Raw genomic sequence first — 55910 nt, 5'->3', positions numbered from 1 at the left:
GGGCGACACCGGTGGGAGACCTTGGAGGATCCGCACCAACCTGACCGCAGTCTGACCGGCACGGTCAGTGCCTCCCTCCAACCGAGGACACCGGAGTAGACCTGCACGCATGCAGACACGCAAGCTCGCAGACCTCGAGGTCGGCCCGATCGGCCTCGGCACCATGGGCATGAGCGCCTTCTACACGGGCGCCGGCACCGACGACGACGAGTCGATCCGCACCATCCACCGCGCGATCGACCTCGGCGTCACCCTGTTCGACACCGCCGAGGCGTACGGCCCCTACACGAACGAGGACCTGCTGCGGCGGGCACTCGAGGGCCGTCGCGACGACGTCGTCATCGCGACGAAGTTCGGCCTCATCACCCACCAGCCCGGCGAGACGTCGCCGAGCACCGAGCGCGGCATCTCGAGCGCTCCCGAGTCCGTCCGGGAGGCGCTCGAGGGATCGCTCCGCCGGCTCGGCACCGACCACATCGACCTCTACTACCAGCACCGCGTCGACCCGGCGGTACCGATCGAGGACATCGTCGGCCAGCTCGCCGGCTTCGTCCAGGAGGGCAAGATCCGCCACATCGGACTCTCCGAGGCGAGCGCCGCGACGATCCGGAAGGCCCATGCCGTCCACCCGATCACGGCGCTCCAGAGCGAGTACTCGCTCTGGACGCGTGACCCCGAGGGCGAGGTGCTCGACACCCTCCGCGAACTCGGCATCGGCCTGGTGCCGTACTCGCCGCTCGGCCGCGGGTTCCTGACCGGTGCGATCACGAAGCCGTCCGACCTCGACTCCGACGACTTCCGCCTGGCGAACCCGCGTTTCCAGCAGGAGGCGTTCGCGCAGAACATGCGCATCGTCGACGCCGTGCGGGAGATCGCCACCGAGGTCGGCGGGACCCCGGCGCAGGTGTCGCTCGCGTGGCTGCTGGCCCAGGGCGACGACGTCGTCCCGATCCCCGGCACGAAGCGGGTCTCCCGCCTCGAGGAGAACGTCGGTGCCGCGGAACTCACCCTCACCGACGACCAGATCGCCCGCTTGTCGGCGCTGCCCGTCCCGACGGGCGACCGGTACCCGGACATGTCGACCATCGGTCGCTGACGCGACAACCCCCGGCCCGGAGGCGCGGTGCCGGCTGGCACCGCGCCTCCAGGCCGTCCGGGGGTGCGTTTCGGGCGTCGGCCGGGTGATCGACGCGACCCACGCCCGTCATCCCGGGGAAACACGGGCTGCATAGCGTCCGGAGGACAGGGAATCCACCGACCGCGAGGGGCAGCGCCATGACGACCACGAAGACACCGCGCACGACACCGACCGAGGACGGCGTCGACACCGTCCCACCGCTCGCGCGACTGCTGCCGCTCGGGCTGCAGCACGTCCTCGCGATGTACGCGGGCGCGATCGCCGTCCCGCTCATCGTCGGCGGGGCGCTGGGCTTCGGCAGTGCGGACCTGGCGTTCCTCATCAGCGCCGACCTGTTCGTCGCCGGACTCGCCACGATCGTGCAGTCCGTCGGGTTCTGGCGCTTCGGCGTCCGGCTGCCGCTCGTGCAGGGCGTCACGTTCGCCGCCGTCGGCCCGATGATCGCGATCGGCACGCAGCACGGGATCACCGCGGTCTACGGCGCGACGATCGCCTGCGGCGTGTTCATGGTGGTGGTCGCGCCGTGGTTCGCGCAACTCGTCCGGCTGTTCCCGCCGATCGTCACCGGCACCGTGATCCTCATCATCGGGCTGTCCCTCATGAGCGTCGCCGCGGGCTGGGTCACCGACGGCGGGAAGGACGGCGCCGCGGACCCGCTCGACGTGGCGTTCGCCGCCGGGGTGCTGCTCGCCATCGTCCTGGTGGAACGGTTCGCGCCGCGCGGTCTCGCCCGCGTCTCCGTGCTGGCCGGGCTGCTCCTCGGCACGGTCGTCGCGCTCGTCGTGCCCGGCATGGTCGACGGGTCGGGGATCGGGGAGGCGTCCTGGTTCGCGTTCGTGACGCCGTTCCACTTCGGGCTGCCGACGTTCGACATCGCCTCGATCGTGTCGATGCTCGTCGTCGGCCTCGTGATCATGACCGAGACGACCGGCGACATGATCGCGGTCGGCGAGGTCACCGGTCGACCGGTCTCGAAGCGCACGCTCGCCGACGGTCTCCGCGCGGACGGGCTCGGCACCGTCGTGGGCGGCGTGTTCAACACGTTCCCGTACACGGCGTTCGCGCAGAACGTCGGGCTCGTGGCGCTGACGGGCGTGCGCTCCCGGTACGTGGCGACGGCGGCCGGCGGCATCCTCGTGGTGCTCGGTCTGGTGCCGAAGGTCGCCGCGGTGGTCGAGGCGATCCCACACGCGGTCCTCGGCGGTGCCGGCATCGCCCTGTTCGGCATGGTCGCGGCGAGTGGCATCCGGACCCTGTCGAAAGTGCGGTTCGACAACCGGAACGTGCTCGTCGTGGCGCTCCCGCTCGGCATCGCGCTGCTGCCCACCGTCGCGCCGTCGATCTACGGGCAGTTCCCGACCTGGTTCACGCTGGTCTTCGACTCGGGGATCTCGGCCGGGGCCGTCGCGGCGATCCTGCTCAACCTGCTGCTCGGGTCGCGGTCGGTCGCACAGCGGTACGGCGAGGACCCGGCGGTCGGCTCGTACGACGGGGTGCGGTCCACGGCGCCGATCGCGCTCCCGCACGCGCAGGCTCCGCGGGAGGACCTGGCGCGCGAGGAGCGAGCCCGCGCTTCCGACCCCGCCTGAGCGCCCGGCCGCAGCCCCCGGCGAGTCGAACGGGCGAAATATCCGCGTAGGAGCATCGGCGCACCCGGTTATTTCGCCCGCTCGACCGTGCCGCCCCCCGCGCTCGCCCGGTCTGGGGACGTCTGAGCGCCGGGCCGCAGTCTTCCGCGAAGTCGAACGGGCGAAACATCCGGGTAGGGGCATCAGCGCACCCGGGTATTTCGCCCGCTCGGCGGGGCGGGCGGGGACGCATGCCGGCGCGGGCATGCGTCCGGCGACAGCGCCAACCCCGGCCAGCGGCCCCGCGCGCGTCAGACGAACGCGGGGAGGTGCTCCCACGCCTGCGGCGCCTCGACGGCCCCGTCACGCACGACGGTCCCCTCGATGAGCCCGTAGGGACGATCGGCCGCGATGAACACCTCGTTGTCGTTCGTCATGCCGAACGGCGACAGGTCCACGACGAAGTGGTGCTTGTTCGGCATCGCGAAGCGCACCTCGGCGAGCTCGGGTCGCAGCGTGATCGCCGCGCGCCCCATCTCCCACAGGGTCTGCTGCAACGCCAGGGAGTGCACGGTCGCGAACTGCTCGAGCATCACCCGGACGACGTCCTCGTACAGCCCGTCGTAGTCGATGCCCTCCTCGACGGCGGCGGGCAGGTAGCGCCAGCGCGCGGTGACCTCGGTCGCCATGATCCGGTCCGTGGTCTCCGGCAGGGTGGTGAACCGCGACCGCGGGAACCCGTGGAACTCGGACCCGGTCGACTTGAGCACGACGAGGTCCTGCACGCCGCCGGTGACGTGCCGCTCCCCGCCCTCGACGTGGACGGTCGCGAGTCGCGTGCCCGAACCGGTCCGGCGGAACGAGTGGGCGTGCGGCTCCCCGTCGACCTCGATGCGCTCCCACGGGTGCACCTCGGCCTGCCAGAGCCCGCCCTCGACCCAGTCGAACTCGGACGTGAACTGGTCGGCGAGCAGCGCGAGGAACTCCTCCGGGGCGCCCACGCCATGCTCCTTCGCGAGCGCGAACACCGTGTTCTTCTGGGTGTCCGTGGCCACGATCCGGGAGTTGTCCCCCGCGGTGAACGACCCGGCGAACGCCTGCCCGATGAGCTGCGAGGTGACGGTGAGGTCGGCGATCTCGTGCCGGTCCCCGTGGCGGGTCACCCGGACGAGACGGTTCTCGGCCTTCCCGTACTTGTTCGGTCCCAGGTGGACGGAGACGTCTGGCATCGGATCAACTCCCTCGGTAGGTGCTGTAGGCGAACGGGCTGAGGAGCAGCGGCACGTGCAGGTGCTCGGTCCCGGTGACGGTGAACGCGACGACGACGAACGGGTGGAACGCGGGGACGCCGGCGGCCCGGTGGTGCGCGCCCGTGTCGAAGCGGAGCAGCAGGTCGCCCCGCGGCAGGACGTCCGGACCGAGGGCGGCGCGGCCGTCGGTACCGGTCGTGCCGGTGGCGAGGACCTCGCCGTCGACGGTGCTCAGCACGAGGGCGATCCCCGCGGCGGGCGTGCCGGTGGTGGCGTCGAGCACGTGCGTGGTCAGCTGCGGCACGCCGAACGTCGCGCGGATGCGGTGGAGGGCGATGTCGGCGAGGGCAGCGATCGCCTCGGCCGTCTCGGCGTCCGGATCGGTGCCGAGCCGCCGTCGGAGTTCGGCGAGGAGCTCCTCGGGCGTCCGCCCGGCAGCACGCACGAGGAACACCCGACCGAACCGGCGCTCGTACTCCGCGTTGCCCGTGGCGATGGCCGCCGAGACGTCGTCGGCCGCGGCCCGCATCGACGACTGCTCACGCGCGGACGATGCATCCGCGGTCCGCTCCCCGATCCGCGGATGGTGTGCGAGCGCGGCGTCGAGGTCCGCAGCGTCCCACGCACCCGCGAGCGTGCGGGCACGGTCGAGCAGCGCGCCGACCGACGCGTACGGACGCGCTGCGACGAGCGCGTCGACCCACGGCACGACGTCGGCCCACCCCCGCACGGTGGCGGCGGCATCGGTGGCGGTCGCGTCGTCGAGGTCGCCGAGGTCCATCCCGTCACGCTATGGAACGTTCGTTTCACCCGCGTTTCGAGGCGGTTTCCCTCGGAACGCGACCCACGGCCCTGAAACGGTCGCCGCTGTCGGACTGGAGGCGCGGTGCGGGGCCGCCCCGCGCCTCCAGTCCGTCAGTCACTCGGGTCCGCACCCCGCACGCGCGTCCCTCGGGACGGGACCGCTCAGATCTCGGCGGCGAAGGACGCGGCACGGAGCTGCAGGTCCTCGATCCGCTGGAGGCGGGCGCCCTCGACGTCGTAGCCCTCGTACGCCGGCGGCGGGAGCTTCCGGACGTTGCGCGAGCACTCGAAGTCCTGGCAGACGAGCGTTCCGACGGTGTTCCCGTTCCGCCCCGCCTTGCCGGACCGCTTCGCGCTGTAGAACACGACGTCGTTCGGCAGCTTCACGTCCTGGCACCACGAGCACTGCGCCCGGGAGCGCGGTGAGGCCTCGGCCTGCCGGAACAGGATGCCGACGACCTCGCCCTCCAGGGTCGGCACGACGGCGTACGCGCGACGGCCGATCTTCGGGTCGCGCCACCCGAGGAAGTCGAGGGCGTCCCAGTCGACGGTCTCGAAACCGGCGGGCAGGGTGAGGTCGGACGTCTCCTTGCGGGAGGCGTTGACGAAGGACGTGCGGAGGGTCTTCTCGCTGATGGGCAGCATGGTGTGTGTGCTTTCGGTTCGTGCCCGGGGCGCAGGGGATGCGCCGCACCGGGCGGAGTCAGGGTTCGATGACGGCGGCCGCACCGAACGGTGCGACCGGGGGCATCACGCCCTGATGTCGGCGATACGGGCGCCGACCACCTCCTGGTAGCTCACGCGGCCAGCCTACGACGACGTGTCAAGCGGGCAGGGCGGTGACGAGCACGAGCGAGCCCTCGTAGGACGGCCGGACCCGCAGCGCACCGTGTCGGCGGTCCCACTCGCCCGACTCGATCGCCGTCCGGAGGGCGGCGACGGAGCGCCTGGCGGTCATCTCGTCGACGGCGGCCCACGCCGGGTCCGCCTGCCGGGCTGCTGCGTCGAGGAGCCGCTCGGGTCGCGCGTAGTACGCCTCGGAGAACCCGTCGACGCACGTGAAGGGGATCGGCAGCGGGGTGCTCGTGACGGTGTCCCCGCCGAGCGCGTCGGCGATCCGGGACAGCGCGGGCCAGCGCCGTGCCTCGGCGGCCGTGACCTCGGGGGCGTACTCGGCGAGCCAGGAGTCCCCGACGCGGTCGGGGTCGAACGTCAGCGCGACGATCGGACCGCGGGTGACCCGGCGTACCTCGGCCAGCCCGTGCTCGAGGTCGTCCCACCGGTCGAGCGCGAAGGTCGTCAGCGCGGCGTCGAACCCGGCGTCGAACGCGGCGTCGGCGTCCGGCTGGTCGGCGAACGCGGCGGCGTCGATCGTGGTGACCTCGCGGCCGGTCGGCGCGTAGGAGACGGCACTCGACCCGACGTCCAGGACCGTCCGGGCATCACCGAGGGCCGCGGCGACGGCTCGGGCGAACGCAGGCTCGGTGCGGCGGTACTTCTCGGGGTCCGGAGCGGACACGGGTCAGTCGACGGACTCGGACTGGCGCTCGGCGTCGGACCGGCGGCGCTCGGCGTCGTGCTCGGCTTGCTCCTGCTCGGCCCGCTCGGTGGCAGCCCACGAGCCGAGGAGTGACAGGGACCGCTCGGACTCGCTGCCCGGCTCGGCCGAGTACGTGAACATCACGAGGCCCGGGTCGGCGACGAGTTCGAGCGCCTCGTAGTCGAGGCGCAGCTCGCCGACGATCGGGTGCATGATCCGCTTCTTGCCGGTGCGGTGCATGCGGACGTCGTGCGCGGCCCACCAGGTGCGGAACTCCTCGCTGCGGGTGGAGAGCTCCCCGACGAGGGTCACAAGGCCGGGCTCGCACGGGTTCGACACCGCGGCCGCGCGGAGGATCGCGACCGAGTCCCGTGCCGTCTGCGCCCAGTCCGGGAAGAACTCCTTCGCGGCCGGGTCGAGGAAGGTGAAGCGTGCGGTGTTCACGGGACGCCCGGGGCCGGCGAACATCGGCGAGTACAGGGCGTGGCCGAGCTCGTTCGTGGCGACGACGTCACCGCGCTCGTTCCGGACCCAGGCGGGCGCTCCGGTGATCGCGTCGAGCAGCCGCTGCACGCCGGGACGGACCCGGGTCGGGACGTTGCGGTGCATCACCTTCACGCCGGAGTTCGCGAGCCGCGCGAGGTCCCAGAGGTGCACGCGCTCGTCCTCGTCGAGCTGCAGGGCACTCGCGAGCCCGTCGAGCACGCCGTCGGAGACACCCTTGAGCGAGCCCCGCTCGAGCCGCGTGTAGTAGTCGACGCTGACACCGGCGAGCATGGCGACCTCGTGCCGTCGGAGCCCCGGCACCCGCCGGACCCCACCGCCGAACGAGGGCATGCCGACCTGCTCGGGGGTGAGCCGCGCCCGCCTCGAGGACAGGAAGTCGCGGATCTCGTTGCGCACGTCGATACCCATGGGACGAGCGTACGTCCCCTCCGGGTCGCAGGCAGGCCCTGCCCGTACCCGGGTGGGCCCTAGGCGGTGAGGGAACGCCCGATGCGCGCTTCGAGCCAGGCCTTCGGGTCGATCGGCGTGACGCCGTCCATGAGCACCTCGAGGTGCAGGTGCGCACCCGTCGAGACCCCGGAGGAGCCGACCTTGCCGATGAACTCGCCGGCCTCGACGGTGTCGCCGACCTTGAGCGGGGACGAGCCCGGGATCATGTGCCCGTAGAGCGTCGAGACCTCGCGGCCGTCGACCATGTGGTCGATGACGACCGCGGTGCCGTACGAGAAGTACGTGCCCGAGACGCGCACGGTTCCCGCGGCGACGGCGCCGATCGGTGCGCCCATGCCGGGGTTGAAGTCGAGGCCCTGGTGCAGCGACGAGCACGCCCCGCACGGAGCCGAGCGGTAGCCGAAGCCCGAGCTCATCCGGACCGGCCCGGGGAACGGCGACCGGATCTCGCCGCCGTACGACACGGCCGTACCGGGAGCACCGGCCGCCCCGCCGCCGACGGTGAACTCGTCGCGGTCGAGGGCACTGGCCGAGATGGCCTGGGTGACCGCGTAGTCCTGGGTGCGGACGGTGGGCGCGAGGGTCGAGGTCGCCATCGACGTGCCGGCGCTCGCGTGTGCGGGCATCGCGGAGGCGGCGAACATCGCGAGTGCGGCGAGGGCGCTCGTCAGCGTGATCCTGGTGGCGCGCTGTGGTCCGGTCACGCGCTTCGGCCTGGAGGCACGTGGTGCGTCAGTCGTGCGGCTCACCGTCGCCGCGGGCCGGCTGACGACCCGCTGCTGCGGCACCGCTGGCCTCGCCGGCTGGCGTGCCGGCTTCGCAACCTGCCGTGCTGGCTTCGCGACCTGCCGTGCTGGCTTCGCGACCTGCCGTGCCGGCTTCGCCGGCCTGCGGGCGGCGGCGCGCTCGGCCTCGAGGGCTGCGCGACGGGACAGGTGCACCACCGGGGTCCCCGGGTGCTGGTCGGTTTCGCGTGGTGTCGTCATGGCCGCCCACCATTCTGCACGACTCTGTCGCTTTGTACAGGTCGTTTCGTGATCTCACCGTTACCGAACGCGCTGCGAGGGTCCTGACCGGACCGGCGGTTCCGCCCGCCCGACCCCGGTGCTCGGTAGTGTCGCCGATGAGCGAGCGGAAAGGACCCTGGACATGGCCCGAGCGCCCCGTGACCGGCACGAACCCATCGACCTGCGGGTCGCCGACGTCGTGCTCGCCGGCACCCAGGACCTCCTGCCGGTGTTGCGCGCGGCGGCCGTCCGGGCCGGTGTGGACGCCTCGAGGATGCGGGTGGTCGGCGCCGACGACCTGCCGGATCCGGGGGAGACCGGGCACGCCGAACTCGCCGTGATCGCGATCCGGCGGCGGGGCGACGACCCCGCCTTCCACCGGGCGCAGGAGACCGCGGAGACGATCGAGCCGCTGCTCGCGCCGAACGCGGTGCAGATCGTGGTGACGGTCTCCGGGTTGACCCGTCTCGCGCCGAAGGTCGAGCGGACGCTGACCTCGGAGGTGCTGCACCAGATCAGTGCGGCGTCGGCGCCGTCCGGGTTCGAGCGGCCCTTCCGGAGCTTCCGGATGCGGCTCGGGGTCGCCGGGCTGCGTGCCGCCGGGGTGCGCGTCTTCCGGGTGTCGATCGGCCACTGACCCGATCGGGCACTGACCCGATCGGCCACTGACTCGATCGGCGACGACCCGATCAGCGGGCCGGCGCACCCCGGAGCTCGAGCGCGATCTGCTCGGCGTCGAGGTTCTGCAGCATCGACTCGAGCACCTCGGCGTCGAACGTCCCGTCGTCGCGGGCGTCGAGGATCGCCGCGCGCTGCGCCTCGAGCACGGCCAGCCGCCGGGTCTTCTCGCGTCCCATCCACGCCCGGAGCTCCGCGGGGTCGGCCGCCCGCAGTTCCTGCTGCGTCCGGGGGCCGTCGTCGTCGTGCGCGTCGGGGATCTGCTCCGCCGCCGTCCGCATGAGCTCGAGCAGCCGCTGACGTTCCTCGAGGTCCTTCTCGGCGCTGTCCGTCACCGGAGCTGCGATGCGCCGGACGAGCGGCCCGATCGTGCTGCCCTGGACGACGAGCGAGAGGAGCGCCACCGCGAACGCGATGAACACCAGGAGGGAACGCTGCGGGGTGAGGTCCTCGGGGAGGGTCTGCGCCGCGGCCACGGTCACGGCGCCGCGCATCCCCGCCCAGACGACCGTGGCGCCCTCCCGCCAGCCGAGCGGTGCCTTCGTGAAGTACGCGATGTCCGCCAGGGTCCGTCGCACACGCGTCGTGAACCGGTCGAGTTCCCGCTCGGAGGGCGCACGGTTGCCGGGTCGGTGCTCGCGGATGACCTCGCTCATGGCGTCACGGTCGCCGGCGTGCATCTCCTCGAAGCGGGACTGCATGCGTTCGCCGCGCTTGGCGCTCCCCGACAGCGCGAGCAGGAGCGGCACGACGTACGCCGCCCGCACGAGCACCGTGAGCACGAGGGCCCCGACGGCGATGAGGAGCGCGGGCCCGACGCCGGAGTGCGCCCGCTGCACGTCGCCGAGGATCCCCGCGAGCTGGTAGCCCATCGTCAGGAACACCGCTCCCTCGAGCACGAGCTCGATCGTCTGCCAGTTCTGCGCGTCCGAGAGCCGGTGCCCGGGCGGGAGCCTCCGCGGTCCGACGATCCCGGTGAACAGCCCGGCGACGACGGCCGCGACGAGCCCGGACCCGTGCAGCAGCTCGGTCGGGACGGCGGCGATGAACGGCACAGCGAAGGAGAGCGCCGTGTTGACGGCGGCGTTCGGCACCCGGGCGCGGACGAACACGTTCACCCATCCGACGAACCAGCCGATGACGACGGCGATGGCGACGGCCCTCGCGAAGTCGCCGAGCGCGCCCCAGAACGAGAACGAGGCGGCAGCCGCGGCGATGGCCGTGCGCAGGAGCACGAGCGCGGTGGCGTCGTTGAGGAGCGACTCCCCGTCGAGGATCGAGATCGCCCGGCGCGACACCGAGGTCTGCTTCACGATCGAGGTCGCGACGGCGTCGGTCGGGCTGACGATCGCGCCGAGGGCGATGCCCCACCAGAACCCGAGGCCCGGCACCACCCAGGCGAAGAAGAGTCCGAGCACGAGGCTCGACGCGATGACGAGCAGGACCGACAGCCCGCTGATGGCGCCGAACTCGCGCCGGAAGTTCATCGACGGCATCGACACGGCCGACGAGTACAGCAGCGGCGGCAGGACCCCGGCGAGGATCCACTCGGGTTCGATCTCGGCCGTCGGGATCCACGGCACCAGGCTGGCGACGATCCCGACCGCGACGAGCACGAGCGGAGCCGCGACGCCGATCCGCGGACCGAGCACGGCGGCGCCGGCGATGGCGATGACGGCGATGACGCCGACGACGAGGAGTTCGGTCACCCGCCCAGCGTGGCACCGATCCGGCGGTCAGTCCCCGTCGGGTTCCCCGGTGTGGATCGCGGAGGCGCTGACGCCGTGGTGTGGAGGAGCGACGTGCGCGACCACCGCCACGCTGCCGACGGCGAGCACGAGGGCGAGCGCACCGCCGGTGACCGCCGTCCCGATCCGCCGCAGGGGCGATCCCGACCCGCGGCCCCGCGGCGCCGACCGGGCGGATCCCTGGCGCGGTGACGGCCCGACCAGCCACGGCCCGGAGCCGTCCTCGTCGTACGAGAACGGGCCGGACCCGTCGGGTGCGTACCGGTGCGGTCCACTGCCGTCCACGGCGTAGGCGGAACGGAGGTCCTCCGCGGACCAGCCGAAGTCCTCCGGCGTCTGACGTGTGCGCATGGTGCGCTCCTCTCCTGGCCGACCGCGGCCCTGGTGCCGCGGGAGTCCATTGCAGGTGACGTTCCTATGTGACGTCAGTGCGCCTCCAGGAAGACAGCCGGGTGTCTGCTGCGCGCAGGACGCACCATGTATCTTGATGTCGAGACATCCCGCGGCGCGAGTAGCGTGGATGTACCGACGGTCGAACAAGGGAGTACCCGCCAGCATGGCCAAGATCATCTACACCCTCACGGACGAGGCGCCGTTCCTCGCCACCCACTCCTTCCTCCCGGTCATCCAGGCCTTCGCCGGCACCGCGGGTGTCGACGTCGAGACCCGCGACATCTCGCTCTCCAGCCGGATCATCGCCCAGTTCCCGGAGCGGCTCACCGCCGAGCAGCGCCTGGACGACGCCCTCGCCGAGCTCGGTGAGCTGGCGAAGTCCCCCGAGGCGAACATCATCAAGCTGCCGAACATCTCGGCGTCGATCCCGCAGCTCAAGGCCGCGATCAAGGAACTCCAGTCGCAGGGCTACGACCTGCCCGACTACCCGGACGAGCCCAAGACGGACGAGGAGCGCGACGCCCGCGCCCGTTACTCCCGCACGATGGGCAGCGCCGTGAACCCCGTCCTCCGCGAGGGCAACTCCGACCGCCGCGCCCCGCTCTCGGTGAAGAACTACGCCCGCAAGCACCCGCACCGCATGGGCGCGTGGAGCTCCGACTCGAAGACGAACGTCGTGACCATGGGGGTCGACGACTTCCGCTCGAACGAGCAGTCCTGGATCGCCCCCGCCGACGACGTCCTCACCATCGAGTTCGTCGGAACCGACGGCGCGACCACGGTCCTCAAGCAGTCGATCCCCGTCCTCGCGGGCGAGGTCGTCGACGGCACCGTGCTGCACGTCGCCGCGCTCGAGGCCTTCCTGAAGGAGCAGATCCAGCGCGCCGCCGAGCTGGACGTCCTGTTCTCCGTGCACCTCAAGGCCACGATGATGAAGGTCTCCGACCCGATCATCTTCGGCCACGTCATCCGCGCCTTCTTCCCGAGCGTCTTCGAGCGCTTCGGGGACGACCTGGTCGCCGCCGGCCTCAACCCGAACGACGGTCTCGGCTCGATCCTCGCCGGCCTCGACGCCGTGCCGAACGGTGCGGAGATTAAGCAGGCCTTCGCGGACGGCATCGACGCCGGCCCCGAGCTCGCCATGGTCGACTCGGACAAGGGCATCACGAACCTGCACGTCCCGAGCGACGTCATCGTCGACGCGTCCATGCCGGCGATGATCCGCACCTCCGGGCACATGTGGGGCCCGGACGGCGACGAGCACGACACCCTCGCGGTCATCCCGGACTCCAGCTACGCCGGCATCTACCAGGCCGTCATCGAGGACTGCCGCGCGAACGGCGCGTTCGACCCGGCCACGATGGGCTCGGTGCCGAACGTCGGCCTGATGGCGCAGAAGGCCGAGGAGTACGGCTCGCACGACAAGACGTTCGAGGTCCCCGCCGCCGGCAAGGTCCGCGTCACCACGGCCTCCGGCGAGACGGTCATCGAGCACGACGTCGAGCCCGGCGACATCTGGCGCGCCTGCCAGACCAAGGACGTCGCCATCCGCGACTGGGTGAAGCTCGCCGTCACGCGTGCCCGTGCGTCCGGCTCGCCCGCGGTGTTCTGGCTCGACGAGACCCGTGCGCACGACGCGAACCTCATCGGCCTGGTGCGCGAGTACCTCGGCGAGCACGACACCGAGGGCCTCGAGATCGAGATCCACTCCCCCGAGGACGCGATGCGCTACTCGCTCGAGCGCATCCGCCGCGGCGAGGACACCATCTCGGTCACGGGCAACGTCCTCCGCGACTACCTCACCGACCTGTTCCCGATCATGGAGCTCGGCACCTCGGCGAAGATGCTCTCCGTCGTCCCGCTCCTCGGCGGCGGCGGCCTGTTCGAGACCGGTGCCGGCGGTTCGGCGCCGAAGCACGTGCAGCAGCTCGTGCAGCAGAACTACCTGCGCTGGGACAGCCTCGGCGAGTTCCTCGCGCTCGCGGTCAGCCTCGAGCACCTCGCCGGTGTCACCGGTAACGCGCGCGCCCGCATCCTCGGCGAGACGCTGGACCGTGCGACCGGCACGTTCCTCGAGCAGGACAAGTCGCCCGGCCGGAAGCTCGGCTCGATCGACAACCGTGGCAGCCACTTCTTCCTGGCGAAGTACTGGGCGGAAGAGCTGGCGGCGCAGACCGAGGACACCGAGCTCGCAGCGGCGTTCGCGGAGATCGCGGGAGCGCTCGGCACCGAGGAGCAGACGATCGTCGACGAGCTGGTCGCGGTGCAGGGACACCCGGCGGACATCGGCGGCTACTACCGCCCGGACGACGCGAAGACGAGCGCCGTGATGCGCCCGTCCGCCACGTTGAACGCGGTGCTCGCCGCGCTCTAGACGCACCCACAGGCGGACGGGAGGCGCGGTGCCAGCTGGCACCGCGCCTCCCGTCCGCCTTCCGGTCGTGTCACGAACCGACGCGCGGCGGGCCCACCACCAGCAGGCCGGCGAAGACGAGGACGACCGCCACGACGCCGATGCCCGCGGCGACCGCGGGCCGACGGACGACGACGAAGAGCAGCCGGTCCCAGAACCCGGAGCGCTCGCCGAGGTCGGGCGACCGCCGCCACGGACCGTCGAGCATCCCGCGCCGTGCGACCGCGACCTCGAACGGCACCGTCGCGTACGGCACGACGGCGCTCGCCCACCCGAGGACGAGCGCGCCGAAGGACCACCGCTGGTTCACCGCGACGACGGTCGTGAGCACGAGGTACGCGAGGAACACGAACCCGTGCACCCCACCACCGATCCGCACGCCCCAGTCGCCGGCGTCGAGGCCGTACTTCAGCACCATCCCCGCGATGAGCAGGGTCCAGGTGACGAGTTCGGCGATCGCGGCGGCCCGGAACAGGGAGCGGGGAGTCATGCGGCCATCGTGACGGACCCGGCCCGGGAAACCGCCGACACGGCCGAACGGGCACCGATGGGCCCGACACTCCGTTCCTCGTATCGATTCGACGCCGGTGACGGGTAGCGTCGTGGGCATGTCGACGCCGACCGAGAACCGTCCCCTGAACATCGTCGTCTGGAACGAGAACGTGCACGAGACCCGCGGTGACGCGACGGTCGTCGAGCACTACCCCGACGGCATGCACACCGTGATCGCCGCCGCGCTCCGCGCACTCCAGCCCACCGCAGAGGTCTCCACCGCCACGCTGCAGGAACCCGAGCACGGCCTGACCGCCGAGCGCCTGGCCACCACCGACGTGCTGTTCTGGTGGGGGCACGCCGCACACGACGAGGTCTCCGACGAGGTCGTCTCGCGGGTGGTCGACGCCGTCCACGCCGGGATGGGCCTCGTGGTGCTGCACTCCGGGCACTACTCGAAGCCGTTCAAGCGACTCATGGGCACCACGTGCTCCCTGAAGTGGCGGAACGACGGCGAACGCGAACTCGTCTGGACGGTCGCACCGGAGCACCCGATCGCCGCCGGGGTGCCGCACCCGATCGTCATCGAGCGCCAGGAGATGTACGGCGAGTACTTCGACATCCCGCGACCCGACGAGGAGGTCTTCCTGTCCACGTTCGCCGGCGGCGAGGTGTTCCGCTCCGGCGTCGCGTACCGCCGCGGTCTCGGTCGGGTGTTCTACTTCTCCCCCGGCGACCAGGAGTACCCGGTGTACCACCACCCGGACATCCAGCGGGTGCTCTCGAACGCCGCGCAGTGGGCCGCACCGGTGTCCGGACGCCGCGAGCTCACCGCGGACCAGCACCCGCGGGACTGGTTCCTGCGCCAGGACACGGGGAGCCAGACCGCGTGACACCGCACGACGCCGCAGCGCACCGCTCGGCCGTGGTCGAGGCGCTCGGCGTCCTCGGCAACGGCCCCGAGGAACGCTTCGACCGCATCACCCGGATGACGCAGGAGGCCTTCGGGGTCCCGCTGAGCTTCCTCAACCTCGTCCACGACGGCCTCGTCACCGCGCAGTCCACGCAGGGCTGGCAGCAGGGCGGGAGCGCACCGGACGAGCAGGTGTTCTGCTCGACGACGGTGCTGAGTGACGAGCCGATGGTGGTGCCGGACGCGACGCTCGACCCCCGGTTCGCGCACCTCGCCGCGGTCACCGAGCAGGGCGTCCGGTTCTACGCGGGCGCACCCCTGACGATGCTCGACGGCACACGGGTCGGCACGCTCTGCGTCATGGACGCCGCACCCCGGACCCTGTCCGCCGAGGAACTCGACCTGCTGCGGGACCTCGCGCACTGGGCAGAGCGCGAACTCGTGCACTCGATCGAGGACGACCGGGTCCGCCGGGTCGTCGACGGCCTCGTCCCGGGACCCGTCCAGGTGCCGGGCTACGACCTCGACGTCCTGTCCCGACCGAGTGCGGACGCCGGTGACGTCGCGGACTGGCGGGTGGCCGCCGACGGCCGGCTCCACCTCACCGTCGGTGCGGTGCCGGCAGCAGGTCGTGCCGCCGCGCTCCTCGCGGCATCCGTGCGGGCTGCGGTGATCGCACGGACGGACGTCCCGATGGAGGTCGCCTTCCCCGGCCTGGAGGCGCAGGTCGCCGCCGACCTGTCGGCTGCGGACACGGTGGGGTCGCTCTTCCACCTGCGGCTCGACCCCGCGTCGGGTCACGTCGACCTCGGTGACGCCGGACACGGTCTCGCCGTGCTGGTGCGCGCGGACGGCAGCGACGAGGCACTGCGGTCGCTCGACCTGCCGATCGGGCTCCAGCCCGCCGGTTCACCGCGGACCGCGGGTTCCCGGGAGCTCGCGCCGGGTGACCGTGTCGTGCTGTGCACCGACGGGGTGCTCGCGGGCATCGGTGACCTCGACGCGCTGGTCGAGCTGGTGCGGACGACCGCCGACGGCGCCGAGCTCGTCGACCGCGTCCGTGAGTCCTCGGAGCGCGGGACGCTCCTGGTCCTGACCCGGAACTGACCGCCGTTCTCCACAGGGCCTGGCCTCCCCACAGGCTCGGCCTCCTCGGACCGGCGGGGCCCGTCGCCCTGCCACGATCGTCGCGTGCAGAGCTCCGACGTGTTCCAGGCGATGACCGACCTCGTCGGACTCTCCGCGCGCTTCGGTGCGGCGGTGCCGGCCGACCGGGACTCTGACTGGACCTTCGTGGTGCCGTGCGAGGTGGGACGGTTCGTCTGGGTCTCGACGGAGCACCGACCGCTCTGGCTGGCATCGGGGACCGCCTTCGCGTACCTCCACCAGGGCGATGCTGCACTAGTCCGGTCCGACGGCGAGGTGTCGATCCGGGCGGGCGCGGAGGGCTCGGGTCCACCCGCAGTCGATGCGTCGATGGTCGAACTGCTGCGGGAGTCCGGCCTGCTCGGTGCGTTCGACGAGCCCGAATCCTTCGCGGACTCGGGAGTCTTCCACGGCACGGCGGCGTTCGGCCCGCTCGAACCCGAGGTCCTGGCACTCCCTCCGGTGCTCAGCTCGGAGGAGTGGACGCCGACGACGCTGGTCGTCCGCGAAGCCCATCAGCTCCTCGACGACCTGTCCGCGGGGTCCCGGGGCGGTCTGCAGCGGGACGCCCTCGCCGGGGTGATCGTCACCGCACTCCTCGACCGGTGGACGCCTCCGGTTCTCCGCGACGGCAGCTTGCGCCGCGCCGTCGAGCGGATCGTCCACTCCACGGATGCGGTGCCGGTCCCGGAGCTGGCACGGATCACGAACGTGACCGACCGCACGCTGCTGCGGCGCTTCCGCGAGACCACCGGCCGGACGCCCGACGGGTTCCAGCGGTGGTGGCGGACGCTGCCGGTCCGCGGGGCGTTGCTCGACGGCGCCGACGAGGAGACGGTTGCGCGGACCTTCGGCTACAGCTCCGTCCGGGCCATGCGTCGGTCGGTCGAGCGCGTCGCGAGGACAGGTTCTCTCGCACAGATGTCGGATCCGGCCGGCGAAGCGCGGGGCCCGCGGTCCGGATCCGACAACGCGAAAAAGGAGTGTCGGTGGTCTAGCGGCGCGTGGGCTTCCCGGTGAGGGTCACGACGAGCAGGGTGGCGAGCATGCCGACACCGGCGAGCTCGATCCCGAGGCCGGCGAGCTGCCAGTAGGCGCTGCCGACGACCTGCGGCTGGGTGATCGACTCCGGCCACCACGGGTCGATGAGCGGGAACGAACCGGGGAACGGGTCGAGGCCGAACACCACGAGCCCGCCGAGCAGCAGCGCGATGCCGACGCCCGCCATCGCCCCGCGGGATCGCCGCAGCATGTGGGCGACGAGGGCGGCGGCGATGCCGGCGAGACCCAGCACGGCGATGAGGAACGCCAGCACGACGATGGTCTGCGGCGCCAGCGCCACCCAGTCGAGCACGGCGATCGGCAGCAGGAGCCACCGCCCGGTCCGAGCCCAGCGCGTGGGGTTCCGCCATCCGTCCATGCCCGGAACCGTACGACAGTCCGCCGGGGAGGAACCCGGTGGTCCGCCGAACGCGGCCGGGCCGGGAACGAATGGCCGGGAACGACTCGGGGCCCTCGGTACGATCGACTGCGGAGGTCGACGATGGTGCAGGACGGTCGCACGCGGCAGCAGCGGGCGGTCGCCACGCGCGCCGCGATCATCGAAGCCGCCGCGGGCGAGTTCGACGAACGCGGGTACACCGGCGCCTCGATGGACGCCGTGGCCGAGCGGGCCGGGCTCACGAAGGGCGCGCTGTACTTCCACTTCACGTCGAAGGCCGACCTCGCCGGGGCCGTGATCGCACGGCAGCACGAGGTGTCCCGGCAGTACGGCGAAGCAGCAGCGGCGCGGGGCACGACGCCGCTGGAGGTGCTCATGTGGATGTCGCAGGGGCTCGCGTCGCAGATGGTCCACGAGGTCGTCGTGAGCGCCGGCATCCGGCTCTCCACCGAGGCGGCCACGTCCGACGTCGCCCGGCAGGACCCGTACACCGACTGGATCGCCGTCGTCACGCAGCTCGTGCGCCAGGGCATCGACGCGGGTGAGGTCGACCCGGCCTGGGACCCGGAACTCGTCGGGCGCGTGGTGATCCCGGCGTACACCGGGGTGCAGACCGTGTCGGACGTGCTCGCCGACCGGGCGGACCTGTACGACCGGCTCCGCGAACTCTGGACCGTGCTGCTCGCCGCGATCGTCACGGAGCGGATGCGGCCGGAGATCCCCCGACTGGTGGCCGTCATCGCACCGCTGCCGACGGGTTCCTGACCGGGCGGGACCGACGCGACGCGGGTCCCCCCAGGGACACCCACGTCACCGTTCCCTGTGAGGATACCAAGAGCGTCGATCCGGCTCCCGCCCCCGTTCACGGGTGCCGCGGACAGCCCGAGCCCGTCCCGAGTCGACCGTGAGCACTACCCTGAGCCGATGGCCACTCCCGCCGCCGAGGTCGACGTCGACGTGCCGCTCGTCCGCGCCCTGCTCCGCGACCAGCACCCGGACCTGGCCGACCTGCCGCTCGAGGTCGTCGCGAACGGCTGGGACAACGTGATCGTGCGGCTCGGGGACCTGCTCGCCGTCCGCCTGCCCCGGCGAGCAGCGGCCGCCGCGCTCATCGAGCACGAGCAGCGCTGGCTCCCGGGCATCGCGCAGCGCGTGGCGGCGGTCGTCCCCGTGCCGGACCCGGTGCGCACCGGTCGACCGGCGCTCGGGTACCCGTGGTCCTGGAGCGTCGTCCGGTGGCTGCCGGGCGCCCCTGTCGGGGACCGCGCCGGCGGTGTCCACGTCGCGGAGGGCCTCGCCGCGTTCCTCGGCCTCCTGCACGTGCCCGCCCCCGCCGACGCCCCGGTCAACCCGGTCCGCGCGGTCCCGCTCGCGACCCGGAGCGAGGCGGTGCTGACGCGACTCGACTCCGATGACGTGCCCCGGGCACGGGAACTGGCGGCAGTCTGGCGGGCAGCGGCCGCCCTGCCCGCGTACGCCGGGCCTCCCGTCTGGGTGCACGGTGACCTGCACCCGTTCAACGTGCTCGTCGACGCATCGCCGTCCGGCGACCTCCGTCTGTCCGCCGTCGTCGACTTCGGCGACGTGACCGCCGGGGACCCCGCTGTCGACCTCGCGACCGCGTGGCTGACGCTCGACCGGGAGGCGCGGGGCACCTTCCGCGGACTCGTCACCGCCGACGACGACACCTGGGAACGGGCGCGGGGCTGGGCGGTCTCGATCGCATCGGCCCTGTCCCTGTCCGACGACCGCACGTTCCGGGCGGTCGCGCACCGCGCGATCGACGAACTGCTGGACGGCTGAGCCGGGCCGGGGCTATCGTTCCCTCACCATCCGTGCACGTGAAGATCGGAGGGGCCGTCATGACCCTCGAGTTCCGCGTCCAGCACGACGTCGCCACCGACGCCTCTCCCGTCCCGTCCGCCCCGACCCGCACCGGCTTCCGCGGACTCCTCGACCGGTTCTCCGCCCGTCGCGACGCAGCACGCGTCCGCCGGGTGGAAGCGCGGCTGCAGGAGCTCAGCGACCTCGAACGCCTGCTCTCCGGTGCTCGCAGCGTCATCGAGCGGGGGTGGATCCAGCACGCGTGGTTCGCGTACGTCGACGAACACGGACGCATGCGGAAGGCGTCCAGTGCCGCCGCGATGGACGTGCAGGGCCGACCGCTCGTGGCCGCCTGCCTCGTCGGGTCGGTCGTCTCCGCCGCCGGCGGTCCGCACGCCGTGCACTCGCAGGAGGTGCAGCGTGCCCTCGACCTGGTCTGGCACGCGCTCGCCGCCGAGGAAGGGCAGCCGGTGCTCTGGTGCCCCGCGCCGGACATCCGGATGGGCCGCGTACGTGACCTGACGAGCTGGAACGACTCCCCCGCCCGGAACTCGGGTGAGGTCGCCGGGCTGCTCCTGACGGCCGAGCGCGTCGCCGTGCTCGAGTCGGAGCGCGTCCGTGAGCGAGCGGTGGCACGATCGAGGGCATGAGCAGCGCCGATCCGGTCCCCGAAGTCCACCCAGCACCGGCAGCGCAGGCGGCGCCGGCAGTACCGTCGGCGCCGACCACCGACGCCGCGGACGTGAAGCAGACGCTCCACCGCTACCTGCAGAAGCACCGGGGCGCGCTCCTCGCCAAGCTCGACGGCCTCGCCGAACGCCAGGCGCGCTGGCCGGTCACGCCCACCGGCACGAACGTGCTCGGGCTGGTGAAGCACGTCGCCGGCGTGCAGGCCGGGTACTTCGGCGAGGTGTTCGACCGCCCGCTGCCGGACGCGCCGGCCTGGCTCGACTCCGACGCGGGCGACGACATGTACGCGACGGCCGACGAGACCCTCGACGACGTCGTCGCGTTCCACCACCGGAGCGCCGCGCACGCGGACGCCACCATCGAGGCGCTCGACCTCGACGCCCACGGGGTGGTCCCCTGGTGGCCCGAGGAACGCCGTGACGTGACGCTGCAGCGGATCCTCGTGCACATGGCGTACGAGACCGCACGGCACGCGGGCCACGCCGACATCGTCCGCGAGATGCTCGACGGCCGCGCGGGCGACGGGGACGGCAACCTCGCCGAGAAGACCGCGGACGAGTGGGTCGAGTGGCGGGAGATGCTGGTCGACATCGCGGAGCGGTCGGGCCTCCGCGGCCTGGGCGCATAGCCGAACACTCCTCGGGATCGTTACCGTTCTCCCAGGAGCCGGGGTGTACATCCGGGCTGATCAGGGATTCGTCGTCGATCGACAGTGTCCGAGCAGCCCCGTCGACGCCCAGATGTCCAGCACCTCGGCGTGACCTGCGTAGGTTCGAAGGCGCTTGTGCCCCGAACCGTGGGCACTTCGGCCGACCGGAGAGGAGCGCTTCCGCGTGTTCCAGTACATCGGGGAGCGGTGGGACCAGATCTGGTTCGCGTCGTGGCAGCACTTCTCACTGGTCGTCCAGTGCACGGTGCTCGCCACGCTCATCGCCGTGGTGCTCGCCACACTCGTCTACCGCAGCGAACGGCTGACCTCGGTCGCCAACGGGGTGTCCGCCATCGGCCTCACCCTGCCGTCGTTCGCGGTGATCGGCCTGCTCATCGTCCCGCTCGGTTTCGGCGTCGTGCCGTCCGTCGTGACCGTCGTCTTCTTCGCCACCCTGCCGATCCTCCGCAGCGCGGTCGTCGGCCTCGCCGAGATCCCGCCGACGGTGGTCGAGTCGGCGCGCGGCATCGGCATGAGCCGGTTCCGGACCCTGCTGCAGATCGAACTCCCGATGGCGTGGCCGATCATCCTCAGCGGCGTCCGGGTGTCGGCCCAGATGGTGATGGGCATCGCTGCGATCGCCGCGTACGCCCTCGGCCCCGGACTCGGCGGTTTCATCTTCTCCGGACTGTCCCGCCTCGGCGGCGCCAACGCCCTGTTCTCCGTCACCGTGGGGGTGATCGGCGTCGTCCTGCTCGCCCTCGTCCTCGATCTGCTCCTCATCGGCCTCGGCCGCCTGACCATCTCGAGAGGTATCCGTGTCCAGCACTGACTCCGCCACCACCACCGCTCCAGACGGGGACGTCACCGGCCGCAGCATCCTGCTCGACGAGGTCACCAAGCGGTACCCCGGCCAGACGAAGCCCGCCGTCGACGGCATCACCCTCGAGATCCCGGCCGGCAAGATCGTCATGCTCGTCGGCCCGTCCGGGTGCGGCAAGACGACCACGCTCAAGATGATCAACCGACTCATCGAGCCCACCGAGGGACGCATCGTGGTCGGCGACGACGACGTCACGGGCATCGACGGCGACGAGCTCCGCCGCCGGATGGGCTACGTCATCCAGGCCGGCGGGCTCTTCCCGCACATGACCGTCGCGGCGAACATCGCGATCGTCCCGAAGATGCTCGGCTGGTCGAAGGAGAAGGTCGCCGCGCGCGTCGACGAACTGCTCGACCTGGTCTCCCTCGACCCCGACACCTACCGCGACCGCTTCCCCCGCGAACTCTCCGGCGGACAGCAGCAGCGCGTCGGCGTCGCCCGGGCGCTCGCCGCGGACCCGCCCGTCCTGCTCATGGACGAGCCGTTCGGCGCCGTCGACCCGATCACGCGGCAGCGCCTGCAGGACGAGCTCCTCCGCATCCAGGAGGAACTGCACAAGACGATCGTCATCGTCACGCACGACTTCGACGAGGCCGTGAAGCTCGGCGACTGGATCGTCATCTTCACCGAGGGCGCGCACATCGTGCAGTACGACACCCCGGAGCGGATCCTCGCCGAGCCGGCGAACGAGTTCGTGGAGAACTTCATCGGTTCCGGCGCCGGCCTCAAGCAGCTCACCCTGAACCGGGTGCGCGACGTCGAGGTGGAGTCCGCGGTCACGTGCTCGCCCGGCGAGGAGGCGCAGGCCGTGCTCCAGCGGATGAACGAGGCCGGCGGCCACCAGCACGCGGTCGTCGTCGACCAGCGTCAGCGGCCGATCGGGTGGCCGAGCAAGCGCCAGCTCGAGCGCCTCACCCGGATCCCGGACGGCGTCGAGCCGGACCTGCCCGTCGTCGGTGAAGCGGCGACCCTCAACGACGCGCTCGACACGATGCTCGTCTCGAGCGCCGGTGCCGCCCTCGTGACCGGACGGCGGGACGCGTTCCGCGGGGTCATCACCGTGGAGACCGTCATGGAGGCGATCACCCGGTCACGTGCTGCTGCCGCGGGCGACCAGGCCTACACGCCCGTGGGGACCAACACGAACCCGATCGAGACGATGCCGTCCCCGTCGGCGGCCATGCCCACCGGGGAGGAGCTGTGAGCGCTGTCGCCGCGGCACCGGCCGCCGGACCCGCCACCGGGGCGAGGACGTCGTGGAAGGGCCTGCTGTTCCAGCCGATCGCCATCCTCGTGGTGCTCGCCGGGTTCGCGATCTGGCTCGCCACGGCGGACCTCACCCCCACCGAGCGCACCACGCTCAACCCGAGTGACATCCTCGCGCTGACCGGGCAGCACCTCGTGCTCACCCTCGAGTCCACCGTGCTCGTGCTCGTCATCGGCATCCCGCTCGGCATCCTGCTCACCCGCGGGCCGCTCCGCCGGGTGAGCGGGTACGTCCTCGCCGTCGCGAACTTCGGGCAGGCGGCCCCGGCGGTCGGGCTCATCGTGCTGCTCGCGGCGTGGCTCGGCCTCAACTCGTGGTCGGCCGTCGTCGCCCTCGTGCTCTACGCGATCCTGCCGGTGCTCCGGAACACGATGATCGGCGTGCAGAGCGTCGACTCCCGGCTGGTCGAGGCGGGCCGCGGCATGGGCATGAGCGCGTTCAGCGTCCTCATGCGGGTCGAGCTGCCGCTGGCCGTCCCGGTCATGCTCTCGGGCATCCGCACGGCCCTCGTGCTGCTCGTCGGCACCGCCAGCCTGGCGACGTTCGTCGGCGCGGGTGGCCTCGGCCTCCTCATCACGACGGGCGTGAACCTGTTCCTGCCGAAGGTCCTGGTCTCCGGGGCGCTCCTGGTGGCGCTCCTCGCCCTGTCCATCGACTGGCTCGGCCGCGTGGTCGAGACGGTCGCACGACCGAAGGGACTCCGATGACCCGCCGCCCCCGCACCCGCCGCACGTCGGCCGTGCGCCGCACGTCGGCCGTGCGCCGCACCCGCGCCGTCGCCGCCGGGCTCCTCGCCGGCACCACCGCGCTCGTCCTCGCCGGGTGCGGCCTGCAGCCCGCGACGTCGTTCGTCCCCGCCGCCGGACCCGGTTCGATCGAGCACATCGACGACCTGCCCGACGGTGCCCACATCACCGTCACGTCGAAGAACTTCACCGAGCAGCTCGTCCTCGGCAAGATCGCGGTGCTCGCCGCGAAGGCCGCCGGGTTCGACGTCACCGACGAGACGAACGTGCCCGGCAGCGTCGCGGTCCGCGAGCTCATGACCTCGCACGGTGCGGACTTCACGTACGAGTACACCGGCACCGCGTGGCTGACCTTCATGGGACACACCGAGGGCATCCCGGACAAGACGGAACAGTGGCAGGCGGTGAAGAAGGAGGACGCCGGCAACGGGCTCACCTGGCTCGAACCCGCGCCGATGAACAACACCTACGCCTTCGCCGTGCGGAACGAGGCCGTGTCCGAGCTCGGGAACGTGAAGAGCCTCTCCGACATCACGAAGCTGCCCGTCGACCAGCGCACGTTCTGCGTCGAGTCCGAGTTCAACTCGCGTGCGGACGGCTTCAAGCCGATGCTGGAGAAGTACGGGTTGGAGCTCGGCGGCTCCGGACCGAACGGCATCCCGAACCGCAACGTGAGCATCCTCGACACCGGCACCGTCTACACGGCGACCGACCGGGGCAAGTGCAACTTCGGCGAGGTGTTCACCACCGACGGCCGCATCAAGTCGCTCGGACTGACCGTCCTCGGCGACGACAAGGGCTTCTTCCCGGCGTACAACGTCGCGCCGGTGCTCGACTCGGCGACCCTGCAGGAGTACCCGCAGCTCAAGGGCATCTACGACCAGATCTCCCCGAAGCTCACCGACGCGGTGCTGCAGGAGCTCAACCGCCAGGTGGACGTCGAGGGCCGCGAACCTGCCGACGTCGCCTTCGACTGGATGGTCAAGGAGGGCTTCATCACGAAGCCCTGACGGGGGCTCAGCCGGCCGCGATCCGTGCTGCGGTGTCCCGGATGGACGCGACCACCCGCTGGCGTACCTCTTCCGGGTCGGAGCCCTCGTGCCGAGCGGAGCTCCGCAGCCCGGTCATGCACATGCCGAGCAGCATCTCCGCCGCTTGCGGCGTCGCCGCGTCGGCTCCCCACGCCGGGTCCCGCTCGAGGATCGTCCGCACCGCACCGGTCATCGCCTCGGCCACTGTGGTCATCCGCGCCACCTGCCGCCGCATCAGCTGCGGGAAGCGCACGATGACCTCTTTCCGGGCGAGCCGCTCGTGCTCGTCGCCGAACGAGGAGCCGAACACCAGGAACGCCAGGTCCACCACCGCCTGCGCCGCCGGCTCCCCCGCGACGGTCTGCAGGTGCGCCTCGAGGGTCTCCGGGGCGAGGTCGAGCTCGGTGTGCCCGAGGACCGCGTCCTCCTTGCTCTCGAAGTAGTTGAAGAACGTGCGCGGTGAGACCTCGGCGCGGGCGGCGATCTGCTCGATCGTGGTGTGGTCGATGTCCTGCTCGAGCGCCAGCGAGCGCGCGGACTCGGCGATGCGGTGGCGGGTCTCGATGCGCTTGCGGTCGCGGAGGCCCATCTCGGAGGCGGGCGCGGTGTCGGGCATGGGCTGACTGTAACCCGAACGTCACAGCGCTTACAGCAAATGCAAACTTGCAATCGTGCAGCGGACAGTACGGTGGGCGCATGACCACTCCCGTGCTCGAGGCCCGCGGCCTCGCCAGGACCTACGGCCGCGGCGCAACGCGGTTCGACGCGCTCAAGGGGGTGTCCCTGCAGGTGAACCAGGGTGAGAGCCTCGCCATCGTCGGCAAGTCCGGCTCCGGCAAGTCCACGCTCATGCACCTGCTCGCACTGCTCGACAAGCCGTCGGCCGGGCAGATCCTGCTCGACGGCACCGACGCGGCGACGCTGAGCGCGCGGCAGGTGAATCGCACCCGGAACAGCACGTTCGGCTTCGTGTTCCAGCAGTTCTTCCTCACGCCGAAGACCTCCGTGCTCGACAACGTCGTGCTGCCGCTGAAGATCGCCGGCGTCACCGGGGCCGAGCGGAAGCGCCGCGGGATGGCGGCGCTCGACGCACTCGGCCTGGCCGACAAGGCGAAGAACGACGCGAACGACCTGTCCGGCGGGCAGAAGCAGCGCGTGGTCATCGCGCGCGCACTCGTCGGTGAGCCGAGCGTCATCTTCGCCGACGAGCCCACCGGCAACCTCGACACCAACACCGGCCAGGTGGTCGAGGACATGTTGTTCGGGCTGCAGCGGGAGCGCGGCATCACGCTCGTGGTGGTCACCCACGACGAGGAACTCGCCGAGCGCTGCGACCGACGTGTCAACGTGCGCGACGGCCTCCTGGTCGGCGCCGAGAACGACCAGGCGGACGCGTCGGGCAACCACGGAAGGCACTCCGCATGAACTTCCTCGACCTCTTGAAGACCGCGGTCGCGAACACCTTCCGGTCGAAGCTCCGCACCACCCTCACGGTCATCGCGATCTTCATCGGCGCGTTCACGATCACGCTCACGTCGGCGATCGGCACCGGGGTGAGCAACTACATCGACACCCAGGTCGCCTCCATCGGCGACACCGGATCGCTGACGATCACGAAGACCGTCGAGTCGTCGACCGACAGCGGCCCGGCGAAGTACGACCCCGACGAGTCGAGCCAGAGCGTCGACCGTGGGCCGGCGTCGTTCTCGTATCTGTCCCAGTCCGACGTCGACACGATCAAGGGCGTCTCCGGGATCGAGTCCGTCCGTCCGGCCGTGGCGCTCAGCACGAAGTGGGTCGAGCACGCCGGTGACGGCAAGTACGTCGTCGACATCGCGGCCAACGCCGGTGAACTGGACGCCGACCTGGCCGCGGGCAAGCAGCTCGACGACGCTTCCTCCGCCGGCAACCAGGTGCTCCTGCCGACGAACTACCTGAAGAACCTCGGGCTCGGCAGCGCGAAGGCCGCTGTCGGACAGGAACTGACCCTGGCCGTCGACGACTACCAGGGCAAGGAGCACACCCTCACGGCCACGGTCGTCGGCGTGCAGAACGAGTCGCTGTTCGGCGGCGGGGCCGGAGCGAACGCCACCCTCACCGACGCGATGCAGGCGGCGCAGGAGACCGGGAAGCCCGCGTCGATCGCGACGTCGTACGCCAGCGCGACCGCGACCCTCGACAGTGGCGCCTCCGCCTCGACGGTGAAGAGCGCGCTGTCGAAGGACGGCTACACGGGTCAGACGATCCAGGACCAGCTCGGCCAGTTCCAGACCGTCATCAGCGGCATCGTCGGCGTCCTCAACGCGTTCGCCGTGATCGCGCTCGTCGCCGCCGGGTTCGGCATCATCAACACGCTGCTCATGAGCGTGCAGGAGCGCACCCGCGAGATCGGCCTCATGAAGGCGATGGGCATGGGCGGTGGCAAGGTCTACACGCTGTTCTCGCTCGAGGCGGTGTTCATCGGGTTCCTCGGCAGTGCGATCGGTGCCGGTGTCGCGATCCTGCTCGGCACCGGCATCTCGAACGTGCTCGCCGGCAGTGTGCTCAAGGACCTGCCGGGCCTGCAGATCATGCAGTTCGCGCCGTCGTCGGTCATCACGATCATCCTCGTCGTGATGTTCATCGCGTTCCTCGCCGGCACGTTGCCCGCACGCCGGGCCGCACGGCAGAACCCGATCGAGGCGCTCCGGTACGAGTGACCGGCAGCTCCTGCTCGTCGGGTTCCCGATCCCGATCGCGCGAACGCCCTCGTCCATCCCGGACGGGGGCGTTCCCGTGTGCCTAGGGTCGGAACGGTGGCAGCATTCGGGCGGGACCTCGGGGACGGGTACACGCTGACGTTGCGGGACCTGTCGACCGTCGAGCCGCTGCACGAGCTCGTGCTCGCGAACCTCGACCGGCTCCGCACCGCCGAACCGTGGGCATGGCGGCCGCAGAGCCTCGAGACCGCCGTCCTGCACACCGAGCACCTGCTCGGGCAGTACGCGATGGACCGTGCGCTCCCGTGCGTCCTCCGGGAGGACGACCGAATCGTCGGAGCCGCCTCGCTCGCCTTCGACCCGTACCTCGGGCAGGCATCGCTCGGCTACTGGGTGGACGCGGGCCTGGAGGGACGGGGCCTCGTCCGCCGCGCCGCCACCGTCCTCGTCGGCGTCGCCCGGGCACGGGGTGCCGCCCGGGTCGAGATCCGGACGGCGGTGGACAACCGGCGGAGTCGCGGCCTCGCCGAGCGGCTCGGCTTCACCGAGGAGGGCACCCTGCGGAGCGCACTGCCGCTCGGCCCGGACCGGGTGGACGTCGCGGTGTACGGCTTGGTGTTCTGACCGGGGCCGTTCCGCGCGTAGGGGGCCGTTCCGCGCGTAGAAAGCCGAATCGCTCGTAGGAGGCAGCTTTTTCCTGCTCCCCATGCGCGATTGCGCTTCCTACAGCGGGTGCGATGGGCAGGAACGCTCGTGCACAACCACTCGCGATCGCCCGCTGCGCACCACGGCGCATCGGCCGCTCGGCGTCAGGAGCCCTGCGTCGCGCCCTGCCACACCGCGACGGCACCACCGACCACGAGCAGCACGATGAGCAGCACCCACACCGCCAGCGCGATGAGGTTGAGGAAGACACCCCAGCCTGCGCGCCCGCGGGCGAACGGCTCCCGGCTCCGCGAGGCGATGCCGAGGCACAGCCCCACGACGGGAGCGACGAAGGTCCAACCGGCGAGCAGCGAGCAGATCCCGAGGACGAGACTCGCCGTGCCGAGTCCGGTGCGGGGAGATTCCGAGTACGTGGCCATGCACCCGACGCTACGGAGCCGTCGGACGGGAGTCGTCCCTCCAGGGCGTGATCCGGGTCCACCTGCGGACGGACGATCACCGGACGCCGGTATCGTCGATGTCATGGCCCTGTTCGGACGACGCAGCAAGCACGACGTGCGCGACCGACCCGTCAGCCAGGTCGAGCTGAAGCGTGCCGTCGACGAGGGGTTCCTCATCGCGAAGGCCGCCGTCACCATCGCCGTGGCGAACCGGATCATCACCAACGCCCTCCGCGACCAGGGCTACTTCGACCACGCGGTCATCGCCGAGGCGACGCGTGAGGAACTCCACCGGATGGCGGAAGAACAGCGCGGGGACGCGGCCCGCATGCGCGAGATCCGGTCGAAGTCGAGCAAGCAGAAGGGCCGCTCCAGGCACCAGCACGACTACCGGCGCGGTGACGACCTCAAGCTCCGGACACGTCAGGCGACGTACGAGCGCCTCGCCGAGATGCTCGACAAGCGGCGGGCGGACCAGGGGTTCGTCGACGGGATCGTCCTCGCGGCCCGCGCCCGGGCGTGGGACGACATCGGCACCACGGTCGTCGGACGGCTCGGCTGGGCGCAGCGCCCCGCCGACGACTACGAGGTCGGACGTGACGACCGGCTGCAGCAGATGCTCGACGAGGACTTCTCGGCGCTGCTCGCCGAGCACCCCGTCGTGGCGGGGACGCCGGCGGAGACCGCGGCGGACGCCGACGAGCCGGACGCCGCCGACGCGGGCGACGACGGAACGGACCCGGCTGACCCGGACGCCGCGCGCGCGTGAGTGCGCCGCTGCCCGGTCGACCGAGACCACGCGCAGTCGCGGAACCCTAGGCTCGGGGGCATGGTGGATGCGGTGGTCGTCGGGGCCGGGCCGAACGGACTCGCGGCAGCGGTGACCCTCGCGCGCGCCGGGCTGTCCGTCGAGGTCGTCGAACGGAACGACACGATCGGCGGCGGTGCCCGCACGTCGGCGCTCACCCTGCCCGGGTTCCTGCACGACGTCTGCTCCGCGGTGCACCCGATGGCGCTGCAGTCCGAGTTCTTCCGGCTGTTCCGCCTGGAGGACCGGATCGAACTCCGACTCCCCGAGGTGCAGTACGGCCACCCGCTCGACGGCGGACGCGCGGGCATCGCATACCGCGACCTCGCCCGGACCGCCGACGAGCTCGGCATCGACGGGCCGGCCTTCCGCCAGCTCATGCTCCCGCTGTCCGGCAACGCCGACCAGGTCGCCGACTTCGCCACCGACGCGCTGCTCCACGTCCCGCGGCACCCGGTGAGCGTCCTGCGCTTCGGGCTCCGCGCGCTCGAGCAGGGAACGCGTGCGTGGAACCTCCGCTTCCGGGACGAGGTCGCGCCCGCGATGGTGTCCGGCGTCGCCGCGCACTCCATCCAGCACTTGCCGTCCCTCGCGACCGCCGCCGCCGCCCTCTCGCTCGGCGCGTACGCACACGCGCGGGGGTGGCCGGTGCCGATCGGCGGGAGCCAGGCGATCGTCGACGCGCTCGCCGCCGACCTCGTCGCCCACGGCGGCCGGATCGAGACCGGCCGCGAGGTCCACTCCCTCGCCGACCTCACCCCGGCCAAGGCCGTCCTGTTCGACACGAGCGTGCCCGGGATGCTGCAGATCGCCGGGAAGCAGATCCCCACCCCGCGACGCGGTGCCCTCCGGCGATTCCGGTTCGGAAACGCGGCGTCGAAGGTGGACTTCGCGCTGTCCGATCCGGTGCCGTGGACGAACGAGGCACTCCGGAAGGCGGGCACCGTCCACATCGGCGGGACCCGTGCGGAGATCGCCGCCGCCGAGGGAGCCGTCGCCCGCGGCCAGCACGCCGAGCGCCCGTACGTCCTCGGATCGGAGCCCACCGTGGTCGACCCGAGCCGCGCCCCGAAGGGGAAGCACGTCTTCTGGGCGTACTCGCACGTCCCCGCCGGGTCCGACGTCGACCAGACCGAGGCCATCACCCGGCAGATCGAACGCTTCGCGCCTGGGTTCCGGGACACGATCCTGCAGTCGAGCAGCCGGACCGCCGTGCGGATGGCCGACTACAACCCGAACTACGTCGGCGGCGACATCGCCGCGGGTGCCGCGAGCTTCTGGCAGCTCGTCAAGCGCCCGCTGCTGTCGTCCGACCCGTGGCGGATGGGCGGTGGCATGTACCTGTGCTCCGAGGCGTCCGCACCGGGGCCCGGGGTGCACGGCATGGCCGGGTGGCACGCCGCACGGAGTGCGCTCCGCCACACGTTCGGGCTGCCCGAAGACGTCGAACTCGCACCGGAGGACTGATCATGGCGAAGAACGTCCGCATCCTGCACTGCCGTCCGGAGGACGTCTTCGACGTCCTCGCCGACGGCTGGCTCTTCACGACCTGGGTGGTGGGAGCCTCTCGCATGCGCGGGCAGGACCCGGGCTGGCCGGCGGTCGGCACGCGTCTGCACCACTCCTTCGGTGTCTGGCCCCTCGTCATCGACGACGTCACGACGGTGCTCGCGTGGGAGCCGTCGCGCCGGATGGTCATCCAGCCCAAGGGCTGGCCGATCGGTGAGGCCCGCGTGGAGCTGACCGTCGAGGAACACCGCCGCGGGTGCAAGGTGACGATCGTCGAGAACCCCGTCGAGGGCCCCGGCACGTGGGTGCCGTCGTTCCTGATGCAGCCGTTGCTCTGGGTGCGCAACGTCGAGACGCTCCGCCGGCTCGGGTGGGTCGCTGCGGGTCGCGCCGCGACCAACTGACGGACCACCGGACTGGAGGCGCGGTGCGGGCCCGCCCCGCGCCTCCAGGCCGTCAGCCGGTCACGTCATCAACCCGGGCTCGTCACCTCCGTGTCTCGTCACCCGTGTCTCGGCGCCCGGGTCTTGGGCCCCGTGTCACCTGCTCACTCGGCTCGGCTGAACTCGCTGGCCCGTCGGACCTGCTCGTCGGTCAGGGCGACGCCGGTGTACCGCTCGAACTGGCGCGCTGCCTGCAGCGCGATCACCTCGGCACCGGTGATGACCCGCTTGCCCATGGCGCGGCCCGCACGGACCAGCGGTGTCTCGGAGGGGAACGCGACGACGTCGAACACCGTCTCCGCCGCGTCGATCCGTTCCTGCTCGAAGGCGAGGACGTCCTGCTGGTCGCCGCGCATGCCGAGCGGCGTGACGTTCACGACGACGTCGGCCGAGGTGGCGTCCCGCTCGTCGGCGACCCACTCGTAGCCGTACTGACGCGCCAGTGCGGAACCGGTGTCCGCGTTGCGGGCGACGACCGTGAGCTCCTCGAAGCCCGCACCCCGGAAGGCGGCCGTGACGGCCTTCGCCATGCCGCCGGAGCCACGGAGCAACACGCTGGCTGCTGGGTCGACGGCGTGCGACGCGAGCAGCGACGCAACCGCTTCGTAGTCGGTGTTCGAGGCCGTCAGCACGCCGTCGTCGTTCACCACCGTGTTGATCGACTCGATCGCGGCCGCGGACTCCTCGACCACGTCGACGAGCGGGATGATCGCTTCCTTGAAGGGCATCGACACGGAGCACCCGCGGATGCCGAGCGCACGGATGCCCGTGACGGCGCCGGGGAGGTCGGTCGTGGTGAACGCCTTGTAGGCGAAGTTCAGGCCGAGTTCGTCGTAGAGGAAGTTGTGGAACCGGGTGCCGATGTTGCTCGGCCGGGCGGCGAGTGAGATGCAGATCTGCATGTCCTTGTTGAGGATGGGCATGGCACCAGTCTCGCATCCGCATGCCGATGGAGCGGTCCACTCGCCGGTTCTGTGGAGGGGGTGGGGTTGTCCCCACCCCGGTTCCGGGTGTCCCCCGTATTCGGTCCCGAACGTCCGGCCCGTACCGTCGTCCTCATGAACGCACTCACCCGCCCCCGCAACGGCCGCCTCCTCGCCGGGGTCTGCGCCGGCATCGCCGACCGCTTCGGCTGGTCGCGCACCTTCGTCCGCGTCGCGTGGGTCATCCTGAGCTTCTTCCCCGGGCCGCTCTGGATCGCCTACGTCGTCCTCTGGATCCTCATGCCGAACCAGGGATCCCGCCGCTGATCGCTCGGCGCCACCGACTGTCCCGTCCGGACGGGATAGTGTGGCGTGGTGCCGGTCTCCGTGTTCGATCTGTTCAGCATCGGGATCGGTCCGTCGAGTTCCCACACCGTCGGGCCGATGCGAGCCGGAGCCGACTTCGCCGCCCGACTGGTCGAGGCCCCCGTCGCCACGATCGCCGTGCACCTCTACGGCTCGCTGGCATCGACCGGGCAGGGACACGGCACCCTCGGAGCCGTCGTCGCCGGTCTGATGGGGTCCGACCCGGAGACCGTCGAGCCGGACGCGTTGGCCGACGCGCTCGCCGTACTCGAACAGACCGGCGTCCTGCGGCTCGCCGGCGGGGCCACGGTCCTGTTCCGGCTCGCCGACATCGTCCTGCACCCCCTCACGATGCTCCCCAGGCACCCGAACGCGATGCGCCTGCGGGCCGACGACGCAGCCGGATCGCCACTCGCCGAGGAGACCTACTACTCGATCGGCGGTGGGTTCATCACGAGCGACGGCGTCGGCGACGTCGCCGAGGCCGCGATCCCCGTCGACGACACCGTGCCGTACCCGTTCTCGAGCGGCGCCGAGCTCCTCGCGGCCTGTTCCGCGGCCGCGCTGCCGGTCAGCGGCATCGCCCTGGCGAACGAGACCGCCACCCGCAGCCTCGACGAGGTGCGTGCCGGACTGCTCCGCATCCACGACGTGATGGAGTCCTCCGTCGACCGGAGCGTCGAGCGTTCGGGCACCCTCCCCGGCAGCCTCGCCGTGCGCCGCCGTGCCGCGAACTGGTACGAGCAGCTCACGCGCGACGACCCCGACCACGACCCGCTCTTCGCGATGGAGTGGGTGAACCTCATGGCGATGGCCGTCAACGAGGAGAACGCGACCGGCGGACGGGTCGTCACCGCGCCGACGAACGGCGCCGCGGGGATCATCCCCGCCGTCCTGTACTACGCGCTCACCTACGTGCCCACCGTGACGCCGTCCGGCCGCGACGACGCCGTGGTGCGCTTCCTGCTCACCGCGGGCGCGATCGGCTCGATCTACAAGGAGCGCGCCTCGATCTCCGGCGCCGAGGTCGGCTGCCAGGGCGAGGTCGGGTCCGCCGCGTCGATGGCTGCGGCCGGACTCGCCGAGATCCTCGGTGGCACCCCCGAGCAGGTCGAGAACGCGGCTGAGATCGCCATGGAGCACAACCTCGGGCTGACCTGCGACCCGATCGGCGGGCTCGTGCAGATCCCCTGCATCGAGCGGAACGCGATCGCCGCGAACAAGGCGATCAACGCGGCACGGATGGCGTTGCGCGGCGACGGCGAGCACCACGTGTCGCTCGACCAGGTCGTCGAGACGATGCGACAGACCGGCGCCGACATGTCGACGAAGTACAAGGAGACCGCGATGGGCGGTCTGGCGGTGAACGTCCCGCTCTGCTGAGGGTGCGCTCGACCGCCCAGGGCCACGGCGAGTCCCCGGCGGTCAGCCGTGCAGCAGCGTGAGGAGTCTCGCGGTCTCGGTGGCGATGGCGTCGCGGCCGGCGGTCACGTACTTCCGCGGGTCGACGACGTCCGGGCGTTCCTCGAGGACCTCTCGGAGCGCCCGGGTGAACAGCCCGTTCAGGTGCGTCGAGATGTTGATCTTCGTCATGCCGGCACGGACGGCGCCGCTGAGCTCCTCGTCGGACAGCCCGGAGGACCCGTGCAGCACGAGCGGCACCGGCACCGCGGCGCGGAGCTGCTCCACGAGTGCCCGGTCCACAGAGGCCTCGCGCGTCTGCATCGCGTGCGACGTGCCGACGGCCACCGCGAGTGCGTCCACCCCGGTGTCGGCGACGAAGGCCGCCGCGTCGCCCGGGTCGGTGCGGACGCCCGGGGCGTGCACGCCGTCCTTGCCGCCGACCTCGCCGAGTTCCGCCTCGATCGCGACCCCGGCGGCGTGACACGTCGCAGCGAGCTCGCGGGTCGCGTTGACGTTCGCCGCGAAGTCGAGGTGCGACCCGTCGTACATGATCGAGTCCACGCCGAGGTCGACGCCCGCGAGCACGAGGTCACGGTCCTCGATGTGGTCGAGGTGCACGAGGACCTCGACCCGGGCTGCGCGGGCGATCGCCTGGGTCGCGGTCGTGATCGGCGCGAGGCCGCCGTGGTAGCGGACGCAGTTCTCGCTGATCTGCAGGATGACCGGCAGACCGCCCGACTCCGCCCCGGCGACGATCGCCTCGGCGTGCTCGAGGAGCACGACGTTGAACGCGCCGACGCCTCGGTGGGCGGTGCGTGCCGCGTCGAGCAGTCCGGTGAGGGCGAGGTCGGTGATCATTCGGTGCTCCTGGTTCGGTCATCGTGCGGTCCGTCGTGCGCTCCGACGTGCGGTCCGACGTGCGGTCCGACGTGCGGTCCGACGCGAGGCCCGACGTGCGGTGGCTGGTCGAGCTGCAGGAAGCGCTGGACGGCGTCCGCGTCGACCTCGCCCGCGACGGGACGGAGGACAGCAGCGGCCCCGTACGCGGCAGCCGAGCGGAGCGCCGCTTCGTCGACCACCGCCGGACGGCCCGCCGTGTGGCTCCCCGCCGCCCGGACCCCCGCTGGCTGGAGCCCTGCCGACCGGCCCACCGCCGGCCGGACCATCGCCGTGACGAGTCCTGCGGTCGCGGCGTCCCCCGCACCGGTCGGGTTGCCCGTGACCCCGGCGATCGCCGGGACCTCGAGCACACCCGTGATCGTGTGAGCGGCGATGCCCTCGGCGCCACGTGAGACCACCACGACGCCGGCACCGCGGCCGAGCAGCCGGAGCGCTCCGGCTCGCTCGTCGTCCGCTCCGGTCGCGTCGAGCAGCTCCGACCGGTTCGGCTTGCAGACCGTGGCACCGGCGTCGGCGGCCACGAGGAGCGCCTCACCCGAGCAGTCGACGATGCTGGGGACGCCGTGACGCGCCGCGGCGGCCACCCAGGCGGCGACGACCGCGGGATCTGCCCCGGCGGGCAGCGATCCGGACACCACGAGGGCGCAGCAGCCCGGTACGGCGAGGAGCCGGTCGACCGTAGCGGCCACGGTGTCCCACTCCGCCGGCGTGACGGCGGGCCCGGGCTCACCGAACATCGTCGGGTGCTCGACGTCGTCGACGACGGTGACGGTCGTGCGCGTCTCCCCCGTCACCGGGACGTCCGTGTGAGCGAGGCCGAGGTCGTCGAGCGCGTCGGCGATCCAACGCCCCGAGGGGCCACCGAGCGGCAGGACGGCGTGCGACTCGACTCCTGCACCGTGCAGCACCCGGCCCACGTTGAGGCCCTTGCCACCGGGCCGTCGCACCACGTCGAGCACGCGCTGCGTCTCGCCGATGCGCTGTTCGGCGACGCGGTAGGTGACGTCGACCGCCGGGTTCGGGGTCACGACGAGGATCACGACAGGATCTTCCGGTCGGCGGGGTCCGGCAGCGACCAGTGGCCGTCGGGGCCGAGGGGATCGATCACCAGGAAGTCGGCTGCGGACCCGACCGTCAGGGGCGCCGGCCGACCGAGCAGTCGTGCCGGCCGAGTGGCAGCGGCCGCGACGACCTCGGGGAGCGGTGTGGAGGCCCTGATCAGCCGACGTGCGGCGTCGGCGACCGTGATCGTGCTGCCGGCCAGGGACGACCCGTCCGCGAGCAGCGCGACACCGTCCCGGACCGACACGGCGGAGCCGGCGATCGTGTGGTCCCCGTCACCGCAGCCGGTGGCCGACATGGCGTCCGAGACGAGCACGAGGCGCCCGGGGGCAGCGCGCTGGACCAGTTCGACCACCGTCGGGTCGAGGTGGTGACCGTCGACGATGCACTCGAGCAGGAGACGGTCGTCCGTCAGGGCGACGCCGACCGGTCCGGGCGCGCGGTGGTGCAGCGGCGGCATCCCGTTGCACAGGTGGGTGACGAGCGTGGCGCCGGCGTCGACGGCCCGGCTCGCCTGGTCAGCGGTGGCGTCGGTGTGGCCGATCGCCACCACGACGCCCTCGGCCACCAGGCGGGCGGTGGCGTCGAGCGCTCCGGGCAGCTCCGGTGCGAGTGTGACGATCCGGAGGGCTCCGTCGGCAGCGTCCAGGTAGGTGTCGACCTCGGCCGCGCTCGGTGCGTGCAACAGGTCCGAACGGTGGGCGCCGCGGCGTGCGGGCGCGAGCCACGGTCCTTCCAGATGCAACCCGCCGAGCGTGCCGTCGGCGACGAGGGGCCGCAACCGTGCAAGCGCGGCCGCGGTGTCCGGGATCGGGCCGGTGGCGACGGAGGCGATGAGCGTCGTGGTGCCGCGGGAGCGGTGGTGTGCGGCGGCGATCCGCGCATCGTCGGCCGAACAGGTGGCGAAGTCGTGCCCGAGCGCGCCGTGCGCGTGCAGGTCGACCAGGCCGGGAACGATGGTCCCGTCGACGGTCGTCGCGCTGTCGGTCCTCGGCGGTGCGCCGATCCCGGTGGCGCTGACGCGACCGTCGTCGTCGACGACCAGCCAGCCGTCGTGCAGGTCGTCGTCTGCGGTGAGGACCCGCGGCGCGCGGAGGAGGACGGTCATGCCGGTACCTCGTCCCGCGAGGTGTCCAGCGCCGCCCGCGCGAGCAGCCCGGCACCGATTGCGCCGGCCGCGTCGCCGTGCCGAGCGGGGACGATCGCCGGGACGCGGAGTCCCACCAGGCGATCGGCGACGGCCGCGGTGAGGGGGTCGAACAGGAGTGGGCCGGACTGCGCCAGTCCCCCGCCGACGATGATCGTGTGGCAGCCGGCGACTGCCGTGGTCCACACCAGGGCGTCGGCGAGCACGGTCACGCACTCGTCCCAGACCCGGGCCGCGACCGGGTCCCCGGCGCGGACCCGGAGCATGGCGTCGTGCGCGGAGACGGACCCGGATCGTCGTGCGACTCCCCCGGCCGAGGCGATCTCCTCGACGCGGAGCCCGGCGTGCGGCCCCGACGGGATCCGGACCTGGCCGATCTCCCCCGCCCAGCCGTCGCCCGACACGACGGCACCGTCGACCACGAGCGCGCTCGCGAGTCCGGTGCCGACGGGCACGAAGGCCACCGAGCCCCGACCCAGCGCGGGTGCCGCACCGGCAGGCTCGGCACGGGAAGCGCCTGCCGTCTCGGCGAGGGCACCGGCACGGACGTCGTGCCCGAACGCGACCGGGACGTGCAGGCCCCGGCGAGCGAGCTCGTCGCGGACCGTGTCGCGGACGGGGACGTCTTGCCATCCGAGGTTCACCGCCAGCACGACGCGGCCGGCCGACTCGTCGACCACGCCGGGCGTCACCAGGCCGATCGCGTCGAGCGGCCCACGCGCGAGTGCTGCCTCGGCGAGGTCCGCGACGACGACCGCGAGCCGTGTGGCGTCGGGGTCGTCGCGCGGCGTCGGGACGCGGGTCTCGTCGAGGACGAGGCCGTCGGCATCGGTGCGGCGGGCCTTGATGCCCGTGCCGCCGACGTCGACCCCGAGCACCGCGCCTGCGCGGGACATCAGGTGAGGATGACCGACCGCGTCAGCGAGCGGGGGTTGTCCGGGTCGAGCCCGCGTCCCTCGGCGAGGGCGACGGCGAACCGGTGGACGACGACGAGGCCGGCGATCGGGTCGAGGTCGTGCTGGACGAACCGGGCACCGGTCACGGCGACCTCGTCGGCGAGTCCCTCCGGGGCAGCGCCGAGCGACCAGACGAGCCGTCCGGGCTGGGCGATCGCGATCGGACCGTGCCGGTAGTCCATCGCCGGGTAGGACTCGGCCCAGAACTGCGCGGCTTCGCGGGTCTTGAGGGCTGCCTCGAACGTGAGCCCCACGGCGGGGCCACGGCCGACGAAGCTGACCTGCTCGGCGTCGAGGAGCTCGTCGATCGGCAGCGCGAGGGCGACCTCGGCCTGGGTGGCGAGGGCATCGACGTCGTCGCCGATCGACGCACGCAGCAGTGCGAGGGTCGTCGTGGCGAAGCGGGTCTGCACGACCGAACGCTCGTCGGCGAACGGGAGCGCGACGACGTCGTCGGCGACCGCGGCGGCCGGGCTGTCCGGGACGGCGGTGATGAGCACCGTGCGCTGCCCGGGCAGGGCCTGCAGCAGGTCGACGATCTCGGTGGTGGTGCCCGAACGGCTGATCGTGACGACGCGGTCGTACTCGCGGTTCGTCGGGTACTCGGAGCCGGCGAAGGCGTCCGTGACGCCGAGACCGGCCTGCTCACGGGCGACGGCGTAGCTCATGGCGATGAACCAGCTCGTCCCGCAGCCGACGACGGCGACGCGTTCGCCCGGCTGGGGGAGTGCGTGCGCGAAGTCCGGCAGGAGTGCTGCTGCGGCCCGCCAGGTCTCGGGTTGCGAGGCCAGTTCGGCGCTCACGAAGGTGTCGGTCATGGGTGCCTTCCGATCCGGGTTCGATCTCGGTGATCGATGATCAGGAAGCGTAGCGAGCGATCGTGCTCGGCGGAAGACCAAAACGTCATTTCCGATCAACGACCGCGCACAGCGACGCCATAGGATGGCCGTCATGACTCCGCAACAGCGGCTCAACGCCCTGCTCGAACTCGTGAGCGAACGCGGCAACGTGTCGATCTCCGAGATCGGGGAGATGCTCGGGATCTCGCCGGCGACCGCTCGCCGAGACCTCACGACGCTCGCGGACCAACGACTCGTGACCCGGACGCACGGGGGAGCCGCCGCGCTCGGCACCGGGTACGAGCTCCCGCTGCAGTACAAGATCGCCCGGCAGGCCGAGGCGAAGACCGCCATCGCGCGGGCCGCGGCGCGCCTGGTGCAGCCCGGCGACACGGTGGGGCTCAACGGCGGGACGACGACGACCGAGGTGGCACGGGAACTCGGCAAGAGCGAGCGGTTCACGCGCGCGGACGGCGAGTACGGCGTCACGATCGTCACGAACGCCCTGAACATCGGGTACGAACTCTCGGTGCGCGCCAACGTCAAGATCGTCGTGACCGGCGGTGTCGCGCGTCGGCAGTCGTACGAGCTCGTCGGTCCGCTCGTCCGTGACACCCTCGACGAGTTCGCACTCGACGTCGTGGTCCTCGGCGTCGACGGCCTGAGCGGGCAGTACGGCGCGACCACGATGCACGAGGGCGAGGCCGAGGTCAGTCGGCACTTCGCGTCGGTCGGCCGGCGGGTCATCGTCGTCGCCGACTCGACCAAGATCGAGCGTGCGACCTTCGCCCGGATCTGCCCGCTCGACCGGATCGACACGCTCGTCACGGACCAGCCGGTCCCGCCCGCGTTCGCGGCCGAACTCGCCAGCGGGGGCGTGGAGCTCGTCGTCGCCGACTGAGCTGTCCTCACCCCGAGGGCACCGGACTCGTCTCGTCGACCGTCCACACGCGCGCCAGGTTTCGATCGTGTAAAACCCGACCGCTGCTCCTCGCATGAGCGTTCCGTGATCGCCTATTGTGCATTCATGATCGATTCGGCATCATGGGCGTCACAATCACGCAAGGGAGCGAGATGAGCATGGGTGACGCGAGAACGGCACGACCCCTCCGGGTCGGCATCGTCGGTATGGGACAGCGGGCGGCGATCGCCCGTCACGTGGCTGAGGCGGCTGCCGCCGCTCCCGACCTGGAGGCACGGGTCGTCGCCGTCGCGGACGTCACCGACCAGGGACGCGAGCGGGCACGAGCCGACTACCCGGACGCCCTCGTGGTCGAACGGCACGGGGACCTCGTCGGGTCGGTGGACGCCGCGATCGTCACGACCCCGGACTGGACCCACGCGGAGATCGCGATCGACCTGCTGCGGGCGGGCGTGGCGGTCTACCTCGAGAAGCCCCTGGCGATCACGGTCGAGGACGCCGACGCCGTGCTCAACACCGCCGCCGAGAGCGGGACACCCCTGTACGTCGGCCACAACTTCCGCCACGCCGCCGTCGTGCGGCTCATGCGCGAGATCGTCGACCGCGGCGAGATCGGCCAGGTCAAGGCGGTCTGGTGCCGGCACTTCGTCGGCAACGGCGGCGACTACTACTTCAAGGACTGGCACGCCGACCGCAGCAAGGTGAACTCGCTGCTCCTGCAGAAGGCGAGCCACGACCTCGACGTCATCCACGCCCTCGGCGGTGGGGACACGGCGCGGGTCGTCGGCATGGGTTCCCTGTCCGTCTACGGCGACGTGACCGATCGGCGGGACCGCAGCGGGGAGCTCATGGGGGACTGGTTCTCCCTCGACAACTGGCCGCCGCTCGCCCAGACCGGCCTGAGCCCCGTCGTCGACGTCGAGGACGTCTCGATGGTGATGATGACGCTCGACAACGGCGTGCAGGCCAGCTACGAGCAGTGCCACTTCACGCCGGACTACTGGCGGAACTACACGGTCATCGGCACCGAGGGTCGGCTCGAGAACATCGGCGACACCGGCGGCGGGGTCGTCAAGGTCTGGTCGCACCGGCGCGGATGGGACGTCGCGGGGGACCGCGAGTACCCGATCGCGGGCGTCGAGTCCGGCCACGCCGACGCCGACCTCGTGACGATGACGGAGTTCCTCCGCCACGTCGCGCTGGGGGAGCCCACCACGCTGTCCCCGATCGCCGCCCGCGCCGCCGTGGCCGCCGGCGCCCTCGCGACCCGCTCGCTCCGCAGCGGTTCGGTGCCCATCGACGTCCCGCCGCTCCCGGCGGCGACCATCGCCCACTTCACCACCCCCACCCCGGCCGTCACCCCCTGACGGACTCGCGAAAGGACACCCGATGCACGCACACACCTCCGCGAAGGGCCGAGGCCGTCGCCGCGCGCTCCTCGGCGTCGTCGCCGCGATCGGTGCGGCCGCGCTCCTCGCCGGCTGCAGCACGTCCTCCGGGGCCACCGGCTCCGGCGGTGACTACGAGAAGGCCGCCAAGGACACCAAGGCGACCCTGACGTACGCCGTCTGGGACGAGAACCAGGTCAAGGCGATCAAGGCGAACCTCGAAGGGTTCAACGAGGAGTACCCGGACATCAAGGTGAACGTCGACGTGACGCCGTTCGCCAGCTACTGGACGAAGCTGCAGACGCAGGGCTCCAGTGACACGCTGCCCGACCTCTTCTGGATGAACGGCCCGAACTTCCAGCTGTACGCGGCCAACGGCAAGCTCGCGCCGATCACCGGCGAGGTCAAGTCCGGTGCGATCGACCCCGCGAAGTACTCGTCCGCCCTCAACGACCTGTACACGTACGACGGCACCCAGTACGGCGTCCCGAAGGACTTCGACACCATCGGCGTCTGGATGAACAAGGCGCTGTTCGAGAAGGCCGGCGTGGCCATGCCGTCGAAGAACTGGACCTGGGACGACTTCCAGAAGACCGGTGCCGAGCTGTCCGAGAAGCTCAAGGCGGACGGTGCGTACGGCGCCGCCGCGGGCATGGACGGCCAGACCACCTACTACGACACGATCCTGCAGGCCGGCGGCAACGTGATCAACGCCGACGGCACGAAGTCGGAGTACGCGTCGAAGGCCGCCGAGCAGGGCATCCAGTTCTGGACCGACCTCATCAAGTCGGGCGCCTCGCCGTCGATCAAGCAGCTGACCGACACCACCGCCGACCAGTGGTTCACCTCGGGCAAGGTCGCCATGTACCAGGGCGGCAGCTGGTTCCGTTCGGCACTGACCGGCACCGACCTCGAGAAGGACGTCGTGGTCTACCCGCTGCCGAAGGGCAAGGAGCAGGCGACCGTCATCCACGGTGTCTCGAACGTGGTGTCGGCGACGAGCAAGCACGAGGCCGCAGCGCAGGCGCTGCAGGTCTACCTCGCCGGCAAGCAGGCCCAGCAGCAGCAGGGTGACCTGGGCGCCGTGATCCCCGCGTACGAGGGCACGCAGGACGCCTTCACGAAGACCATGCCGAATGCCGACCTGCAGGTCTTCCTCGACGCGGTCGACTACGCGAAGCCGCTGCCCGTCTCGAAGAACACCGCCGCGTGGAACACCCTCGAGACGAACCTGCTGCCGAGTGCGTTCGACGGTTCGACCCCGGTCGACGAGGTCGCGGAGCAGCTCGCCCAGAAGATGGACGCCGCCCTCGCCAAGGAACAGTGAGCCGGACCCCGTGACGATCCACACCGCGCGGCAACCCGCCGCGGACACCTCGACCCGGGCGCCCCGCGCGCCCGGGTCGGGGGACCCGGGCGCCGAGCGCCCCGACGGCCGGGCCGGCAGCCGGCTCCGACGCACCGACGGCTTCTGGCCGTGGCTGTTCGTCCTCCCGCTGCTCATCGGCGTCGGCGCGTTCTACCTCTGGCCGATCATCCAGACGTTCTGGTACTCGTTCACGAGCTGGGGCGTGTTCGGCGGCGCGACCTTCAGCGGTGTCGCCAACTACGTCCGGCTGGTCTCCGACCCGCAGCTCTACCAGTCGCTGCTCAACACCGTGATCTACACGGTCATCGTGCTCGCCGGCATCCCGATCGCGGTGTGGCTCGCGAGCCTCCTCAACACGCCGGGCCTGCGGTTCGCGCAGTTCTACCGCGTGCTGTTCTTCCTGCCGTACGTCGCCATGCCCGCCGCGATCGCCCTGGTCTGGCGGATCATGTTCAACGGCGACTACGGCATCGTCAACTGGTTCCTCGGCCGCTTCGGCATCGACGGCCCGTACTGGATCTCCACGCCCGGGTTCGCCCTGGTGGCGGTGTCCCTCGTCGGGCTGTGGTCCTCGCTCGGCTTCTCGATGATCATCCTCGGCGCGGGCCTCAAGGACATCCCGCCGGAGCTCTACGAGGCCGCCGAACTCGACGGTGCCTCGCGCTGGCGGCAGTTCCGTTCGGTGACGGTGCCGCTCCTCAGCCCGAGCATCTTCTTCGTGGTGATCGTCACGACGATCTCGAGCTTCCAGCTGTTCGACCTGCTGTACGCGATCCTCGGCAGCACCAACCCGGTGATCCCGAAGACGATGTCCCTCGTCTTCTACTTCTACAGCGCCGGGTTCATCGACAACGACAAGGGCTTCGCGGCCGCGATCGCCATGGTGATCTTCGTGCTCATCGGCATCGTCACCCTCGTGCAGTTCCGGGTCCAGAAGAGATGGGTGCAGGCATGACCGCGACGACCACCCCGCGCACGACCCGACGACGGTCCAGCCGACGCGGTGGGAGCCACTGGTGGATCCACGTGGTCCTGGGCGTCGGCGGCTTCGTGATGGCCTTCCCGTTCCTCTGGCAGATCATCATGTCGCTGTCCACCAACGCGCAGGTGCAGTCGGTCACCCCGACGTTCTGGCCGGGGGACCTGCAGTGGCAGAACTACGTGCAGGTGTTCGAGCGGCTGCCGTTCCTCAGCCAGCTCGGCACGTCGGTGATGGTCACGATCATCCGCACCCTCGCGCAGATCGTCCTCTGCACGCTCGCCGGGTACGCGTTCGCCCGGATGCGGTTCCGCGGACGGGCGATCCTGCTCGGGATCGTGCTGTCGATCCTCCTCGTGCCGTCGCAGGTGTACCTCATCTCGCAGTACCAGATCGTGCAGGGGCTCGGGTGGCTCGACACCCTCATGGGCATCGTCGCGCCGGGGCTGTTCAGCGCCTTCGGCACGTTCCTCATGCGGACGGCGTTCCTCAACCTGCCGCCCGAGCTGGAAGAGGCGGCGAGGATGGACGGCGCGAACCCGTTCCAGACCTTCTGGCGGATCATGCTGCCCCTCGCCCGGCCGTCGATCAGCGTGCTCGCGATCACGACGGTGCTCTGGTCGTGGAACGAGCTGCTCTGGCCGCTCGTGGTCTCGACCCGGGCCGAGGACATGCCCCTCGCGGCGGGCCTCGCGACGCTCTCGAGCGACCGGACGATCGACTACCCGGTCCTCATGGCGGCCAGCCTGATGGCGATGGCGCCCGTCCTGATCATGTTCGTGATCCTGCAGCGGCGCGTGATCGACGGGCTGGCGTCGTCGGGACTGAAGTGATCGCAGCGGCACTGGTCGACTCGATCGGCACCCTTCCCGACGCCGGCACGGTCGCGGCCACGCTCGAGTCGAGCGTGGCGCACCTGCCGGCTCCGGAGCGGGAGTCCGCGATCGTCGCGGCGCTCCGTGCGGCCCGACCGGCGACCGAGTCCTGGCTCCGGTCGCACGGTGCGACACCGCGGCAGGCAGCCGACAGCGTCGCGGACGTCGATCGCAAGCTCGAGCGCTACGGCCTGCGGGGGACCGGTCTCGACTGGTTCTGCGCCGTGGTCACGGCGCGCGTCGTGACGGTCGGACGCCTGCAGTTCGAGATCGGGGCCACGACGGCTGACGGCCGGCCGGCGTGGGACGTGCACGTGCCGGAGTCCGGCCCGCTCGCCGCCGATGCCTGCGACCGGGCGTTCGCCGAGGCGCCGTCGGTCCTCCGGGCACTGGCTCCGGATCTCGCGGGCGAGCAGTGGCAGTGCCGATCGTGGTTCCTCGACCCGGGGCTGCCGACGGCGCTCGGACCGTCGTCCAACCTCGTGCGGTTCGCCCGGCGGTTCCGGCTCGCCCCGAGCGGCCCGGACGACGTCGCCGAGGGCGACGAGAGCGTCGCGAAGTTCGTCTTCGGAGTCCCCCTGCCGACCGCTCGTGCCGCGACGCCGACCGGCCGACTCGACGAGGCCGTCCTCGCACAGTGGCGGACCGGCGAACACTGGACGGTCCGGACCGGCACCGCACCGGTCGCGAGCGGGGCGTAGCGTCAGCGGCATGACCGAACCCGATCGTGACCACCTCGAGGACGGCGTCGACATGTCCTTCGAGGAACGCCGCCAGGACACCTTCCGCCGCATGTCCGGCTCCGACGAGCACGACGCCGATCCCCGGGTCGAGGTCTCGCGAGCCGACGACGGTGACGTCCGCATCGACGTCGCCGACACCGCCGCGGTCCGTCCCGGTGAGGACGACCCGGAGGGCGGCCGCTGACGGCCAGGGTCCCGGTGACGACTGACGGCCGGCTCGGCGGCGTCCGCCGCTGACGGTGGGGCACGGCATGATCGTTCCGTGCACCTCGTCCTCAGCCGCGTCGACGGCGGCGTCCTCGCGACGCCCCTGACCGACGCGGGGACCGCGGAGGGCGAGCCGATCCGGGTGGACGAGCCGCGCCTCCCGGCCTTCGTCGCATCGCGCGACGCACCCGACGTCCGATGGGTGTGGGACGACACCGCACGCTGGTACCCGGCCGTCCTGGCAGCCGGCGGCCGGGTCGGACGCTGCACCGACCTGCGGCTGTGCCGTCGCATCCTGCGGTCCGCGCTGTCCGCACGTGGTTCCGCGCTCGCCGCGGCTCCCGTCGACGGATGGGACGCACCGGCCCAGGAGGCGCGGGTCGTCCGCCCGACGCAGGCCCAGCTCTTCGACGACGCGCTGTTCCAGGTCTCCCCGCCGGACGACGCGCTGGACCCCGTCGCGGAACTCCGCGCCCAGCTCGACGCGATCGCCGGATCGACCGCGCCGGGTGCGCTGCGACTGTTGACGACGGCCGAGTCGGCCGGCGCGCTCGTCGCGGCCGAGATGCTGCACGCGGGCCTGCCGTGGCGTGCGGACGTCCACGAGCGCCTCCTCGAGGACGCGCTCGGCCCGCGGGTGCCCTACGGGGTGCGTCCGCGACGGCTCGAGGAGATCGCCGCGGTGATCCGTGAGCGACTGGACGACCCGTCCCTGAACCCGGACTCGCCGGGCGACGTCCTGAAGTCGTTGCGGCGTGCCGGGCTGATGGTGACGAGCACGCGGAAGTGGGAGCTGCAGGAGATCGAGCACCCGGTCATCGAGCCGCTGCTCGAGTACAAGCGGCTCGCCCGCCTGCTGACCGCGAACGGCTGGACCTGGCTCGACGAGTGGGTGCAGGACGGACGGTTCCACCCGAAGTACCTCGTCGGCGGTGTGGTCACCGGGCGCTGGGCGGCGGACGGCGGGGGAGCGATGCAGCTCCCGAAGGGCGTCCGCGGTGCCGTCGTGGCGGACGAGGGGTGGACGTTCGTCGTCGCGGACGCGGCGCAGCTCGAGCCGCGTGTCCTCGCGGCGATGGCCGGCGACCGGGCGATGGCGAGGGCCGGTGACGGCCGTGACCTGTACGACGGCGTGGTGGCCTCCGGCGCGGTCGAGACCCGGCAGCAGGCGAAGGGCGCGATGCTCGGCGCGATGTACGGGGCGACCCAGGGCGAGGGCGGCCGTCTGGTCCCGCGGCTCGCGCGGGCGTTCCCGGACGCCATCCGCCTCGTCGAGCGTGCCGCGCGGGCGGGGGAGCGCGGCGAACCCGTCACGACCCTCCTCGGCCGGACGTCGCCGATCCCGGAGGCCTCGTGGTTCGAGGCGCGCAACCAGGCCTACACGGTTGACGGGACCCCGGCGATGCAGCGCGCAGTGGAGTCGCGGGCGCGGAGCTGGGGGCGGTTCACGCGCAACTTCATCGTGCAGGGCACCGCCGCCGAGTGGGCGTTGGCGTGGATGGGATCGCTGCGGTCGCGGCTCGTGGCACGGTTCCCGGGGCCGGTGACGGACGGCCCGCACCTCGTGTTCTTCGTGCACGACGAGATCGTGGTGCACACCCCGGCCGAGCACGCCGAGTGGGTGGCGGAACAGGTCCGGGCGGCCGCCGCCGATGCGGGGCGGCTGCTGTTCCGGGACTTCCCGGTGGTGTTCCCGCTGTCGGTCGGGATCGTGCAGGACTACGGCTCGGCCAAGGACTGAGGGAAGGGCGTCCGGCGCGAACCCGGCGTGCGTCGGCCGGCCGGCGTCCGGCGCGCACATCTCCGCTGGGGCAAGGTGGGTCGATGACGAGCGATCCCCCCGAGGCACCCGACCAGCGCGTCGGCGACGTCGACCTCACGACGTGGCGGACGAAGGCGGGCCGGGCGGGCGCAGACCGCTGGACGGAGCTCGGACACCGCTGGGGTGCGCTGCCGCTCCTCGTCGTGACGCTCGTGATCGGGATGGGTGTGGCCGTCGTCGCCACGTGGATCGCGTCCGAGGTGTACGACGCCGTCCGTGAGGGCGACGAGGTCGCCGCGCTGGACCGCCCCGTCCTCGACTGGATGCTGACGCTCCGCTCGCCGACGGCCGACACCCTCGTGACGTGGTGGACGGACATCGCCGGCACGATCGGGATGCCCATCGTCGCGCTCGGGTTCCTCGTGGGCTTCACGGTCCAGCGTCGGGCCTGGACACCCCTCGTGCTCCTCGTCGCGGCGAGCGGCGGATCGCTGCTCATGACCATCGCGGGCAAGGACCTCATCGGGCGCGCACGGCCGCCACTCGCCGACGCCGTCCCGCCCTACGAGCACTCACCGTCGTTCCCGTCCGGGCACACCCTCAACGCGACGGTGATCGTCGGCACGATCGTGTACCTGCTGCTGCTCCGGCAGTCGCACGTCGTGACCCGGGTCTGGACGATCGTCATCGGCACCCTCTTCGTCCTGTCCGTCGGCGCCTCACGGGTGTTCCTCGGGCACCACTGGCTCACCGACGTGCTCGCGGCGTGGGCGCTCGGTCTCGCGTGGCTCGCGCTCGTGATCACGGCGCATCGGTTGTACTTGACGGCGCTCCGGCGCGGTGCCGACCCGTCGCGACCCTCAAGGCGTCCTTCGCAACCGTGAATCGGAGGGCATGGCGTTCCAGAAAGATCACCGATACTTGAATCATCAGCACGAGATTCAAGTTTCGGCCCCTAAAATGGAATGATGGATCGAGCCCGTTTCGCAGGCAGCCCGGTGGGGCGACTCGTCCCGGTTCGCGGAGTCGACGGCCGGACTGGCCGTCCCTACGATCGCGTCGGCTTCGTCCCTGATCCGCTCGCCGACGTCCCCACGCTCTCCGGGCGGACGTGGACCAAGGTGGCTCGGGCGAATCGGGCGCTCGGGGCGCTTCGTCAGGGTTCGTCGCTCATCCCGAACCCCGGGATCCTGCGTGCGCCGACGCTCCGGCGAGAGGCGCAGAGCACGTCGGCGCTCGAAGGGACGTTCGCCCCGCTGGACGAGGTCCTCGCAGCCGAAGCGGTGGGCAAGGCCTCGCGATCGCCGGCGCTGTCCGAGGTCCTGAACTACATCGACACAGCCGAACTCGGGTTCGCCTGGGTGCAGGAGCGGCGCGTCACGACCGGACTCCTCGAGGAACTGCAGTCGGTCCTGGTCCGCGGAACGGCTGCCGACACCCAACAGGCCGGCCACATCAGAACCGTCCCCGTGGCGATCGGAACGCGCGGTGGCGGTATCGAGGACGCCCGCTTCGTTCCGATGCCACCCGGTACGCCGCTGCGCAGCGCAGTCGACGACCTGTTGGACTGGGTCGATGCAGCGCCTCGACAGGATCTCGACCCGGTGGTCGCGGCAGCGCTCACGCACTACCAGTTCGAGACGCTGCACCCGTTCAACGACGGCAACGGCCGGCTCGGACGCTTGCTCATCGTCCTGCAACTGATGCGCTCCGACGTCCTCACAGAACCCTTGCTCAGCGTCTCACCGTGGTTCGAAGCAAGGCGGGACCAGTACCAGGACGCGCTCGCTGCCGTCAGCGCAGAAGGTGCATGGGACGAGTGGGTCGCGCTGTTCGCCGACGGCATCCACAGTTCTGCAGTGGACACCGGGTCCCGGATGTCCGACCTGCTGGCGGTCCAGGCGGAGTACCGCGATCGCATCCGAGCGAGCGGAGCACGCGGCATGGTCCTCGACGTCGCCGAGTACCTCATCGGCGCTCCGTTCGTCACGGTGCCGATGCTCGCGAGCGCCCTCGGGAAGACCTACCAGGCAGCCAGCAACGCGGTCGCTCGACTGGTCGAGCTCGAGATCCTGACCGAGGTCGAGCGCCAGGGGGTCCGTGTCTTCCGAGCATCCAACGTCGTTCAGGTCACGATGCGTCCGGGAGCAGGAAGCGCCGACCCCGTTCGGTGAGCAGGAATGGTCGGGTGGGCACGTCGCGCCCGACCAGTTCTGCTCACGAAGGGGAGCGGCGCGCGCCCAGGAGCGCGCCGCGGAGCGCGCCGGCGTGCGCCCAGCCGCACCCCCGCCCGACCCCGATGAGAGGACCCGTCAGGTCCTCCCGGTAGGTTTCCCCGCATGGAAGAACGGGTCTTCGGCGGTCGCTACCGCGTCACGGGCACGCTCGGGCACGGCGGCATGGCCTCCGTGTACCGCGCGGTCGACGAGCAACTCGGACGCGAGGTCGCCGTCAAGGTGTTCCGCATCGGACCGGTCGACCACGGTGAGCGTGCACGGGCCGAAGCGGAGATCCAGACCCTCGCCGCGATGCGGAGCCCGGCCCTCGTCACGCTGTACGACGCCGCACTCGACGACGTCGACGGCGACTCGTACCTGGTGATGGAGCTCGTCCCGGGGAGCGACCTGGCCACGCGGCTCCGCGAGGGCCCGCTCGACCCGTCCACGACGGCGCGGGTCGGGGCGCAGATCGCCGACGGGCTCGCAGCAGTGAACGCACAGGGCATCGTCCACCGCGACGTGAAGCCGGCGAACGTGCTGCTGGAGAGCGACGGCTCGCACGTGAAGCTCGCGGACTTCGGGATCGCCCTGCTCCGTGACGCCGCCCGCGTCACGGGGACCGGCACGGTGATGGGCACGGCCGCGTACCTCGCCCCGGAGCAGGTCCTCGCGCAGGGCATCAGCGGCAAGGCGGACGTCTACGCGCTGGGGCTGGTGCTCCTCGAGTGCCTGACCGGGCGACGGCCGTTCCCGGGCAGCGCCGTGGAGTCCGCGACCGCGCGCCTCACCCGCGGGCCGGAGATCGACCAGCACCTGCCGACGGCCTGGCGCACCCTGCTGCACGTGATGACCGCGCAGGACCCGGCGGAGCGTCCGACCGCGGCCGAGGCTGCACAGCGCCTCCGCGCGCTCGGCTTCGACGAGGCCGCCACGGCCACGCAGCTCCTGCCGGCGGGTCCGGGCACCGTGACGCCCGCCGGAGCGGCCGGAGCCGCCGCCGCGGGAGCCGCTGCCGGAGCAGCAGCAGCCGGCGGTGCCGCCTCCGGTGCCGATGCCGCCGCCCGTGCTGCAGCGGCCGACACGGCGACCCAGGCGATGCCCACGAGCAGCGCGTCCCCGGGCGGTGCCGACGACGCGACCCGTGTCCTCGGCACGCAGCAGCCGAACGCCTCCGACGACGTGGCCACCACGATCCTCGGTGCTCAGCGCGGCGCGACCGGTGCGGGCGGCGCGACCGGGGCCGGTGGCCCAGGCGCAGCGGGCGGACCAGTCGCCCCACGAGGACCGGTGCCGCCGACCACGCCCCTGGCCGACGACCCGAGGAAGCGCCGGCGCGGACCGATCATCGCCGCGGTGATCGTCATCGTCCTCGTGCTCATCGGCATCGCGGTCGCCCTCTTCGCGCTGAACGGCGACGACTCCACGCCGGCGCCGACCGACTCGAGCACCTCCTCGACCCCGAGCGACGACCAGCAGCCGAGCGAGCCCGAGCAGCAGCCGAGCGAGCCACAGCAGCAGCAGCCGAGTGAACCCGAGCAGCAGCCCAGTGAGCCGCAGCAGCAGCCGAGTGAGCCCGAGCAGCAGCCGAGCGAACCGGAAGAGGAGCCGAGCGAGCCGGCCGAGGACCCGTCGGTCGGACCGGAGCCGAGCACGCCGGTGACGAACCCGGTGCAGGACCCGCTCGACGACAGCGGGGCGGCAGCGGACGTCAGCGCCCCCGGCAACTCCGAGAACGCACCCGGCCACAACAAGCCCTGACCGGACGGGTCCTGGCAGCGGGACGGACACGCCGCGGGTTTTCGTCCAGACGCTGGACCAAATAGGGTGACAGCGTGCGAGAACTGCAACGGAGCGGTGGACCGACGACGGCTGTGGCCGCGCGGAACGGTGTCGGGTTCGGGTCGGCCGAGGGGTTCCTCGTCGAACGACCAGCGGGTGTCGGAACGGAGCCCGCGGTCGTCCCCGGTTTCGCAGGCAGGACGATCGAGCCCGGTCAGGAGCTGTCCTGGGTCTGGTTCCCGGAGCGCACCCTGCGCGAGGGGTTGACCGAACCGTCCGAAGCCGACCTGGCGGACTTCTGGGACGCCACCGCCTTCGCCCTCGACGTCGTCTTCACCGACGGCACGCGCCTCACCGACGCGGCACACGACCAGGGTGCAGCACACGACCAGGGCGCAGCACACGACCAGTACGGCGACGCCCTGACGCCGGACGCGCAGGACGCCGCCCGCAAGCAGTGGGTCGACCAGTGGAACCGTCGCGCAGTGGACCTCACGCCGTTCGCGGGTCGCGTCGTCGACCGCCTGGAGGCGCGGCTCGGCTCAACGACGGAGCCCCCGTCCGTCGACGGGGGACGCCCGGCACTCCGCGGCTGGCTCGACGACGTCCGCATCGAGGCTGCACGCCCGGCTCCGGCGACCCCGCTCGACCACGTCCGCACGACCCGCGGCACCCAGGCGTCCTCCCGGTTCTCCCGCGGGAACAACGCGCCGCTCGTCGGACTCCCGCACGGCGGTGTCTTCGGGCTGCCGATGACCGATGCGTCGAGCAACCGGTGGCCGTACGCCTACCAGGAGCACGACCGGGTCGACGCCGCCGGCGCACTGCGGCCGGCGATCCAGGGCTTCGCGACGAGCCACATCCCGTCGCCGTGGATGGGGGACCGCGGGGTCTTCCAGGTGATGCCGTCCCCGCTCGACACCCCCGACGTCGACCGGCAGGCGCGTGCGCTCGCCTTCGACCACGACCACGAGCTCGACGGGCCGCACCGCTACCGGGTCGACCTCGAGCACGGTGTCACGGCGGAGATGACGGCGGGGGAGTTCGCGCTCGGCTTCCGGTTCTCCGGCGTGCGGAGCATCGTGCTCGACCACCACGGCCGGGTGTCGGACGTCTCGGTGACGGTCACCGACGGCACCGCCGTGGTCGAGGCCGTGCTGGACGACCGTCCGGGCACGCCGCCGCACCACGTGCACGTCCGGATCCCCGGTGTGACCGCGGACCACACGACGATCGGGGCGCACGAGCTGCGCGGCTGGCTCACGGTCGAGGGACCCGACGTCGACGTGCTCCTCGGCATCTCGACGGTGTCGGTCGAGGACGCCCGTGCGAACCTCGCGGCCGCCGGCTCGTTCGAGGTGATGCGCACCCGCGCCGAGCAGCTCTGGACCGAGAAGCTCGCGACGCTGTCCTTCGACGGTGCCACCCCGGACCAGCTGACGTCGCTGTACTCCGGGCTGTACCGCCTGTTCCTCTACCCGAACCGGGCCGGCGAGACCGCGCTCACCGGCTCGCCGCACCACCGGTCGCCCTACGGCGCCGTCCAGGCGGAGCCGATCCGCGACGAACCCGGACCCGAGATCGTCGACGGGCCGTTCACGACGACGAACGGCTTCTGGGACACCTACCGGACCGCGTGGCCGTTGCTCGCGCTCCTCACCCCGGACACGGCGGGCGAGCTCGCCCAGGGCTTCGTCGAGCACCACCACGACGGCGGTTGGACGCCCCGGTGGAGTGCCCCCGGCGCCGAGGACTGCATGACCGGCACCACGAGCGACACCGTCTTCGCAGACCTCGCGGCGAAGGACGTCACCGGCTTCGACCTGACGGAGGCGTACCGGAGCGCACTGCGGAACGCGACCGTCCCGCCACGCGACGAACGTGTCGGACGCAAGGGGAGCCTCCCGGGCGCCTTCCGCGGCCACGTCGACACCGCGACCCACGAGGGGATGTCCTGGACCCTCGACGCGGCGATCAACGACTGGGGGCTCGCCGTGATGGCGAGCCGGCTCGCCGCGCGTGCCGGCACCCCGGCCGACCTCGCCCGCTACGAGGCCGAGGCCGAGTGGTTCTCGAGGCGGTCCCTGCAGTACCGGAACGTCTTCGACTCCGAGCGCGGCTTCTTCATCGGCCGCGACCCGGACGGCTCGTGGCGGGTCGGCACCGAGTTCGACCCACGCGACTGGGGCGACGACTACACCGAGACGAACGCGTGGGGCACCGCCTTCACCGCCCCGCACGACGGCGCCGGCGTCGTCGACCTGCACGGGGGACCGGAGCGGTTCGACGCCGCGCTCGACGCGTTCTTCGCCACCCCGGAGACCGGAGCGTCGGAGCACGCCGGGTCGTACGGCTTCCCCATCCACGAGATGACCGAGGCCCGCGACGTGCGGATGGGCATGCTCGGCCTGTCGAACCAGCCGGCGCACCACATCCCGTTCTTCCCGATGTTCACCGGGCGGCACGACGACGCGCACCGCATCGTCCGCGAATCCCTGGAGCGCCTGTTCGTCGGCTCCGACCTCGGCCAGGGCTACCCGGGCGACGAGGACAACGGCGAGATGAGCGCCTGGTACGTCTTCGCCACGATCGGCCTGTACCCGTTGGCGCCGTCCACGGGTTCCTACGTGCTCGTGCCGCCGTCGGTCCGGCGGACGGTGCTGCGCCAGTCTGGAGGCGCGGAGACCGTCATCGAGGTCGCCGCCGGTTCCGCAGGGGCGTACGTCGCGTCGGTGACGGTCGACGGCTCGCCGTGGACGTCGGTGAGCATCGCGCACGACGTGGTGGTCCGGGCGTCGCGGATCGAGTTCACCCTGTCGGACACGCCGCAGGGCTGGGCGTCGGACACCCGTCCGGTGTCGGCGTCCGAGGTGCACGGGTACCGCGACACCCCGGTCGACGTGCTGTCCCCCGTGGCGTCGGACGGCGTGGCGGGCGCGTTGGCGGACGACGTCGGTCGGACGGTCACGACGCTCGCCGCGGGGTCCTCGGTCTCGTTCGACGTCGAGCACTCCGACGTGTCGCTGTACACGGTGACCGTGGCGGCGCCGGGCACGTACTCGTGGGAGGCCTCCCTCGGGGACACCCACGTCGCCGTGCAGGACGCCGTCTTCGACTGGACGGGCCAGACGCGGGTGTTCCGGCTGCAGGGCTCCGGCTCGGCGTTCTCGTTCACGGCGGTGTCCGACCTGGAGCTCACCCAGCTCGAACTCATCGCGGCGGACGGACAGCGCTGACCCGCCGTTCACCGAGCCGGAGCATGCTCGCCCCATGTCGATGAGCGCACCCTTCGATCCCGAACAGGCCGGCCGCTCCGTCCCGGTGGACGGCTCCGACGAGGACGAACTCCAGGTGGAGGAGGACCGCGGCGCCGACGTCGGCGAGGACTCCGTCGACCCGAGCGTGTCCGTGGCCCGCCACGACGACGAGGACGAGGCCGGCGGGGGACCGGTGTTCCGACGTCCCGAGCCCGGCGACCGGCTGCACCCGGGCGACGCCTGACCCCATCGCGCACGCCGTGCCCGTTCTTGGCGGATTGCCAAGCGGGACCGGCATGCTCGTCGGCATGTCGATTGCGAACTCGTTCGATCCGTCCGGCGGCCGTGCGATCCCCGAGGACCAGGTCCGCGAGGACGGGCTCGAGCTCGACGAGGACCCGGCCATGCTCGGGATCTCGTTCGACGTGGTGGGCGGCGCCTCCGCCGATCCCGCTGCGGTGTCACCCGTGGACATCAGCGTCCCGCGCACCCCGACCTCCGCCGACTGACCCGCCAGCCGTCGGCGGCCCGCGGACTCGGCGCGCCGAGATCGCACTCCGTGCCGCTTCAGCCGATCGCGCCGCCGCCGGAGTGCGATCTCACGGCGCTTCGACGTCGGTGTGGCTTCGCGCAACGAAAGGCACCTCGCGCCACGCTTCCGCGCGGTTCGGGGTGCCTTCGGTTGTGCGGGCGGCGCGGGACGCCGCGCCCGCTCAGGGGACGGTGTGCCCGGCGGCCGTGAAGATCCGGTACCACTCCTCGCGGGAGAGCGCCACGTCCGAGCCCGCCGCGGAGTCACGCACGCGCTGCGGGTTCGTCGTGCCGAGGACGACCTGGAAGTGCGCGGGGTGCCGGGTGATCCACGCGACGGCGATCCCGGTCGGGGTGACGCCGTGCGCGGCCGCGATCTCGTCCAGCACGTCGTTGAGCTCGGCGTAGTGCTCGCGGTCGCCGAGGAAGACGCCGTCGAAGAAGCCCTTCTGGAACGGCGACCAGGCCTGCAGCGTCACGTCGTTGAGGCGTGAGGAGTTGAGGATGTCGTTGTCGCGGTCGATCGACTGGTCGAGCCCGCCCATGTTCGCGGCGACGCCCTGGGAGATGACGTTGGCGTGGGTGATGCTCAGCTGCACCTGGTTGAAGGCGAGCGGACGGGTGACGTGCTTCTTGAGCAGTGCGACCTGGCCGGGGGTGTGGTTCGAGACACCGAAGTGGTGCACCTTGCCGGCTGCGTGCAGTTCGTCGAAGGCCTTCGCGACCTCTTCCGGCTCGACCAGGGCGTCGGGACGGTGCAGGAGCAGCACGTCGATGTAGTCCGTGCGCAGGGCCTCGAGCGACTCGTGCACCGACTCGAGGATGTGCTCGTAGGAGAAGTCGAAGTACGCGCCGTTCGCCGTCGGGCGGATACCGACCTTCGTCTGCAGCACGATCTCGGCGCGCTCGGCCGCCGACAGCGTGACCGCGGCACCGAACCGCTCCTCGCAGCCGTGCCAGCCGCCGTAGACCGCGGCGTGGTCGAACATCGTGACGCCGGCGTCGCGTGACGCTGCGTAGAGCGACCGGATGTCCTCGTCGCTCATGTCGTTGATCCGCATCAGTCCGACGATCACGTCGGAGGCGGTGAGGTCCGTCTGTGGCAACTCCAGTGTCTTCACGCCGACGATCCTGCCACC

Annotated in this window: 56 protein-coding genes and 1 pseudogene; 37 read left to right on the top strand and 20 right to left on the bottom strand. The window is 71.7% G+C overall.

Features of this window, described 5'->3' with window-relative positions:
* Positions 1 to 109 precede the first annotated feature (109 nt).
* Both DEJ28_RS17680 and DEJ28_RS17675 read left to right on the top strand, forming a co-directional pair.
* Complete coding sequence (locus tag DEJ28_RS17680; protein ID WP_111114493.1) at positions 110 to 1096, top strand: aldo/keto reductase; 987 nt, start codon at positions 110 to 112, stop codon at positions 1094 to 1096.
* Positions 1097 to 1275: 179 nt separating this feature from the next.
* On the top strand, positions 1276 to 2727 hold the full coding sequence (locus DEJ28_RS17675; protein WP_258367917.1) for a nucleobase:cation symporter-2 family protein: 1452 nt from the start codon (positions 1276 to 1278) through the stop codon (positions 2725 to 2727).
* A gap of 290 nt (positions 2728 to 3017) precedes the next feature.
* Here DEJ28_RS17675 and pucL read toward each other — a convergent pair whose 3' ends face one another.
* From pucL to DEJ28_RS17640, 7 genes and pseudogenes are all read right to left on the bottom strand, one after another.
* A complete protein-coding gene (gene pucL, locus DEJ28_RS17670) occupies positions 3018 to 3935 on the bottom strand; it encodes a factor-independent urate hydroxylase (RefSeq protein WP_111114492.1) in 918 nt (305 codons plus the stop codon).
* 4 nt (positions 3936 to 3939) lie between these two features.
* Positions 3940 to 4260, bottom strand: coding sequence for a hydroxyisourate hydrolase (gene uraH / locus DEJ28_RS17665; protein ID WP_111114598.1), 321 nt, complete (start codon positions 4258 to 4260; stop codon positions 3940 to 3942).
* An 18-nt stretch (positions 4261 to 4278) separates the two neighbouring features.
* Positions 4279 to 4737 (bottom strand): annotated as a pseudogene (locus DEJ28_RS17660) (2-oxo-4-hydroxy-4-carboxy-5-ureidoimidazoline decarboxylase); the annotation flags it as partial.
* A 185-nt stretch (positions 4738 to 4922) separates the two neighbouring features.
* On the bottom strand, positions 4923 to 5405 hold the full coding sequence (locus DEJ28_RS17655) for an FBP domain-containing protein (RefSeq protein WP_111114491.1): 483 nt from the start codon (positions 5403 to 5405) through the stop codon (positions 4923 to 4925).
* Positions 5406 to 5583: 178 nt separating this feature from the next.
* A complete protein-coding gene (locus DEJ28_RS17650; RefSeq protein WP_111114490.1) occupies positions 5584 to 6279 on the bottom strand; it encodes an SAM-dependent methyltransferase in 696 nt (231 codons plus the stop codon).
* A gap of 3 nt (positions 6280 to 6282) precedes the next feature.
* Positions 6283 to 7215, bottom strand: a complete 933-nt coding sequence (locus DEJ28_RS17645) for a helix-turn-helix transcriptional regulator (RefSeq protein WP_111114489.1) — start codon at positions 7213 to 7215, stop codon at positions 6283 to 6285.
* Between the two features lie 59 nt (positions 7216 to 7274).
* Complete coding sequence (locus DEJ28_RS17640) at positions 7275 to 8243, bottom strand: M23 family metallopeptidase (protein WP_146248798.1); 969 nt, start codon at positions 8241 to 8243, stop codon at positions 7275 to 7277.
* A gap of 163 nt (positions 8244 to 8406) precedes the next feature.
* On the opposite strand from DEJ28_RS17640, the gene DEJ28_RS17635 reads away from it, so the two are divergent.
* Positions 8407 to 8901, top strand: a complete 495-nt coding sequence (locus DEJ28_RS17635) for a hypothetical protein (protein WP_111114487.1) — start codon at positions 8407 to 8409, stop codon at positions 8899 to 8901.
* Between the two features lie 52 nt (positions 8902 to 8953).
* Here the strand turns inward: DEJ28_RS17635 and DEJ28_RS17630 are convergent, their stop codons facing one another.
* Positions 8954 to 10651: a cation:proton antiporter gene (locus DEJ28_RS17630; protein ID WP_111114486.1), complete on the bottom strand. Its 1698-nt coding sequence runs from the start codon at positions 10649 to 10651 to the stop codon at positions 8954 to 8956.
* Between the two features lie 27 nt (positions 10652 to 10678).
* Positions 10679 to 11041: a hypothetical protein gene (locus tag DEJ28_RS17625; RefSeq protein ID WP_111114485.1), complete on the bottom strand. Its 363-nt coding sequence runs from the start codon at positions 11039 to 11041 to the stop codon at positions 10679 to 10681.
* Between the two features lie 205 nt (positions 11042 to 11246).
* Between DEJ28_RS17625 and DEJ28_RS17620 the strand changes: the two genes are divergently transcribed.
* On the top strand, positions 11247 to 13457 hold the full coding sequence (locus DEJ28_RS17620) for an NADP-dependent isocitrate dehydrogenase (RefSeq protein WP_284180760.1): 2211 nt from the start codon (positions 11247 to 11249) through the stop codon (positions 13455 to 13457).
* A gap of 70 nt (positions 13458 to 13527) precedes the next feature.
* On the opposite strand, the gene DEJ28_RS17615 is transcribed toward DEJ28_RS17620, so the two are convergent.
* Positions 13528 to 13986: a DUF3817 domain-containing protein gene (locus DEJ28_RS17615; protein WP_111114597.1), complete on the bottom strand. Its 459-nt coding sequence runs from the start codon at positions 13984 to 13986 to the stop codon at positions 13528 to 13530.
* A gap of 118 nt (positions 13987 to 14104) precedes the next feature.
* Here DEJ28_RS17615 and DEJ28_RS17610 point away from each other — a divergent pair, with 118 nt between their 5' ends.
* The 3 genes from DEJ28_RS17610 to DEJ28_RS17600 all read left to right on the top strand — a co-directional run bounded on the left by DEJ28_RS17610 (position 14105) and on the right by DEJ28_RS17600 (position 17067).
* Positions 14105 to 14881 (top strand): ThuA domain-containing protein, encoded by a 777-nt coding sequence (locus tag DEJ28_RS17610; RefSeq protein WP_258367916.1) that lies wholly within the window; start codon positions 14105 to 14107, stop codon positions 14879 to 14881.
* Positions 14878 to 16008, top strand: a complete 1131-nt coding sequence (locus DEJ28_RS17605) for a GAF domain-containing protein (protein WP_111114484.1) — start codon at positions 14878 to 14880, stop codon at positions 16006 to 16008. The genes DEJ28_RS17610 and DEJ28_RS17605 overlap by 4 nt, the downstream gene beginning before the upstream one ends.
* An 84-nt stretch (positions 16009 to 16092) precedes the next feature.
* Positions 16093 to 17067, top strand: a complete 975-nt coding sequence (locus tag DEJ28_RS17600; RefSeq protein ID WP_111114483.1) for an AraC family transcriptional regulator — start codon at positions 16093 to 16095, stop codon at positions 17065 to 17067.
* Here the strand turns inward: DEJ28_RS17600 and DEJ28_RS17595 are convergent.
* Positions 17042 to 17467, bottom strand: coding sequence for a disulfide bond formation protein B (locus tag DEJ28_RS17595; protein WP_111114482.1), 426 nt, complete (start codon positions 17465 to 17467; stop codon positions 17042 to 17044). The two genes, DEJ28_RS17600 and DEJ28_RS17595, sit on opposite strands and share 26 nt — an antisense overlap.
* Positions 17468 to 17590: 123 nt before the next feature.
* Here DEJ28_RS17595 and DEJ28_RS17590 point away from each other — a divergent pair, with 123 nt between their 5' ends.
* From DEJ28_RS17590 to DEJ28_RS17555, 8 genes are all read left to right on the top strand, one after another.
* The gene (locus tag DEJ28_RS17590; protein WP_111114481.1) at positions 17591 to 18253 is read left to right on the top strand and encodes a ScbR family autoregulator-binding transcription factor; all 663 of its coding nucleotides are present in this window, start codon (positions 17591 to 17593) and stop codon (positions 18251 to 18253) included.
* A gap of 159 nt (positions 18254 to 18412) precedes the next feature.
* Positions 18413 to 19291 carry an aminoglycoside phosphotransferase family protein gene (locus tag DEJ28_RS17585; protein ID WP_111114480.1) on the top strand — a complete coding sequence of 293 codons (879 nt, stop codon included), beginning with the start codon at positions 18413 to 18415 and terminating at the stop codon, positions 19289 to 19291.
* A 38-nt stretch (positions 19292 to 19329) separates the two neighbouring features.
* Positions 19330 to 19962 carry a DUF6197 family protein gene (locus DEJ28_RS17580; protein WP_146248797.1) on the top strand — a complete coding sequence of 211 codons (633 nt, stop codon included), beginning with the start codon at positions 19330 to 19332 and terminating at the stop codon, positions 19960 to 19962.
* Positions 19959 to 20630: a DinB family protein gene (locus DEJ28_RS17575; protein WP_111114478.1), complete on the top strand. Its 672-nt coding sequence runs from the start codon at positions 19959 to 19961 to the stop codon at positions 20628 to 20630. Before DEJ28_RS17580 ends, DEJ28_RS17575 begins: the two co-directional genes overlap by 4 nt.
* 205 nt (positions 20631 to 20835) lie before the next feature.
* On the top strand, positions 20836 to 21483 hold the full coding sequence (locus tag DEJ28_RS17570; RefSeq protein ID WP_111114477.1) for an ABC transporter permease: 648 nt from the start codon (positions 20836 to 20838) through the stop codon (positions 21481 to 21483).
* Complete coding sequence (locus tag DEJ28_RS17565) at positions 21470 to 22738, top strand: ABC transporter ATP-binding protein (RefSeq protein WP_111114476.1); 1269 nt, start codon at positions 21470 to 21472, stop codon at positions 22736 to 22738. Before DEJ28_RS17570 ends, DEJ28_RS17565 begins: the two co-directional genes overlap by 14 nt.
* Positions 22735 to 23508 carry an ABC transporter permease gene (locus tag DEJ28_RS17560; protein WP_111114475.1) on the top strand — a complete coding sequence of 258 codons (774 nt, stop codon included), beginning with the start codon at positions 22735 to 22737 and terminating at the stop codon, positions 23506 to 23508. The genes DEJ28_RS17565 and DEJ28_RS17560 overlap by 4 nt, the downstream gene beginning before the upstream one ends.
* Positions 23505 to 24557, top strand: coding sequence for a glycine betaine ABC transporter substrate-binding protein (locus DEJ28_RS17555; protein ID WP_111114474.1), 1053 nt, complete (start codon positions 23505 to 23507; stop codon positions 24555 to 24557). The genes DEJ28_RS17560 and DEJ28_RS17555 overlap by 4 nt, the downstream gene beginning before the upstream one ends.
* A 7-nt stretch (positions 24558 to 24564) precedes the next feature.
* Here DEJ28_RS17555 and DEJ28_RS17550 read toward each other — a convergent pair whose 3' ends face one another.
* Positions 24565 to 25194 carry a TetR/AcrR family transcriptional regulator gene (locus DEJ28_RS17550; protein ID WP_111114473.1) on the bottom strand — a complete coding sequence of 210 codons (630 nt, stop codon included), beginning with the start codon at positions 25192 to 25194 and terminating at the stop codon, positions 24565 to 24567.
* Between the two features lie 80 nt (positions 25195 to 25274).
* Here DEJ28_RS17550 and DEJ28_RS17545 point away from each other — a divergent pair, with 80 nt between their 5' ends.
* The 3 genes from DEJ28_RS17545 to DEJ28_RS17535 all read left to right on the top strand — a co-directional run bounded on the left by DEJ28_RS17545 (position 25275) and on the right by DEJ28_RS17535 (position 27901).
* On the top strand, positions 25275 to 26003 hold the full coding sequence (locus DEJ28_RS17545; protein WP_111114472.1) for an ABC transporter ATP-binding protein: 729 nt from the start codon (positions 25275 to 25277) through the stop codon (positions 26001 to 26003).
* Entirely contained in the window at positions 26000 to 27277 is a 1278-nt protein-coding gene (locus DEJ28_RS17540; protein WP_111114471.1) for an ABC transporter permease, read from the top strand. The genes DEJ28_RS17545 and DEJ28_RS17540 overlap by 4 nt, the downstream gene beginning before the upstream one ends.
* A 96-nt stretch (positions 27278 to 27373) precedes the next feature.
* Positions 27374 to 27901 carry a GNAT family N-acetyltransferase gene (locus DEJ28_RS17535; protein ID WP_181433610.1) on the top strand — a complete coding sequence of 176 codons (528 nt, stop codon included), beginning with the start codon at positions 27374 to 27376 and terminating at the stop codon, positions 27899 to 27901.
* A 185-nt stretch (positions 27902 to 28086) separates the two neighbouring features.
* Here DEJ28_RS17535 and DEJ28_RS17530 read toward each other — a convergent pair whose 3' ends face one another.
* A complete protein-coding gene (locus DEJ28_RS17530) occupies positions 28087 to 28362 on the bottom strand; it encodes a hypothetical protein (protein WP_111114469.1) in 276 nt (91 codons plus the stop codon).
* Between the two features lie 103 nt (positions 28363 to 28465).
* Here DEJ28_RS17530 and DEJ28_RS17525 point away from each other — a divergent pair, with 103 nt between their 5' ends.
* Genes DEJ28_RS17525 through DEJ28_RS17515 form a run of 3 tightly spaced genes read left to right on the top strand, consistent with a single transcriptional unit; the run spans position 28466 to position 31104 of the window.
* Positions 28466 to 29152 carry a hypothetical protein gene (locus tag DEJ28_RS17525; RefSeq protein WP_111114468.1) on the top strand — a complete coding sequence of 229 codons (687 nt, stop codon included), beginning with the start codon at positions 28466 to 28468 and terminating at the stop codon, positions 29150 to 29152.
* 60 nt (positions 29153 to 29212) lie between these two features.
* Positions 29213 to 30658, top strand: coding sequence for a phytoene desaturase family protein (locus DEJ28_RS17520; protein ID WP_111114467.1), 1446 nt, complete (start codon positions 29213 to 29215; stop codon positions 30656 to 30658).
* A 2-nt stretch (positions 30659 to 30660) separates the two neighbouring features.
* Complete coding sequence (locus DEJ28_RS17515; RefSeq protein WP_111114466.1) at positions 30661 to 31104, top strand: SRPBCC family protein; 444 nt, start codon at positions 30661 to 30663, stop codon at positions 31102 to 31104.
* A 143-nt stretch (positions 31105 to 31247) separates the two neighbouring features.
* Here DEJ28_RS17515 and DEJ28_RS17510 read toward each other — a convergent pair whose 3' ends face one another.
* A complete protein-coding gene (locus tag DEJ28_RS17510) occupies positions 31248 to 32066 on the bottom strand; it encodes a shikimate 5-dehydrogenase (RefSeq protein WP_111114465.1) in 819 nt (272 codons plus the stop codon).
* Positions 32067 to 32201: 135 nt separating this feature from the next.
* Here DEJ28_RS17510 and DEJ28_RS17505 point away from each other — a divergent pair, with 135 nt between their 5' ends.
* Both DEJ28_RS17505 and DEJ28_RS17500 read left to right on the top strand, forming a co-directional pair.
* Positions 32202 to 32393 carry a PspC domain-containing protein gene (locus DEJ28_RS17505; RefSeq protein ID WP_111114464.1) on the top strand — a complete coding sequence of 64 codons (192 nt, stop codon included), beginning with the start codon at positions 32202 to 32204 and terminating at the stop codon, positions 32391 to 32393.
* 48 nt (positions 32394 to 32441) lie between these two features.
* Positions 32442 to 33815 carry an L-serine ammonia-lyase gene (locus DEJ28_RS17500; RefSeq protein ID WP_111114595.1) on the top strand — a complete coding sequence of 458 codons (1374 nt, stop codon included), beginning with the start codon at positions 32442 to 32444 and terminating at the stop codon, positions 33813 to 33815.
* Positions 33816 to 33857: 42 nt separating this feature from the next.
* Here DEJ28_RS17500 and DEJ28_RS17495 read toward each other — a convergent pair whose 3' ends face one another.
* Genes DEJ28_RS17495 through DEJ28_RS17475 form a run of 5 tightly spaced genes read right to left on the bottom strand, consistent with a single transcriptional unit; the run spans position 33858 to position 38719 of the window.
* On the bottom strand, positions 33858 to 34694 hold the full coding sequence (locus DEJ28_RS17495; RefSeq protein WP_111114463.1) for a class II fructose-bisphosphate aldolase: 837 nt from the start codon (positions 34692 to 34694) through the stop codon (positions 33858 to 33860).
* Entirely contained in the window at positions 34691 to 35776 is a 1086-nt protein-coding gene (locus tag DEJ28_RS17490; RefSeq protein ID WP_111114462.1) for a 1-phosphofructokinase family hexose kinase, read from the bottom strand. The genes DEJ28_RS17495 and DEJ28_RS17490 overlap by 4 nt, the downstream gene beginning before the upstream one ends.
* Positions 35773 to 36906, bottom strand: a complete 1134-nt coding sequence (gene nagA, locus DEJ28_RS17485) for an N-acetylglucosamine-6-phosphate deacetylase (RefSeq protein WP_111114461.1) — start codon at positions 36904 to 36906, stop codon at positions 35773 to 35775. Before nagA ends, DEJ28_RS17490 begins: the two co-directional genes overlap by 4 nt.
* A complete protein-coding gene (locus tag DEJ28_RS17480) occupies positions 36903 to 37841 on the bottom strand; it encodes an ROK family protein (protein WP_111114460.1) in 939 nt (312 codons plus the stop codon). Before DEJ28_RS17480 ends, nagA begins: the two co-directional genes overlap by 4 nt.
* Positions 37841 to 38719, bottom strand: coding sequence for an SIS domain-containing protein (locus DEJ28_RS17475; RefSeq protein ID WP_111114459.1), 879 nt, complete (start codon positions 38717 to 38719; stop codon positions 37841 to 37843). The genes DEJ28_RS17480 and DEJ28_RS17475 overlap by 1 nt, the downstream gene beginning before the upstream one ends.
* Before the next feature lie 133 nt (positions 38720 to 38852).
* On the opposite strand from DEJ28_RS17475, the gene DEJ28_RS17470 reads away from it, so the two are divergent.
* The 14 genes from DEJ28_RS17470 (at position 38853) to DEJ28_RS17405 (ending at position 54749) form a co-directional block, all read left to right on the top strand.
* Positions 38853 to 39641 carry a DeoR/GlpR family DNA-binding transcription regulator gene (locus tag DEJ28_RS17470; RefSeq protein ID WP_181433609.1) on the top strand — a complete coding sequence of 263 codons (789 nt, stop codon included), beginning with the start codon at positions 38853 to 38855 and terminating at the stop codon, positions 39639 to 39641.
* A gap of 179 nt (positions 39642 to 39820) precedes the next feature.
* Positions 39821 to 41029 carry a Gfo/Idh/MocA family protein gene (locus tag DEJ28_RS17465; RefSeq protein ID WP_111114457.1) on the top strand — a complete coding sequence of 403 codons (1209 nt, stop codon included), beginning with the start codon at positions 39821 to 39823 and terminating at the stop codon, positions 41027 to 41029.
* A gap of 22 nt (positions 41030 to 41051) precedes the next feature.
* The gene (locus DEJ28_RS17460; protein ID WP_111114456.1) at positions 41052 to 42377 is read left to right on the top strand and encodes an ABC transporter substrate-binding protein; all 1326 of its coding nucleotides are present in this window, start codon (positions 41052 to 41054) and stop codon (positions 42375 to 42377) included.
* Positions 42378 to 42387: 10 nt separating this feature from the next.
* Positions 42388 to 43374 (top strand): carbohydrate ABC transporter permease, encoded by a 987-nt coding sequence (locus DEJ28_RS17455; RefSeq protein ID WP_258367912.1) that lies wholly within the window; start codon positions 42388 to 42390, stop codon positions 43372 to 43374.
* On the top strand, positions 43371 to 44231 hold the full coding sequence (locus DEJ28_RS17450) for a carbohydrate ABC transporter permease (protein WP_258367911.1): 861 nt from the start codon (positions 43371 to 43373) through the stop codon (positions 44229 to 44231). Before DEJ28_RS17455 ends, DEJ28_RS17450 begins: the two co-directional genes overlap by 4 nt.
* The gene (locus tag DEJ28_RS17445; protein WP_111114455.1) at positions 44228 to 44974 is read left to right on the top strand and encodes a hypothetical protein; all 747 of its coding nucleotides are present in this window, start codon (positions 44228 to 44230) and stop codon (positions 44972 to 44974) included. Before DEJ28_RS17450 ends, DEJ28_RS17445 begins: the two co-directional genes overlap by 4 nt.
* Before the next feature lie 10 nt (positions 44975 to 44984).
* Entirely contained in the window at positions 44985 to 45200 is a 216-nt protein-coding gene (locus DEJ28_RS17440; RefSeq protein WP_111114454.1) for a hypothetical protein, read from the top strand.
* 78 nt (positions 45201 to 45278) lie between these two features.
* Entirely contained in the window at positions 45279 to 46964 is a 1686-nt protein-coding gene (locus tag DEJ28_RS17435) for a bifunctional 3'-5' exonuclease/DNA polymerase (RefSeq protein ID WP_111114453.1), read from the top strand.
* 83 nt (positions 46965 to 47047) lie between these two features.
* A complete protein-coding gene (locus DEJ28_RS17430; RefSeq protein WP_111114452.1) occupies positions 47048 to 47869 on the top strand; it encodes a phosphatase PAP2 family protein in 822 nt (273 codons plus the stop codon).
* 237 nt (positions 47870 to 48106) lie between these two features.
* Complete coding sequence (locus tag DEJ28_RS17425) at positions 48107 to 49159, top strand: Fic family protein (RefSeq protein ID WP_181433608.1); 1053 nt, start codon at positions 48107 to 48109, stop codon at positions 49157 to 49159.
* Positions 49160 to 49324: 165 nt separating this feature from the next.
* Positions 49325 to 50962, top strand: coding sequence for a serine/threonine-protein kinase (locus DEJ28_RS17420; protein WP_111114450.1), 1638 nt, complete (start codon positions 49325 to 49327; stop codon positions 50960 to 50962).
* A 74-nt stretch (positions 50963 to 51036) separates the two neighbouring features.
* Positions 51037 to 54219 carry a GH92 family glycosyl hydrolase gene (locus tag DEJ28_RS17415; protein ID WP_258367910.1) on the top strand — a complete coding sequence of 1061 codons (3183 nt, stop codon included), beginning with the start codon at positions 51037 to 51039 and terminating at the stop codon, positions 54217 to 54219.
* A 34-nt stretch (positions 54220 to 54253) separates the two neighbouring features.
* Entirely contained in the window at positions 54254 to 54484 is a 231-nt protein-coding gene (locus DEJ28_RS17410) for a hypothetical protein (RefSeq protein ID WP_111114448.1), read from the top strand.
* Between the two features lie 64 nt (positions 54485 to 54548).
* Positions 54549 to 54749, top strand: coding sequence for a hypothetical protein (locus tag DEJ28_RS17405; RefSeq protein WP_146248796.1), 201 nt, complete (start codon positions 54549 to 54551; stop codon positions 54747 to 54749).
* A 204-nt stretch (positions 54750 to 54953) separates the two neighbouring features.
* On the opposite strand, the gene DEJ28_RS17400 is transcribed toward DEJ28_RS17405, so the two are convergent.
* Positions 54954 to 55892, bottom strand: a complete 939-nt coding sequence (locus DEJ28_RS17400) for an aldo/keto reductase (protein ID WP_111114446.1) — start codon at positions 55890 to 55892, stop codon at positions 54954 to 54956.
* Positions 55893 to 55910 lie beyond the last annotated feature (18 nt).

This window comes from Curtobacterium sp. MCPF17_002 (genome assembly GCF_003234115.2).
In the GTDB taxonomy this organism is placed as follows: Bacteria; Actinomycetota; Actinomycetes; order Actinomycetales; family Microbacteriaceae; genus Curtobacterium.
This window is presented reverse-complemented; position numbering and strand designations above follow the sequence as displayed.

Excerpts from the sequence above, each read along its gene's own strand:
- DEJ28_RS17680 (WP_111114493.1), top strand. The coding sequence starts at position 110 with ATGCAGACACGCAAGCTCGCAGACCTCGAGGTCGGCCCGATCGGCCTC.
- DEJ28_RS17675 (WP_258367917.1), top strand. The coding sequence starts at position 1,276 with ATGACGACCACGAAGACACCGCGCACGACACCGACCGAGGACGGCGTC.
- pucL (WP_111114492.1), bottom strand. The coding sequence starts at position 3,935 with ATGCCAGACGTCTCCGTCCACCTGGGACCGAACAAGTACGGGAAGGCC.
- DEJ28_RS17655 (WP_111114491.1), bottom strand. The coding sequence starts at position 5,405 with ATGCTGCCCATCAGCGAGAAGACCCTCCGCACGTCCTTCGTCAACGCC.
- DEJ28_RS17645 (WP_111114489.1), bottom strand. The coding sequence starts at position 7,215 with ATGGGTATCGACGTGCGCAACGAGATCCGCGACTTCCTGTCCTCGAGG.
- DEJ28_RS17640 (WP_146248798.1), bottom strand. The coding sequence starts at position 8,243 with ATGACGACACCACGCGAAACCGACCAGCACCCGGGGACCCCGGTGGTG.
- DEJ28_RS17635 (WP_111114487.1), top strand. The coding sequence starts at position 8,407 with ATGGCCCGAGCGCCCCGTGACCGGCACGAACCCATCGACCTGCGGGTC.
- DEJ28_RS17625 (WP_111114485.1), bottom strand. The coding sequence starts at position 11,041 with ATGCGCACACGTCAGACGCCGGAGGACTTCGGCTGGTCCGCGGAGGAC.
- DEJ28_RS17620 (WP_284180760.1), top strand. The coding sequence starts at position 11,247 with ATGGCCAAGATCATCTACACCCTCACGGACGAGGCGCCGTTCCTCGCC.
- DEJ28_RS17615 (WP_111114597.1), bottom strand. The coding sequence starts at position 13,986 with ATGACTCCCCGCTCCCTGTTCCGGGCCGCCGCGATCGCCGAACTCGTC.
- DEJ28_RS17610 (WP_258367916.1), top strand. The coding sequence starts at position 14,105 with ATGTCGACGCCGACCGAGAACCGTCCCCTGAACATCGTCGTCTGGAAC.
- DEJ28_RS17595 (WP_111114482.1), bottom strand. The coding sequence starts at position 17,467 with ATGGACGGATGGCGGAACCCCACGCGCTGGGCTCGGACCGGGCGGTGG.
- DEJ28_RS17590 (WP_111114481.1), top strand. The coding sequence starts at position 17,591 with ATGGTGCAGGACGGTCGCACGCGGCAGCAGCGGGCGGTCGCCACGCGC.
- DEJ28_RS17585 (WP_111114480.1), top strand. The coding sequence starts at position 18,413 with ATGGCCACTCCCGCCGCCGAGGTCGACGTCGACGTGCCGCTCGTCCGC.
- DEJ28_RS17575 (WP_111114478.1), top strand. The coding sequence starts at position 19,959 with ATGAGCAGCGCCGATCCGGTCCCCGAAGTCCACCCAGCACCGGCAGCG.
- DEJ28_RS17555 (WP_111114474.1), top strand. The coding sequence starts at position 23,505 with ATGACCCGCCGCCCCCGCACCCGCCGCACGTCGGCCGTGCGCCGCACG.
- DEJ28_RS17550 (WP_111114473.1), bottom strand. The coding sequence starts at position 25,194 with ATGCCCGACACCGCGCCCGCCTCCGAGATGGGCCTCCGCGACCGCAAG.
- DEJ28_RS17545 (WP_111114472.1), top strand. The coding sequence starts at position 25,275 with ATGACCACTCCCGTGCTCGAGGCCCGCGGCCTCGCCAGGACCTACGGC.
- DEJ28_RS17540 (WP_111114471.1), top strand. The coding sequence starts at position 26,000 with ATGAACTTCCTCGACCTCTTGAAGACCGCGGTCGCGAACACCTTCCGG.
- DEJ28_RS17530 (WP_111114469.1), bottom strand. The coding sequence starts at position 28,362 with ATGGCCACGTACTCGGAATCTCCCCGCACCGGACTCGGCACGGCGAGT.
- DEJ28_RS17525 (WP_111114468.1), top strand. The coding sequence starts at position 28,466 with ATGGCCCTGTTCGGACGACGCAGCAAGCACGACGTGCGCGACCGACCC.
- DEJ28_RS17520 (WP_111114467.1), top strand. The coding sequence starts at position 29,213 with ATGGTGGATGCGGTGGTCGTCGGGGCCGGGCCGAACGGACTCGCGGCA.
- DEJ28_RS17515 (WP_111114466.1), top strand. The coding sequence starts at position 30,661 with ATGGCGAAGAACGTCCGCATCCTGCACTGCCGTCCGGAGGACGTCTTC.
- DEJ28_RS17510 (WP_111114465.1), bottom strand. The coding sequence starts at position 32,066 with ATGCCCATCCTCAACAAGGACATGCAGATCTGCATCTCACTCGCCGCC.
- DEJ28_RS17505 (WP_111114464.1), top strand. The coding sequence starts at position 32,202 with ATGAACGCACTCACCCGCCCCCGCAACGGCCGCCTCCTCGCCGGGGTC.
- DEJ28_RS17495 (WP_111114463.1), bottom strand. The coding sequence starts at position 34,694 with ATGATCACCGACCTCGCCCTCACCGGACTGCTCGACGCGGCACGCACC.
- nagA (WP_111114461.1), bottom strand. The coding sequence starts at position 36,906 with ATGACCGTCCTCCTCCGCGCGCCGCGGGTCCTCACCGCAGACGACGAC.
- DEJ28_RS17480 (WP_111114460.1), bottom strand. The coding sequence starts at position 37,841 with ATGTCCCGCGCAGGCGCGGTGCTCGGGGTCGACGTCGGCGGCACGGGC.
- DEJ28_RS17475 (WP_111114459.1), bottom strand. The coding sequence starts at position 38,719 with ATGACCGACACCTTCGTGAGCGCCGAACTGGCCTCGCAACCCGAGACC.
- DEJ28_RS17470 (WP_181433609.1), top strand. The coding sequence starts at position 38,853 with ATGACTCCGCAACAGCGGCTCAACGCCCTGCTCGAACTCGTGAGCGAA.
- DEJ28_RS17465 (WP_111114457.1), top strand. The coding sequence starts at position 39,821 with ATGGGTGACGCGAGAACGGCACGACCCCTCCGGGTCGGCATCGTCGGT.
- DEJ28_RS17460 (WP_111114456.1), top strand. The coding sequence starts at position 41,052 with ATGCACGCACACACCTCCGCGAAGGGCCGAGGCCGTCGCCGCGCGCTC.
- DEJ28_RS17450 (WP_258367911.1), top strand. The coding sequence starts at position 43,371 with ATGACCGCGACGACCACCCCGCGCACGACCCGACGACGGTCCAGCCGA.
- DEJ28_RS17440 (WP_111114454.1), top strand. The coding sequence starts at position 44,985 with ATGACCGAACCCGATCGTGACCACCTCGAGGACGGCGTCGACATGTCC.
- DEJ28_RS17430 (WP_111114452.1), top strand. The coding sequence starts at position 47,048 with ATGACGAGCGATCCCCCCGAGGCACCCGACCAGCGCGTCGGCGACGTC.
- DEJ28_RS17420 (WP_111114450.1), top strand. The coding sequence starts at position 49,325 with ATGGAAGAACGGGTCTTCGGCGGTCGCTACCGCGTCACGGGCACGCTC.
- DEJ28_RS17410 (WP_111114448.1), top strand. The coding sequence starts at position 54,254 with ATGTCGATGAGCGCACCCTTCGATCCCGAACAGGCCGGCCGCTCCGTC.
- DEJ28_RS17405 (WP_146248796.1), top strand. The coding sequence starts at position 54,549 with ATGTCGATTGCGAACTCGTTCGATCCGTCCGGCGGCCGTGCGATCCCC.